The sequence below is a fragment of the Streptomyces sp. NPDC039465 genome (assembly GCF_055639315.1).
In genome coordinates this window covers 335748-392000 of sequence record NZ_JBVKAP010000002.1, presented here as the reverse complement: position 1 = coordinate 392000, position 56253 = coordinate 335748, and the positions used below count along the sequence as shown (strand labels likewise).

Here is a 56253-nt window from a genome sequence, read left to right as displayed (position 1 = left end):
CCCGGCGCGGCCTACATCCTGGGCCTGTTCAACGAGGAGCGCGCCGAACTGGCCGAGGCCGAGCGCTGGTACACCCTCGCCGCCGAGGCCGGGCACGCGGCCGCGCGGCGGCTGCTCTCCGACCTGTGCGCCCGGCAGCGCCGGCTCGACGAGGCGGAGGAATGGCTGAGCGAGCTCGACCCCGACGACGACGCCGTCGCCGGACGGCTCGACGCGATCGCCGAGCTCCGTGAGGAGGACGAGATACCGCACGAGCAGGACCTGCGCCGCCTCCCGGAGCTGCGCGAGCGGGCCGAGGCGGGCGATCTCCAGGCGTCGTACGCGTACGGGAAGATGCACTACGAATGGGGCGGGGCGGGGGCGCGCTGGATGCTGCCGTGGTACGAGGCGGCCGCGGTCGCGGGCGACCCGGATGCGGCGGCCGGCCTGCGGTGGCTCTACGACAAGTTGGGCAAGCCCGTGCTCCGCGACCACTGGAAGCGGATCGCCGCGGAGCGCGGGAACCACGACGCCTGCCAGGGCATGGCCTGGCTCTCCGACTACCACAAGGACTACCAGGAGGCCGAGCGCTGGTACGTGCGCGCGGCCGCCGACGGCAGCGCACTGCACGCGATGCTGGCGGGCAAGGCCATCGCCCAGCGCGGCGGTTACGAGGAGGCGGAGCCGTACCTCCGCAAGGCATGGGACGAAGGCCGGGATGAGGCGTTCGGCACCGAGACGGCGGGCTACTACGGCCTCGTCCTGAACCGGCTCGGACGCCATGAGGAGGCCGTGGAGCTGCTGCGTCTCGCCGCCGAGACCTGGTGGGAGGACGTCCGGAGCCGCTACGACTCGGACGATCTGGACATGATCTCCCGGATGCTGAACCCGCAGGAGGAGCTGAAGGCCGCCGAGGAGGCGCTGGCGGCCGGCTGAGCGGGCGCGGCCCGGCGCCTCACGTGCCGAATGCGGGATTCCGTTGCCGCCAGGCGACGTACGCCGGGCTGGCGGCGCAGGTGTCGAGGTAGCCGGCGCGGGTCCGCGACAGGATCTCCTCGCCGTGCGCCGCGAGGGGGCCGTCGTCGCACCAGGCCAGCACGTGCCGGTAGCGGAGCGGGGTGCCGGCGAGGGGGCGGACGACGACCCCGGGTGCCTCGGTGAAAGTTGCCTGGCAGAGGCTGACCGCCAGGCCCGCGCGGACGAGTTCGATGAGTGGGCGGCCTTCGGCTTCGTACGGTGTCGAAGGGCGGTGGTGGGTCAGGGCACGTGCGGAGGACCAGTACTCGCGGGTGCCGTCGCTGTCCGGCCGGGGCACCGCCCAGTCCTCGCGGGCGAGTTGCTCCAGGCTCACTTCCTCCCGCGCCGCGAGCGGGTGGGCCGCGGGCAGCAGGGCGAACACCGGTTCCGTGGCCAGCGGGGTGAGCACCACCCCGTCGGTGGCCGGGAGTTCCCGCTCCGGATGGTCTCCGAGGACCGCCGCTTCCAGCCGCCCGGCCGCGAGGTCCTCCAGCAGCGGGATGGAGGAGTACCGGCACCTCGCGCTCACCTCGGCGTCGGGCAGTACGTTCCGTGTCGCCAGGATGAGATGGCTGAGCAGGGGAGCGCCGACCGAGCCGATCCGGACGCGGCCGGGGACGGTCTGGTGCCGGGCGGTGTCGGCCAGGAGCGCGTCGACGCCTGGCAGGATGGCCCGCGCCCGGGCGAGGACGAGCTCGCCGAAGGCCGTGGGGACGGCGCCGCCCCGCCGGCGGTCGAAGAGGGATCCGCCCAGCATGTTCTCGATACGGCGGAGTTGGGCGCTCAGGCCGGGCTGCGTCAGGCACAACGAGGCGGCTGCGCGGGTGAGGCTTTTGGCCTCGGCGATCGCGCACACCACCCGCAGGTGCCGTACCTCCAGATCCATGGCGCGGATGTTATGGAGAGACGACAGCTTTCGGACAGTGGCCGGACACCTTCAGTCTTATGTGAAATGTCACACGGCATACACCTGGAGGTAGTGAGGCCATGAGACGGTTCCGCACCCCGTCGGCGATACGGTCCACGGTATTTTCCGGCCTGATCGCCACCCTGCTCCTACTGCTCCCCGGTGCGTCCCCGGCGACGGCCATGCCGACGGCGGACAGTGTGTCGGCCTGCGCCCTGCGCGGCACCACCGGCTGGACCGACGAGGGGCACGCCACGGACCACTCCGTGTTCCAGCGTCCCCTCGGCACGATCAGAGTCGCCATGATCTTCGTGGACTTCCCCGACACACCAGCCACCGAATCCCCGGCCGACGACGCGGCGCAGATCACGCCCGGCGCGGACTGGCTGTGGAACGCCTCGTACGGCAAGACCTGGCTCGCGATCACCCAGCACCAGAAGTGGGCGCGCATGCCGCGCAAGTCCACGGAGTACGGCTTCGCGCGGGGCCTGACCCACGAGACGCACGAGGCGTACCTCAAGGACGCGGTGGCCGCCGCCGACCCGTGGGTGGACTTCTCGGACTACGACATGGTGTACGTCGTGCCGACCCGGAACGCGGCGGCGATCTCCTTCACCCCCGCGTACATCCACGACCCGGGCACCGCGGGCGTGGTCGCCGACGGCAGTCGGGTCAAGTGGGCGGTGACCTTCGGTCAGGACATGTGGTACTGGGGCGCCAAGCTCGTCGGCCACGAGACCGGGCACACCTTCGGGCTGCCCGACCTGTACGCCTTCGACGCGGGCACCGACGCGCACCGCTTCGTCGGCGGGTGGGACGTGATGGGCCTGGTCGGCGGGGCCGGCCCGCAGTACTTCGCCTGGCACTCCTGGAAGCTCGGCTGGACCGCCGACAGCCAAGTGGTGTGCCGGGCCTCGAAGGGCAGCGACACCGTCCACCTGACCGCGGTCGAGTACGGCTCCGGCACCAAGATGGCGGTCGTCCGCACCGGCCCGACCACCGCGTACGTCGTCGAATCGCGGCGGGCGGTCCAGGGGGACAAGGGCGTCTGCTCGACCGGCGCGCTCGTCTACAAGGTCGACTCGTCCGTCGTGACCGGCCAGGGGCCGATCCGGGTCATGGACGCCAAGCCCACCGCCACCCCGGCGGCCGGCTGCCGCCCGCTCGACGACGCCCCCTTCTGGGCCGGGCAGTCGTTCACCGACGCCGCGGCCGGGGTACGCATCGAGGTGCTGAGCGCGGACGGGTACGGCGAGAGGGTCCGCATCACCAAGTCGTAGCGGTACGAGCACGGCTGCGCCCCGGGCCTCAAGAGGCCCGGGGCGCAGCCGCGTTCAGGCCGCCTCGGGGAAGTGGCAGGCGACCTGACGCGTCTCGCCGGGGGTGGCGACCCGCAGCGGCGGTGCCTCCGTCCGGCAGATCTCCCGCGCCTTGGGACAGCGCGGATGGAAGGAGCACCCCGGCGGGGGAGCGGCGGGGCTCGGCGGGTCGCCGAGCAGCGTGATCCGCTCCCGGGCCCGCTCGGCGGCCGGGTCGGGCAGCGGCACGGCGGACAGCAGCGCACGGGTGTAGGGGTGGGCCGGGGCCGCGTACACCCGCTCCTTCGGGCCGATCTCGACGATCCGCCCCAGGTACATCACGGCGACCCGGTCGCAGACCCGCTTGACCACCGACAGGTCGTGCGCGATGAAGAGGTACGCAAGTCCCAGCTCCTGCTGGAGGCGTCCCATCAGATTGACGATCTGGGCCTGGACGGAGACGTCGAGGGCGGAGACGGGTTCGTCGGCGACGACCAGCCGGGGGCCGGTGGCGAGCGAGCGGGCGATGCCGATGCGCTGGGCCTGGCCCCCGGAGAACTCGTGCGGGTACCGGTCGATGTGCTCCGGGATCAGGCCCACCAGCTCCATCAGCTCGGCCGTCCGCTTGCGCGCGTCGGCCGCCGAACTCCCCTGCACCATCAGAGGGTCGGAGATGATCCGGGCCACCGTCTGGCGGGGGTTGAGGGAGGAGTGCGGGTCCTGGAAGACCATCTGGAGCTCCTTGCGGAGCGGCTTCAGTTCGCGCTGCGAGAGATGGCTGATGTCGCGCCCGTCGTAGGTGATGGAGCCCGCGGTCGGCTCAAGCAGACGGACGATCATGCGGCCGGTGGTGGACTTGCCGCAGCCGGACTCGCCGACCAGGCCGAGGGTCTCGCCCGCCGCCACGTCGAAGCTGACGCCGTCGACGGCCCGGACCGGGGCCGAGCGGGCCCGGCGCCCGGGGAAGCTCATCGCCAGGTCCCGTACGCGGAGCAGGGGTTGGGGTGTCGTCGTCATGAGGCGATGCCTTCGTACGCGGGGAAGTGGCAGGCGACGGGGTGCCCGGCGGGGCCGTCGAGCGGTGGCCGCTCGGTCTCGCACCGCGCCCGCTCCTCGTCGGAACCGGTGGCCGCGCGGGCGCAGCGCGCGGCGAAGGCGCAGCCGGGAGCGGGGGTGAGCAGGGACGGAGGGCTGCCGGGGATCGCCCGCAGCGGTTCGTCGTCGCTGTCGTCGAGGCGGGGCAGGGAGTCGAGCAGGCCGCGCGTGTACGGGTGGGACGGCTGCGCGAACAGGTCGTCCACCGCGGCTTGTTCGGCCGCCCGGCCGCCGTACATCACCAGGACCTCATGGGCCACGCGGGCGACCACGCCCAGATCGTGCGTGATCATGATGACGGCGAGGCCCCGCTGCTCCTGGAGCCGTGCGATCAGCTCCAGGATCTGGGCCTGGACGGTGACGTCGAGGGCGGTGGTCGGCTCGTCCGCGATCAGCAGATCGGGCTCGCAGGCCAGCGCCATCGCGATCATCACACGCTGGCGCATGCCGCCGGAGAACTGGTGCGGGTACTCGCCCGCCCGGCGCTCCGGTTCGGGGATGCCGACCTCGGCCAGGGCGTCGACCGCCCGCCGCCGGGCGGCGGCGCGGCCCGATCCGAAGTGGACCCGGTGGTGCTCGGCTATCTGCTCACCGACGGTGTAGTACGGGTGGAGGCTGGAGAGCGGGTCCTGGAAGATCATCGCCATTCTGCGGCCGCGCAGCCGGTTCAGGGCGCGTTCGCCCAGGCCGACGAGCTCCTGCCCGTCGAAGGCGATGGATCCGGCGATCTCGGCGCCGCTGTGCAGGCCCATCACGGCCAGGGAGGTGACGGACTTGCCGGAGCCCGACTCGCCGACGATGCCGAGGGTCCGGCCCCGCCGCACCTCGAAGGCGAGGGAGTCGACGGCGCGTACGGGACCGTGCTTCGTGGGGAAGGTGACGGTCAGGTCGCGGACCGACAGCAGGGGTTGGGTGTCCGTCATCAGTACCTCACCCGGGGGTCGACTACGGCGTACAGCAGGTCGACGGCCAGGTTGGCGACGACGATGAAGGTGGCGGCGAGCAGCGTGACGCCGAGGATGACCGGCTGGTCGCCGGTGGTCAGGGCGCCGTAGAAGAGCCGGCCGATGCCCGGCAGCCCGAAGATCGACTCCGTGATCACCGCTCCGGCAAGCAGCCCGCCCAGGTCCATCCCGAAAATGGTCAGGATCGGTGTCATGCCCGCGCGCAGACCGTGCTTGACGACGACCGTGCGGCGCGGAAGGCCCTTGGCACGGGCGGTGCGGATGTACGGCTCCGCCATCGTCTCGATCATCGAACTGCGGCTCTGGCGTGCGTACATGGCCGCATACAGGATCGCGAGCGCCAGCCAGGGCAGCAGCAGGTTGGAGGCCCAGCCGAGCGGATCGGAGCCGAACGGCACGTACTGCGGATAGGGCAGCAGCCCCGCCACCCGGATCAGCCCGTAGATCAGCATCACCGAGGTGAAGTAGACGGGCAGCGAGGCGGCGGCGACCGCGCCGATCATCAGCGCGCGGTCGGTGAGGCTGTCCTTGCGCAGGGCGGCCGCGACCCCGGCCGAAAGGCCCAGGGCCAGCCAGATCACCGCCGCGCCCAGGGCGAGTGAGGCGGAGACCGGCAGCCGGTCGATCAGCAGGTCCCACACGCCCTGGCTGTTCTCGTACGAGTAGCCCAGGCACGGGAAGCCGCAGTGCAGGGCGTACGGGCCGCTGCCCATGGTGCGGCCGGTGAAGATGCCGGTGAGGAAATCCGTGAACTGCCGCCACAGCGGCTGGTCCAGGCCCATGTGGGCGCGGATCGCCTCCAGCCGTTCGGTGCTGCACGACTTGCCGCAGGCCGCGGCGGCCGGGTCGGAGGGCAGGACGTAGAAGATGGTGAAGGTGACGGCGGCGATGGCGATCAGGACGCCGACGACCCCGAGGAGCCGGCGGCCGAGGTAGAGGATCATGTGCGGCTGCCCCTCGGGTCGAGGATGTCCCGCAGCGCGTCGCCGAGCAGGGTGAAGGCGAGCACCGTCAGGAAGAGGCAGACGCTCGGGATGACGAAGTACATGGGATCCGTGTCGTAGAAGTTGACGCCCTCGGCGATCATCTGGCCCCAGGAGGGGGTGGGCGGCCGGACACCGACGCCCAGATAACTGAGGGCCGCCTCGGTGGCGATCATGCCGGGGATGATCAGCGTGGTGTACGCGATCACGGGCCCGGCGACCCCCGGCAGGATGTCGCGGGTGAGGATCCGCCAGGGGCCCGATCCGCCGACGCGGGAGGCGTCGACGTACTCGCGGTGTTTGAGCGAGAGGGTCTGGCCGCGTACCACGCGCGCGATGCCGGGCCAGCCGAAGAGGCCGATGACGGCGGTCATGAGGACGATCCGGTTGACGTCCCGGGCCACCGACATCATCGCGATCATGAAGATGAGGGAGGGGAAGGACATGGTGAGGTCCATCAGCCGGGACAGCACGGTGTCGGTGCGGCCGCCGAAGTAGCCGGCCGCGATTCCGGCGGCGACCCCGGCGACGACGACGATCGCGGTGGCGGCGAAGGCGATGAGCAGGGAGACCTGGGCGCCGTGGACGACGCGGGCGAACAGGTCGCGTCCGGTGACGGGTTCGACGCCGAGCCAGTGCTCGGCGGAGATGCCGCCGAGCGGGCCGATCGGCTGGCCGCCCAGGTAGGGGTCGACGGCGGACTTGTCGAACTCCTCGGGGCCCCAGCCGCCCAGCGCGCTGAGCAGCGGGGCGGCCAGGGCCATGAGCGCGAAGAGCGCGACCACGACGAGGGAGATCTTCACGGAGGTGCGGCGGCGCAGTTCCGCGCGGGCGAGCTGCCAGGGCCCGCTGCCCGCGGAGACGGCCGGTGAGGTGGTGGCCATGGTCCGGGTACCTCAGCGGCCGCTCTTGGCCGGGTCCTTGAGGCCCACGGTGGCGTAGTCGATCTGGCCTCCGAAGGAGGTGTGACCGTACGCCCCGGCGATGTTGGTGCCGACCAGCAGCGGCATACGCTCGACGACGGTGGGCGCCGTCGGCGCCTGGGCGAGGATCTGTCCGTCCAGCTGCCGCCAGGCCTCGTTGGCCTGCCGCGCGTCGGTCATGGCGGCGATCTCGTCCATCCGCTTCATGGTCGGCTGGTCGCGGAAGACGGAGTGGTTGCCGGAGTTGCCCTTCTCCTTGATGTAGCGGCCGTCGAAGACGAAGGGCAGGAAGGTGGAGCCGGAGGGGTAGTCCGGGCACCAGCCGGTGTAGACGAGGTCGGTGCGGTTCTTGGTGTCACCGATGGTGTCGTAGAAGGCGGACGCGTCGACGGTCTCGATGGTGACCTTGATCCCGGCCCGGCCGAGGGACTGCTGGATCGCCTCGCCGACCCCCTTGTCGCCGTTGGAGACGGTGATGCTGGTGGCGAAGCCGTCGGGCTTGCCCGCCTCCTTGAGGAGCTGCTTGGCCTTCGCCGGGTCGCCGGTGGCCGGGATCTTCAGGGTGTCCGGCTGCTTGCCGCCGAAGAGGGTGCCGGGCATGAGGGCCGTGGCCGGGTCGTTGAGCGCCGGGCCGCCGGAGGCGGTCATCACGGCCTCTCGGTCGAGCGCGTACTGCACGGCCTGGCGCACCTTGACGTTGTCGAACGGCGCGCGGCCGGTGTGCATCTGCACCATCTCGACGCAGTTGCTGGACTCGGCGAGCAGCCGTGCCCGGATGTCGGCCTTGGTGAGCACCTTGGGGGTGGATTCGGTGCGCAGCTTGGCCCAGGCGACGGCGGAGGCGTCGGCGCCCGAGGAGGCGATGAGCCGGTCGTCGATCTGGTTGGCCTTGAGGCCCATCGTGACGACCACCTTGTCGGGGTACGCCTTGCGGACGCTGTCCGTCTTCGGGTCCCAATGGGGGTTGCGGACGAGGACGAGCTGCTTGTCCCGGTCGTACCGCTCGATCTTGTACGGGCCCGAGGAGAACGGTCGGTTGTCGTACTGCGGGCCCTTGTCCCGCGCCTTGGGCACCGGGGCGAAGGTGGGCAGAACCGTGGCGTACGGGAACTCGGCGAAGGGCTTGCGCAGTTCGAAGACGATCGTGTGGTCGTCGGGGGTCTTGATCGAGTCGAGGTGCTTGCCCTGGGCGGGGCCCTGGTACCCCTCGGCGCCGGCCAGGTAGCGGGCGGCGTAGTCGGGGCCGCCGGGCAGGTCGGGTGAGAAGGACCGTTCGACGTTGTACTTGACGTCCTGGGCGGTGACCGGGGTCCCGTCCTCGTACTTCAGGCCCTTCTTCAGCTTGAAGGTCCAGGTCTTGGCGCCGTTGGAGGAGACGCCGAGGTCCTCGGCGAGGTCGGGGGTCAGCTCGCCGCCCTTCGCGCCGGGCTGGGCCTTGTAGGTCACCAGGGTGCGGTAGAGCATCCGGGTTCCGAAGTCCATGTCGCCCATGACCCAGTTGCGGGCCGGGTCGAGGTGGGTGAAGTCCTGGTTGGACAGAACGGTCAGCGTGCCGCCCTTCGTGGGCGTACCACCGACGGTCGTGCCGTTGGTGCCGGTCGCCGGGTTCCGGCCGCCGTCGCGGTCCTGGCCCGTCGAGCCGGAACCACCGGAGCAGCCGGACACGGCAAGGGTGAGGGTCGCCATGAGAGCGGCGGCGAGGGTTATCGAGGTGCGCTTGTTCATCAGAGGTCACTCCGGGAACGCGGTCGGCCAGCACCATGGCTGGAATGTGACCTGTAACATAGTAATGTGAAATTGCACTGACAAGTCGTCGGCTCCTCCGTTATCCGCTTGTGTCCGGCGAGGCTGGCCGGAACGGATCCCTCCGGAAGTCAAGCAAGCCCTCGCGGCACGCCTCTTGGCAGCCGGAGTGCAATGTGAAATATTACTGTCGTGCTCACGAGAAACACCTCGGACGTCATCGTCGTCGGAGCCGGCGTGGTCGGCGCCGCTTGCGCCTACTACGCCGCCCGCGCCGGCCTCACCGTCACCGTGCTCGACCGCGGCCCGGTCGCGGGCGGCACCACAGGAGCCGGAGAGGGCAACCTCCTCGTCTCCGACAAGGAGCCGGGGCCCGAACTCGAACTCGCCCTGCTCTCCCTGCGGTTGTGGCGCGAACTGGCCGACGGCCTGCCGGAGCGGATCGAGTACGAACCCAAGGGCGGCCTCGTCATCGCCTCCGACCAGACCGGCCTGGCCGCCCTGCGCGACTTCGCCACCCGGCAGGGCGGAGCCGGCGTCACCGCCCACGAGATCCCGGCGGACCGGCTGCACGACCTGGAGCCCCACCTCGCCCCCGGCCTGGCCGGAGGCTTCCACTACCCCCAGGACTCCCAGGTCATGCCCGCGCTCGCCGCCGCCCACCTGCTGCGCTCGGGCGGCGGTCGCGTCCACGCGCACCTCGGTGAGGAAGTCACCGAGGTGATCACCGGAGCGAGCGGGGAGGTACGGGGAGTACGGACGGCGAGCGGCGAGTTCCATGCCCCGTACGTGGTGAACGCCGCCGGCACGTGGGGCGGCGAACTCGCCCGGAGCGCGGGCGTGGAGCTGCCCGTCCTGCCCCGCCGGGGATTCGTCCTCGTCACCGAGCCCCTCCCGCGCGTCGTACGGCACAAGGTGTACGCGGCCGACTACATCGCCGACGTCGCCAGCGGATCCGCCGCACTGCAGACCTCACCGGTGGTCGAGGGCACACCGGCGGGACCGGTCCTGATCGGCGCCAGCCGGGAACGGGTCGGATTTGACCGGTCGCTGTCCACCGAAGCGCTGCGGCGCCTCGCGGCCGGGGCGACGGCGCTGTTCCCCGTACTCGCCGGAGTCCGCGTGATGCGCACGTACGCGGGCTTCCGCCCCTACCTCCCCGACCACCTGCCCGCGATCGGCCCCGACCCGCGCGTTCCCGGACTGCTGCACGCCTGCGGCCACGAAGGCGCCGGCATCGGCCTGGCGCCGGCGACCGGACTGCTCATCGCCCGCTGGCTGACCCACGGCCAACTACCCCTGGACACCGGACCGTTCCGCCCCGACCGGTTCGCTCCCGTACCCTGAGCCGCCCCCCGAGCCCTCCCTGATCCGCCCCCGCGAGGCGATCGCCGTCCACCACGAGCCCGCACGGAAAGAAGGACCCGCCATGGCCCGCACCCCCGCCGAACTGGTCGGCGCGCGGCCCGAGCCGCCGTTCGAGATCACCTTCGACGACCGCACGATCACCGCCCTGCCCGGCCAGTCCGTCGCCGCGGCCCTGTGGGGAGCGGGGATCCTGGCGTGGCGCACCACCCGGGGCACGGGCCGCCCCCGCGGCGCGTTCTGCGGGATCGGACAGTGCTACGACTGCCTCGCCACGATCAACGGCACACCCAACCGAAGGGCCTGCCTGGTCCCGGCCCGCCCCGGCGACGCCGTCACCACCCAGGAAGGAAACGGCCATGCCGACCTCAGCGTCTGACCTCTACGACGTCGCGGTCGTCGGCGCGGGCTCCGCCGGTCTCTCCGGCGCCGTCACCGCCGCCGAACTCGGCCTGTCGGTGGCCCTGCTGGACACATCGGCCCAGGTCGGCGGCCAGTTCTACCGGCACCCCGAACCCGCACTCGGCGCCGTACGCCCCGAAGCCCTGCACCACGACTGGTCCGCCTTCCGGTCTCTCCACCGTCGCCTGGAGTCCCTGTCCCAGGAACCGAGCGGTGTCACCCGCCTGGCCGGGCACCACGTCTGGGCCGTGACCCGGGACGACCCGGAGAAGACGGATGCCTGGACGGTCCACGCCGTCACCGGCGACGACGGCAACGGCGAGCGGTCCGTACGGGTACGGGCCCGGGCGCTCCTCCTCGCCACCGGGGCGTACGAACGCCAGCTCCCCTTCCCCGGCTGGACCCTGCCGGGTGTGGTGGGCGCCGGCGGCGCGCAGGCGATGCTCAAGTCCGGGCTCGTCCTGCCCGGCAAGCGGATCGTCGTGGCGGGCAGCGGCCCGCTGCTGCTCGCCGTCGCCTCCTCGCTCGCGCTCGCCGGCGCCCGCGTCCCCGCCGTCGTGGAGGCGTCCGGCTATCTCGGCTACGCCCGTCACATGGGCACCCTGGCTGCCAACCCCCACAAGCTCGCCGAGGCGGCGGTCCACGGCTCCGCGCTGCTGCGCCACGGCGTACGGGTGCGCACCCGCAGCGCGGTCACCGCCGTCCACGGCCAAGACCGGGTGGAAGCCGTGACCGTCTCCCGGCTCGACCGCGACTGGCGGCCCGTGACGGGCACGGGCCGTCGCATCGAGTGCGACGCACTGGCCGTGGGCTTCGGCCTGGCACCCCAGATCGAACTCGCCACCGCACTGGGCTGCGCCACACGCCCCTCGCAGGACGGAACGTCCGCCCTCGCGCTCGACACCCTCCAGCGGACCTCGGTGTCCGGCGTGTGGGCGGCCGGGGAGAGCGGAGGAGTGGGCGGAGCCCAACTCGCCCGTATCGAGGGCGAATTGGCGGCGATCGCCATCGCCGCCCGGCTGTCCGGACGGCGTACCCTCACCGCCGGCGGACACGCCCGGTCGCTGCGCCGCCGCCGGGACCGGATGCGTGCCTTCGCCGACGTCATGGCCGCCGCCCACCGGCCAGGCCCCGGCTGGACCCATTGGCTGGACGACGACACGGACGTGTGCCGCTGCGAGGAGGTGACCGCGGGAAGCATCCGCGAGGCGGTCACCGATCTGGGTGCACGCGACGCGCGTACGGTCAAACTGCTCACCCGAGCGGGGATGGGCTGGTGCCAGGGCCGCATGTGCGGCGCGGCCGTGGCCTGCCTCGCGGCCGCCGGCGGCGACGTACCGCCGTCCGCCGAGCGGCGCCCGCTCGCCGTCCCCGTCACCCTCGCGGCGCTCGCCTCGCTGGACGAACCGAGCGCGGCCGAGGCCCCTGAGCCCCCCACGGGATCCGCCCCCACCGACGGCGGCTGACCTCTGCCCCCCGCGGCGTTCCTCTCCGGACGCCGCACCATCCACAGTGACATGTCACATACTGAAGAAGGGTCTGTCCTGATGACTGCCAGCACTGCCACCTCCTGGAACCCCGCCCAGCCCTGGCGCGGCATCATGGTCGCCACCACGCTTCCGCTCCGCGCCGACCTCTCCGTCGACCACGACGCCTACGCCGAGCACGTGGCCTGGCTGATCGAGAACGGCTGTGACGGCGTCGTACCCAACGGCTCCCTGGGCGAGTACCAGACGCTCACCGACGAGGAGCGGGCCCGCGTCGTCCGTACCGCTGTCGAGGCCGCGGGCGACGGGGCGCGCGTGATGCCCGGCGTGGCCGCCTACGGCAGCGCCGAGTCCCGGCGCTGGGCCGAGCAGGCCGCCGAGGCCGGCGCCGGCTCCGTACTGCTGCTGCCGCCCAACGCCTACCGCGCCGACGAGCAGTCCGTACGCGCCCACTACGCCGAGGTCGCCAAGGCCGGGGTGCCCGTCGTCGCGTACAACAACCCCATCGACACCAAGGTCGACCTGACCCCGGCGCTCCTCGCCCAGCTCCACGGCGAGGGCAGCATCGTGGCCGTCAAGGAGTTCAGCGGCGACGTCCGCCGGGCCTACGAGATCGCCGAACTCGCGCCCGGGCTCGACCTGCTGATCGGCGCCGACGACGTCCTGCTCGAACTGGCTCTGGCTGGAGCGGTCGGCTGGATCGCGGGCTACCCCAACGCCCTGCCCGCCACCTGCTCCACGCTGTACCACGCGGCGGTCTCCGGGGACCTGGACACGGCGCTGCCGCTCTACCGGTCCCTGCACGGGCTGCTGCGCTGGGACTCCAAGACCGAGTTCGTGCAGGCGATCAAGCTGTCGATGGACATCGCCGGCCGTCACGGCGGCCCGGTCCGGCCGCCGCGCCACCCGCTCGGCGGCGCGATCGAGGCCGCGGTGCGCGAGGCTACCGAGAAGGCTGTCGCCGAGGGCCACAAGTAGTCGCCACCCGAGGGGACACCACCATGCGCACCCGCCACGTCTACCACGCCGTCGATTCGCACACCGAAGGCATGCCCACCCGGGTCGTCACCGGAGGCGTCGGGACCATCCCCGGCGCCACGATGGCCGAGCGGCGTCTGCACTTCATCGAACACCTCGACCACATCCGCACCCTGCTGATGTACGAGCCCCGGGGACACGCGGCGATGAGCGGCGCCATCCTCCAGCCGCCCACCCGCCCCGACGCCGACTTCGGTGTGCTGTTCATCGAGGTCTCGGGCCTGCTGCCGATGTGCGGGCACGGCACCATCGGGGTGGCCACCGTCCTCGTCGAGACCGGGATGGTGCCGGTCACCGAACCGGTCACCACGGTCCGCCTCGACACCCCCGCCGGCCTCGTCTCCGTGGACGTCCACGTCGAGGACGGCGCGGCCACGGCGGTGACGCTCACCAACGTCCCCGCGTTCTGCGCCGGCCTCGACCTCACCGTCGACGTGCCCACGTACGGGCCGGTGACCTACGACCTCGCGTACGGCGGGAACTTCTACGCCTTCGTCCGCCTGGCCGATCTGGGACTGCCCTTCGACCGTGCCCGCAAGGACGACCTGCTGGCCGCGGGCCTGGCCGTCATGGAAGCGATCAACGCCTCACCCGACCGGCCGGTCCACCCGGAGCGGGCGGAGATCGCCGGGGTCAAGCACGTCTACCTCGAAGCCCCCGGCTCCGACGCCGTCCGCTCCCGGCACGCGATGGCCATCCACCCCGGCTGGTTCGACCGCTCGCCCTGCGGCACCGGCACCTCGGCACGGATGGCGCAGCTGCACGCCCGCGGCGAACTGCCCCTGGACCGGGAATTCGTGAACGAGTCCTTCATCGGTACGCGGTTCACCGGACGGCTCGTCGCCGAGACCGAGGTCGGCGGACGCCCGGCCGTCGTCCCGGCCATCACCGGACGGGCGTGGATCACCGGAACCGCCCAGTACTTCCTCGACCCGACCGATCCCTTCCCCGGAGGGTTCCTCCTGTGACCACGAGCCCGTCTCCCGTCATCTCCCGCAATCCGTCCGACCCGTCCGACATCGTCGTCCAGGTCCCCGCTCCCGGCGCCTTCGCCACGGCCGACACCGTGGAGCGGGCCCGCGCCGCCCAGCCGCAGTGGCTGCTCGGCGGTGCCTCCGCCCGCTCCTCCGCGCTCGCCGCGGTCGCGGCCGCCATCGAGGCGGAGGCCGAGGAGCTGGCCGCTCTCGCCGTACGGGAAGTGGGCAAGCCCCTCACCGAGGCGCGCGCGGAGGTGGCCCGGACCGCGGCCATCTGGCGCTACTACGCCCAGGCCCCCTACGAACCCGTCGGCAGCGTCCACGAGACGGCCGCCGGCGCAGGGCTGCTGATGACCCGTCGCCGCCCCCACGGCGTGGCGGGTCTGATCACCCCCTGGAACTTCCCCTTCGCCATCCCGAGCTGGAAGGCCGCACCGGCCCTCGCGGTCGGCAACACCGTCGTCCTCAAGCCCGCGCCGGAGGCCACCGCCTGCGCCCAGCGCCTGGCCGAGATCGTCCAACGGGCGCTCCCCTCGGGTGTCTTCACCGTCCTGCCCGGGGGAGCGACGGAGGGCGGCGCGCTGGTCGCCGCCGCCGACGTCGTCTCCTTCACCGGCTCGACGGTCGTGGGGCAGGCCGTCGTCCGCGCCGCGACGGCCCGTGGAGTCCCGGTCCAGGCCGAGATGGGCGGCCTGAACGCCGCCATCGTCCTGCCGGACGCCGGCATCGAGCAGGCGGCGGCCCATCTCGCCGCCGCCATCGCCGGCTACGCGGGGCAGAAGTGCACGGCCACCAGCCGGGTCATCGCGGTCGGCGCCGCCCTCGATCCGCTGCGAGAAGCCCTGTCCGAGGCGCTGCGCGCCGTGCCGGTCGGTGATCCGGCCGACCCGGCCACCGTGTGCGGACCGCTCATCAGCGAACACGCCCGCGACCAGGTCTGCGACGCCTGGCACGGCACGCCCGTACTCGCCGGCGGCACCCTTCTCGACAAGGCCGGCTGGTACGCGGCACCGACCCTGGTGGAGAAGGTGTCCCCGGGGCACCGGCTGCTGCGCGAGGAGGTCTTCGGGCCGGTCGCGGCCCTGCTGCCCGCCGACGACCTCGCCCACGCCGTACGCCTCACCAACGCGGTGCCGTACGGGCTCGTCACCTCGGTCCACACCACCGACCTGGACGCCGCCCTCACCGGGCTCGACCGGCTCGACACGGGAATGATCAGGGTCAACGCCCCGTCCACCGGGGTGGACTTCCATCTGCCGTTCGGTGGCGCCAAGGCCTCCAGCCATGGCCCACGGGAACAGGGCCGCACGGCACTGGAGTTCTACTCGGCCGGTCGTACCTACACCCTGTCACCTGCGAAAACAACGTGACATTGTACTCTGGTGATCTCGGCAGGCACGAAGGGAACACCATGGGGCACCTCAAGCAGCGCGATCTCAACGCCACCCGTGAGCGGCTGCGCGATCAGGTGGCCCATGCCTTGAGGGCCGCCCTGATCTCCGGCGAGCTGCGGCCGGGGGTGGTGTACTCGGCGCCGACGCTCGCCGAGGACTTCGGGATCTCGGCGACCCCGGTCCGTGAGGCCATGCTCGACCTGGCCCGCGAAGGTCTCGTCGAGCCCGTCCGCAACAAGGGCTTCCGGGTCACCGAGGTCGACGAGCGCGACCTCGACCAGTACACCGAGATCCGGGCCCTGATCGAGGTCCCCTCGATCGGGCGGGTCACCCGCAGCGCCACCCGCGAGGAGCTGGAGGCGCTGCGCCCCGTCGCCGAGGAGATCGTGCGGGCCGCCCGCGACCACGATCTCATCGCCTACCTGGAGGCGGACCGCCGCTTCCACCTCTCGCTGCTGTCCCTCACGGGCAACGAACGGCTCGTCGAGACCGTCGGCGACCTGCGCAAGCGGTCCCGTCTGTACGGCCTGGCCGCGCTGGACGAGCGGGGCGAGCTGATCCCCTCGGCCGAGGAGCACCTGGAGCTGCTCGACCTGATGCTGGCGGGCGAGGCCAAGGCGGCGGAGAAGTGCATGGCCCGGCACCTGGGTCATGTCCGCTCGCTGTGGGCGAAGAGCGAGTCGAAGGGCTGACGGCCGCAGAGCCGCGGCCTCCCGGCCGCGGCTCCTCGACCGGGCTTCTCGACCGGGCTTCTCGATCGTGGTGCGGGTCGCCCTGACAATCAGTGCAATGTCACACTTCATGATGCGCCCATGGGGCCGCGAAAGGGATCCATGAACCCCGCATACGCCACCACCGACCACACCTTCACCGTCCCCCTCGACCACCAGGACCCCCTCGGCCCGACCATCGAGGTCTTCGCCCGCGAGGTCGCCGACCCCGCCCGCACCGGCGACGAACTGCCCTGGCTGCTGTATCTGCAAGGCGGCCCGGGCGGCAAGTCGCCCCGGCCGTCGAGCGGTTCTCCCAGCTGGCTGGACCACGCACTCAAGACCCACCGCGTCCTGCTCCTCGACCAGCGCGGCACCGGCCGCTCCACCCCCGTCACGGCCAGGGCCGCAGCCCGCTTCTCCTCCCCGGCCCGGCTCGCCGCGTACCTCGGCCACTTCCGCGCCGACGCCATCGTCGCCGACGCCGAACTGATACGCCGTCAACTCTGCGGCGACCAGCCCTGGGAGACCCTCGGCCAGAGCTACGGAGGCTTCATCACGCTGACCTATCTCTCCCACGCCCCCGAAGGGCTGAGGGCCTGCTACGTCACCGGCGGCCTGCCCGGCCTCACCGCCACCGCCGACGACGTCTACGCCCGCACCTACCCCCGCGTCCGGGACCGCGTCCTCGACTTCTACGCCCGCTACCCCGACGACGCCCCCCGGCTGCGCCGGATCGCCGACCTCCTCGCGGCCACCGACGTCCGCCTGCCCGACGGCGACCGTCTGACACCCCACCGCCTGCGCACGCTCGGACTCGTCCTCGGCATGGGCGACGGCTTCGAACGGCTCCACTGGCTGCTCGACGAAGCCCTCGACGACCAGGGCGAGTTGACCGCCACCTTCCTGCACCAGGTGATGACCCTGACCGGCTTCACCGACAACCCGCTCTTCGCCGTGGCGCAGGAGACGATCTACGGCCAGGGGGCGGGCCCCACGGCCTGGGCGGCCGCCCGCGCCCAGGCCGGCTTCGCCGAGTTCACCGAGGACGCCGACCCCCTCCTGCTGACCGGCGAAATGATCTACCCCTGGATGTTCCGCGAGATCAAGGGACTGCGCCCCTTCGCCGACGCCGCCGACCTGCTCGCCGAGCGCACCGACTGGCCGCCGCTGTACGACCCCCGCCGCCTCGCCGCCAACGACATCCCGCTGGCCGCCATCGTCTACCACGACGACATGTACGTGGATGCCGGACTCTCCCTGCGCACCGTGCGCGAGGTCGGCGCCGCCAGGGCCTGGGTCACCAACGAATGGGAGCACGACGGCGTCTCCGCCTCCGGCGGCCGCGTCCTCGCCCGCCTGATGGACATCGCCCGCGGCCGCGCGTAGAGCGGCCCGAACCCCCACCTCCACGCCCCGAGGGAGACACATGCCCAGACTGCCCCGCCGCTCGCGCCCCTTCACCGCGGCACTGACCCTCCTGCTGGCCGGCCTGGCCACCGCCACCCCGGCGACCGCGACCCCACCCCCTGGGCCGGCCGGCTCCGGCGCCCCGGCCGCCGCCTGCGCGCTGCCGGGCGCGACCGGCTGGACCGACGAGGGGCACGACACCGACCGCGTGCAGTTCCAGCCGTCCACCGGCACACGCCGCGTGCTGACGCTGTTCGTGGACTTCCCCGACGCGCAGGCCACCGCACCCACCGACGGGTACGCGGCCCAACTCGCCCCCGCCGCCCGGTGGATGAGCACCGCCAGCTACGGACGCCTGCGGCTGGACGTCACCCCGCTGCACCGCTGGATCCGCATGCCCAAGGCCTCCACCTCGTACGACTTCGCACGCGGCCTCACCTTCGAGGCCCACGAGCGGTACGTCCGCGACGCGATCACCGCGGCCGACCCCCACGCGGACTTCTCCCGCTACGACATGGTCTACGTCGTCCCCGCCAAGGAGGCGACCGCGATCCCCTTCTCGCCGACCTACCTCTACGACCCGGCCGCCCCCGGGATCGTCGCCGACGGCACCCGCCTGAAGTGGGCCGTCACCTTCGGCCAGGACATGTGGCGCTGGGGCCACAAGGTCGTCGCCCACGAGACCGGCCACACCTTCGGTCTGCCCGACCTGTACGCCTTCACCGGTGAGACCCACCGCTTCGCCGGCGGCTGGGACGTGATGGGCAACATCGCGGGCCGCGCCCCGCAGTTCCTGGGCTGGCACTCCTGGAAACTCGGCTGGATCCGCGACCGCCAGGTCGCCTGCCTGCCGGGCACCGGCGAGCGCACGGTACGGCTCACTCCGGTGGAACGCCCCGGCGGCACCAAGATCGCGGTCATCCGCACCGGCCGGACCACGGCGTACGTCGCCGAGTCCCGTCGTGCCCGGGGCGTCGACGGATCCGCCTGCTCGACCGGTGTCCTGATCTACCGGATCGACTCCGCCACCGCGACCGGCGAGGGCCCCGTCCGGGTCATGAACGGCAACCCGGCCGCGACACCGCCCACCGGCTGCACACCCCTGGACATGGGCGCGTACACCCCCGGCCAGTCCTTCACCGATCCCGCGACCGGCACACGCATCGACGTCCAGGCGGGCGGCGCGGCGGGAGACGTGGTCCGGCTCAGAGCCCAGGGAGGCGCTTGAGCGGACGGCCCTCGGCCCGCGCTCGGCAACGTATCCCCAGCTCTATAGAGTCGGCGCATGAGGTGGACCCTCCGTAGCTTCCGGACCGTCACCACCGCGACCGTACTGGCGGCATGGGCGGTGTTCTACGGCATCGTGCTCGCCCACAGCGACCCGCTCCCGACGCCGACCGCCGCCGTCGTGTACCTCGCGGGACCGCCGCTGCTCTGGGTGTTCACCGCCCGGATCGTGCTGCGCCACTGGTGGGAGGCGGCCGGCTCCCGGATGGCCGCCATGGACCCGCCGCAGCGGCTGCTCACGGTCGCGGTGGCGGCGCTGCCGGAACACCGCCGGGAGTGCGGCAGGGCGATGACCGCCGAACTGGCCGCGGTGGAGGGGCGCGTGGAGCGGTGGCGCTTCGCGCGCCGCAGCGTACGGGCCACGCTGTGGCCGCGCCTCGCCGGCGGCCTGCCGCTCCTCGTGCTCACGGCCGCCCTGGCCGTCGTAGCGGCCTGGGCCGCCGGGCCGGTCGCCGAGGCGGCCGCGCCGGGGCTGAAGGTGTTCGCGGTGACCTTCACCGGGCTGGTCGGGGCCGGGCTGGTGCTGGCCGTCGCGCGCTCGCGCCGGCCGCGGCTGCCGGTGCCCGCCGGGACCATCCTGGTCACCGGCGGTGTGGCCGCGTCGATCGCCGTAACCGTGGCCTTCCTGCGCCGCGAGCCGGCCGCGGCCGCGTACCTGCCGCCCGCTGCGGCCGTGTGCCTCGCCGCCGCCCTGGCCGGCTGCCTGTGGCTCGCCGTGGCGGCGCCACGCTGCCTGGGCACGGGGCTCGCGCCCCACCTCGGTGCCGCCGCCGCGGTCGTGTTCGTGGGCTGGTTCCTGCTGGCGATCCGCCTCGACGGCATGGACCCCCCGTTCCCGCTCGTGCTCCTGCTGATCCTCCTGCTCCCGCTCACTCCCGTCGCCGTCTTCCTCGTCCCCGCCTTCGCCGCACGGCGCGCCGGCCGGTCGTTCCGCGCCGGCCTGCAGGCCGCCGTCTGGACCGTGATCGCCCTCGTGCCGCTCACCTACACCCTCTGGCTGGCCGAGGGGATGCGCCGTCACGCGATCGACGGCGCCCTGCTCCTCGGCGAGGGCGATCCGGCTCCCCTCGGCGTGAACCTGACCGACGCCCTGTCCTTCTGTCTCGGCATCTTCCCGGTGCTCGGCCTCACCCTCGGGGTGATCGGCGCGGGACTCGGAGCGCGGACCCCCCGTTCCGTACGGCGTGCGCTGCCCGTAGGCAGGGGTGGAAGCCGGAGCGCCGGGTAGCCGCGGGAACGTACCGGGGAGGGCCCCGGGCGAAGGCGGAGGCGGGACGGATGGGTGGAGACGTCACGAGCATCCGAGTCGGCGGGCGGACGGTGGAACTGAGCCGTCCGGGCAAGGAGCTGTTCCCCGAGGACGGCATCACCAAGGCCGACCTCGCCGACTACTACCGCCGCGTCGCCCGGCGCATGCTGCCCCACCTGCGGCACCGGCCGCTGATGCTCGAACGCCACCCGGACGGGATCGAGGGCCCCGGCTTCATGCAGAAGGAGGTTCCCGACCACTTCCCGGACTGGATCCACCGGGCCGAGCTGCCCAAGGAGGGCGGCACCGTCACGTACGCCATCTGCGACGACTCCGCCACCCTCCTCCACCTCGTGGATCAGGCCTGCATCACACCCCACCGCTTCCTCTCCACGGCCGACCGGCCCGACTTCCCGGACCGGCTGGTCTTCGACCTCGATCCGCCGGGAGACGACTTCGACCTGGTCCGGCGGACGGCTCTGGCCCTGCGTGAGCTCCTGCACGACGAGCTGTAGCTGCCGTCCCTGCTCATGACGACCGGCTCGCGCGGCCTGCACGTCCTCGTCCCCCTCGACGGGCGGGAGGCGTTCGACGGCGTCCGGGCCTTCGCCCGCGACGTCGCCGAGCTGCTGGCCGCCCGCCACCCGGAAGAGCTCACCACCGCGCCCCGTAAACAGGCGCGCGGCGGCCGCCTCTACCTCGACATCCAGCGCAACGCCTACGCGCAGACGGCCGTCACCCCCTACGCCGTACGCGCCCGCCCCGGCGCGCCCGTCGCCGCACCCCTGACCTGGGACGACCTCCACGATCCCGACCTGAGCGCGCGGCGGTGGACCCTGTCCACCGTGGACCAGCTCCTCAAGGACAACCCCTGGCGCGGCGCGCCGCGCGGCCGGTCCCTCGACCCCGCCCGCCGGCGCCTGGCCGTCCTGACTGGCGGCGGCTGAAAGGCAGCCGCACGCCAAGTGGCCCTGGCCCGCATGGGACCGGCCAGGAGGGGCACCTGCCCGGTTAGACCCGGATGGACCTCGGGCCCGGTGGACCATGAGGGATCTCCACGCGGCGCGGAGGGAGGAAGACCGTGGTGCTGATGGCAGCCGACGTGATCGGGGCTCCCTGCTGGCTGAGTCTCACGGCGCGCGATCGGCGGCAGGCGGAGCGTTTCTACGGAGCGGTGCTGGGCTGGTCGTTCCGGCAAGGCAGCTTCGGACGGGCCTTCTCGGTGGCGGAGGCCGACGGTGTGCCGGTGGCCGGGATCGGGGCCCTGGCCGGGGAGCTCGCGGTACCGGTGGCGTGGACGCCGTACTTCGCCGTCGACGACGCGGACACGGCGGTCGCGCGGGTGCGCGAGAGGGGCGGCACCGTCGGGGTGGGGCCCGTCTCCTTCCCGCCGGGCGGCCGGGCCGCTCTGGTGGCCGACCGGGAGGGAGCCACGTTCGGGGTGTGGGACGGCGGCGTCCTGGCCGAGTGGAGCGTCGGCGAGCGGTCGCCCGCCTGGCTGGAGCTCCACACGGCCAACGCCTTCGACGCGGCGATCTTCTACGGCGAGGTACTGGACTGGGGCAAGGGGGACGAGACCGAGAGCGCCTGTGACGTCTCCTACGAGGAGGACCGGGTCGTGCTCCGCCACCACGGAACCCCCGTGGCCCGGCTGAACAGCGGCCCCGTGGAGGAGGCGGCCTCCAAGCCCCAGCTGCGGCCCCGCTGGCTCGTCCACTTCAAGGTCCCGGACCTCGACGTGGCGGTCGCGCTCGCGCTGGAGAACGGAGGCAGCACGGTCAACGGCCCCGAAGAGGGCGCCGGACGCCATGTGACGATCCGGGACCCGGACGGCGGCCTGTTCACCCTTGATACCGGGTGACGGGCTCCGGCGCCGGCACCGGCCCGGGCAGCGGTCCCGGCTGGGGCCGGGGTTCGGGCCGGGGGCCCGGCGACGGCTGCGGATCGGGCTCCGGCTGCGGAGGCGCCGGGGGCACCGGGTCCGGCCCCGGAGCGGGGACCGGCCCCGGCAGCGGCCCGGGGTCCGGCGCGGGCCCCGGAGCGGGAGAGGGGTTGGGAGGCACCGGATCGTCCGGAGGAGTGCCCATGGCGGCGGTCCTTCCCGAGTCGTTCCCCAGGTCTCGTTCAGCGGGTCGAGGCTGCGTCTACCCGCATCGCGCGGCCGTAGACCTGGTGGTCAGGGCGTGACGCGATGTGGGCGTCCTCGGTGTGCCACTCCTCCCGCTCCACCACGCGGTGCCCACCACGCTCGCCTCCGTACGGGGGGGGGTGTGCGGCTGCCCGCGTCCCTTCGGCGGGTACATCGCCGACCCAGCCCTCGAGGTCACCGTGAACAGCACGTGCGCTCCGCACGTGCGCAGTGGCAGGCCTTCGGACTCGTGGGCTCGTCCACCGGACTTCCGGCGCACATCCTGCGATTGTCCGATTGTGGTCGGTGGTGCAGGGGCCCGTTCCTCGGTAGAGGTATCCCCGTGATTACTTGGCGCCGGATCGGCGAAGCAGACTTTCCCCTCCTCGGCAGATGGCTCGCTCAGCCGCACGTAGCACGATGGTGGAACCACGACGCGTCCCCCGAAGGCGTCGACCGCGACTTCGGCCCCGCCGCCCGTGGCCTGGAACCGTCCGAGGACCTGCTCGTCATGCTCGACGGCGAGCCGATCGGCCTCGTACAGCGCTGCCGGCTCGTCGACTATCCCGAATATCTCGCGGAGTTGGCCGCCGCGGTCGACGTACCCGACGGGGCAGTGTCCCTCGACTACCTCATCGGCGATCCGCGCCTGACCGGTCAGGGGCACGGTGCCCGCATGATCCAGGCCGTGGTCGCGGCCACCTGGACCGACCATCCGGACGCCACCGCCGTCATCGTCCCCGTGCACACGGCCAACCGCGCGTCCTGGCGCGTACTGGAGAAGGCGGGCCTGCGCCGCGTCGCCGAGGCCTCGTTGGAACCGGACAACCCCGTCGACGACCGCGCCCACTACATCTACCGAGCGGACCGCCCCACCCCCGCCCGCTGACCCGGACGGTCGGTCACCCATTCGGATTCCGCCCGCCCGCGCGTGCGCGGCGGAGGACCGAAGGAGCGCTCTACGGTGGGCCGATGCGAGCTGTTCCCAGGTGGGCCCTTGTTTCGTCGGGGTGTGCCCCTCTCCTGCTGGCCGGAGGCTGGGCGGTCGCGGCAGTCCTTGAGGGGCCCACCTACGATCCCGCCACCCAGACGATCAGCGTCCTGGCCGCGTACGGGGCCGCAGGGTTCTGGGTGATGACCTTGGCACTGCTCGGGCTGGGCGCCTGTCATCTGCTGACGGCGCTGGGGCTGCGGCCGGCCGCGCTCGCCGGACGTGTCGCGCTGGGCGGGGGCGGAGTGGCGGCGCTGGGCGTGGTGCTGGTTCCGGCGCCGAGCAGCGGCGGTTCGCTGCGCCATGGTTCGGTCGCCGTGGTGGGTTTCACCCTGCTCGCGGTGTGGCCGGTGCTGGCGGCCGTCCGCGGGGATGCCGCACCGTGGGGACTGCGGCCCCTGCCTTCGCTCGCGGCGACCGCGGTGATGGCGCTCGGCGCGGGCTGGTTCGTCTGGGAGATGCAGGGGCACGGCGCCCCCGGCGTCGCCGAACGCCTGGTGACCTGCATCCAGTCGCTGTGGCCCTTCCTCGTCGTCACCTCCTGCCTCCGCCACCCCGCCAACGGCAGATCCCCGACATGACGACATCCACCTCGCCGGTCACAACCATCCGCAGCGCTGCGCCTGCAAAGCCATCTGGAAGCGGCTCGCGGCGCCCAGCTGGGCCATCAGAATCTGCACACGGCGAAAGAGCGTCCGGCGGCTGATCCCCATCTCACGGGCGATGACCTCGTCGCTCGCCCCGCCCGCGAGGAGCCACAGCAGGCGGCGGTCGGCGGGCGACAGGCCACCCGGGCGGGTGGTGCGGCCATGGAACGGCAGGGCGTTCTGCCAGGACTGCTCGAACAGCGCCACGAGCGCGGAGAGCAGACCGCACGGCTGCACCACCAGCATCGTGTTGTGCACGTCGGCCTCTTTGATCGACAACGACACCAGCGCGTACGCCTCGTCGATGATCACGAGCTTGACCGGCACCGACGGCAGCACCCTGGCCTGTTCCCCGGCCCTGATGCACGGTTCGATGACATTCTTCAGATGCCCCGGATGCTCCAGGGACGCCCGCGAGTACACGACGCGCTGCGTCACCCCTCGGGCCAGCGTGGCCAGCGCGTCGTCGGTGGCCCCGGGCAAGGGGAAGTACGGCGGTGACTCGAACTGCCGGATCTGCTCGCGGGCGCTCGCCCACGCGTGACGGATCCGTGGGCCGATGGCGTCGCCGGTGACGACCTCGACGAGATGGCCGTTGTACGCGGCCAGCCGCTGGCGCCGGAACGACTCGAACGCGCCCCCGACGGTGATACGCGACTCCTCGACCTCGGCCGCCCGGTGCCGGGCGAGGATCTCAAGACCCGCCGCGGGCGGAACCGGCGCCACCACATCCGCGCCCTCCTCCGCGGCGCTGGCCAGGCCGGCGTCGACCAGCGCGCCGTACGCCGCGGCCACTTCCGCGTCGTCGAGACCGGCCGCCGTGCCGATCGTGCTCAGCGGCGCGGGGGCCAGCTCCAGCAGCGCCAGATAGACCTGGCTCGCCGCCTGGCCGATGCCCAGAAGCCGCAGGGCCTCACCGAGTTTCGCGTTCGTCACAGGCCGCATTATGAACGGCTCCCGACCCTGGCCGTGGCCGATCTGTGCCAGTGGCACTTCTGGGCACCCGGCGCGCGCGGTGCGGGATACCGTCCGGGAGCCGCCGGCGAAAGCGCCGGCAGCGAGGGCACCCGGCCCGCACCGGGAGGGAACCCGGCCTGCCCGTACGGTTCCCGCTGCCCCTCTCCGCTGAGGAATCCACCCAGAAGAAGGTGTATGACGTGGCGAAAGGCCGAAAGAACGGTCTCTACTCCGGGATCTCCGAGGAGCTCTCCGCTCTGATGCGGACCGGCTGGGCGGACACCGAGCGGCGCGACCTGCGGCTCGACGAGCAGGCCCCGTACGCGGCCCGCCGCCGCGCCGCGCTCTCGGCGCGCTTCCCCGGCGAACGCCTCGTGATCCCCTCGGGCAGTCTCAAGGTCCGCTCCAACGACGACCTGTACCCCTTCCGGCCGTACTCCGGCTATGTGCACATGACCGGGGACCAGGCCCGCGACGGCGCGCTCGTCCTCGAACCCCGCGCTGACGGCGGCCACGACGCCTACTGCTATCAGCTGCCGCGCGACAGCAGGGACAACGACGAATTCTGGACCGGCGCCACGGCGGAGCTGTGGACCGGCCGGCGCCGCTCCCTCGCCGAGTCCGAGCTCGTCCTCGGCCTGCCCTGCCGCGACGTCCGCACGGCGGCCCAGGACCTGGCCGCCGCCTCCGGCGCGCCGACCCGGATCGTCCGGGGCATCGCCCCCCACCTCGAAGCCGCCGTCACCACCGACGAGGAGCGCGACGCCGAACTCGAAGAGGCGCTCAGCGACCTCCGCCTCGTCAAGGACGCATGGGAGGTCGCCGAGCTCCGCAAGGCCGTGGACTCCACCGTGCGCGGATTCACGGACGTGATCGAAGAGCTCTCCCAGGCCATCGCGTCGTCCGAGCGGTGGATCGAGGGCACGTTCTTCCGCCGCGCACGCCTCGAAGGCAACTCCGTCGGCTACGGCTCGATCTGCGCCGCGGGCGACCACGCCACGATCATGCACTGGACGGACAACGACGGCCCGGTGCGCCCCGGGGACCTGCTCCTGCTCGACGCCGGAGTGGAGACGCACACCCTCTACACTGCCGACGTCACCCGCACGCTCCCCATCAGCGGGACCTTCACGCCTCTGCAGCGCGAGATCTACGACGCGGTGTACGAGGCCCAGGAGGCCGGCATGGCCGCCGTCAAGCCGGGCGCCGCGTACCGCGACTTCCACGAGGCGTCCCAGCGCCACCTCGCGGCCCGGCTCGTCGAGTGGGGCTTCATCGAAGGCCCGGCCGATCGCGCGTACGAGCTCGGCCTCCAGCGCCGCTTCACCATGGCCGGCACCGGCCACATGCTCGGTCTGGACGTCCACGACTGCGCGCAGGCGCGCAACGAGGAGTACGTCGACGGCGTGCTGGAGCCCGGCATGGTGCTCACCGTCGAGCCCGGCCTGTACTTCCAGCCGGACGACCTCACTGTGCCCGAGGAGTGGCGCGGCATCGGCGTCCGGATCGAGGACGACCTGCTCGTCACCGAGGACGGTCACGAGAACCTGTCGGCGGGCCTGCCGCGCTCGGCGGACGACGTCGAGGCGTGGATGGACCAGTTCGCGGGCTGAGCTCAGCCGTCGACCGCTTCGACTCCCGTGAGGTCGAAGCGGTCCTCGATCTCGTAGAGGGAGGCGACGCGCGCCGTGCCGTTGGCGGCCGTCTGGTTCTCGGGCCGGGCCGGGCGGAGGAAGCCGACGTGCTGCCGCTCGTACCGCTCGACGGTCAGGGTGCGCAGACCGTACGAACGCGCGTCGCCGACCTCGTAGTCCGTCCAGAGCAGGAAAGGATGGGACTGCTCGGGCGGCAGGTCGGCTTCGTCACCGAGCAGGCCGCCGTCGGCGCGCAGGTCGACGTCGAAGCCGGGCATCCGGGTCGTCCACCGCTCGCCGTCACCGGCCGGCGGGGCGAGCAGCTTGTGGAAGCCGAGCAGGTAGCCGCGGATCAGGGAGTATTCGTGGTCGACGTAGGTGACCACGGGGAAGAGGTGGCGTAGCTCTCCCGTCCGGACGGGGATCTTGACCAGGGTCTCGCTGAAGTCGATGGCGTGATCCTCGGACACCGTGGAACGGACGTGGGAGCGCGTCACCAGGAAGCGCCGCGTCACGAGCCGGTCGGCGATCCGCTCCGGCAGGCCGGGCTGGGCCAGCGGCCGGAAGTCGATGGGGTCCTCGCTCTCGAGGACGGCCGTACGGGACGTACAGGAGAAGGAGTTGGGCAGGCTCAGGGTCATGTGGGGCTCTTCTCGAGGTCTGTCGGGGCTCTCGGTTCGCTCAGGCGGAGGGCCGTGCCGCCATCGCGGACAGTGCGAACGGCAGGCCCTGGTTTTCGAGGAACGCGCGGTCCCGCACGGTGTGAAACGTTTCTTCGGGGTGGTGCGTCCCGGATCTCCGGGCGAGGAACTCCCGGGAGGAGGGCAGCAGGGTCAGCCGATGCGTCTCGGTGACCGTGTCGAGGGCCCGCAGGCACACCTCCGCCCGCGGCTCCCCGTTCTCCGGCCCGAGCAGCTCGGCCTCCCGGCCGGGAGCCGCCGCTCTCACCAGCCGACGGACGGCGACGGTGGCCTTGGCGAGGTTCTCCTCGGGGCGGGTCGTGCCCGCCTTGGCGAGGTAGTACGTCACCGGCTGGGCCAGCCACGGCAGGAGGTCGTCGCCCGCGCCGGCCACGTCCGCCCGGGAGTCCAGGTGTTCCTGGAGGCCGAGCGGGTCGCAGAGGAAGGGCCGGGTGCGCATGCTGGTGACGTAGCCGGCGTGCCGGGCCCGGAGGAAGTTCTCCCGAAGCGTGATCGCCGCGGTGCAGGTGACGGCGTAGTGGTCGGCCAGGTCCCGCAGGACCGGCTCCAGCTGCTTGCGCGCCAGGGTGACGTCGTCGGCGGAGTCGACGACCGGTATCAGGTCGAGGTCCGACAGCACCCGCCCGTCGGCGATCCGGGCGTCCCCGCGCGACAGGGAACCCGAGAGCGCCACGGAGGCCGCGGTCACGTCGGCGAAGGCCCCCGCCAGGTACGTCGGCAGGCTCGCGATGTCCGAGGCCTTCATCGCCCCACCGTCCCGGTCACGGCCGTGTAGTCGGCGTCGCCGCCGTGGACGGACGCGGCATGCGCGAAGGAGCGGTGGACCATGTCAAGCAGCTCGTGCGAGGGGCCGAGGACCTCCCGGGCGTATCCGAGGTCCTTGATCATGTGCCGCAGCGCGAAGTCGGGGTCATCGAAACGCTCCTCGATCATGCGGTCGAACTTGCTCGCGCAGACGAGGGACATCCAGCCGTCGCTCCTGACGATGTCGCCCGCCACCTCGAAGTCCTCGCCCAGTACGTCCCTGAGGGTGGGGACGAACGCGGTGAGGGAGTGGAGCAGCGCCGCACCCCAGGCGTTGTAGACGAGCTTGAAGCGGGTGGGGTGGCCGGCCGTCCGGAAGACATGGCGCCGGCTGGTGAACGACCCCAGCACCCGGTCCACCCGCGGGTCGTCCGCGCTGCTGTGGAGGAACGCCGAGAGGGTGCCGCTTCCCGCACCGGGACGGCTGCCGGTGACGGGGCACTCCACGGAGATTCCGCCCAGGTTCTGGATGTGCGGATGCCAGGCGTCGATCCATCCCGGACTGAGCGTGGACAGCTCGATGCAGACGGCGCGGCGCCCTGTGAGCGCCGCGGTCGCGCTGGGGGACGTCCAGAAGTCCCGGCTGCGCGTGTCGTCCTCGAAACAGCCGATCACGACGTCGGGCAGGCAGGCCGGGATGTCCTTTTCCCGTACGAGTCGGACGTCCGGGTGCGGAGAGGCGTCGAGATGACGGCTGTGGAGGAGGACCGACATCTCGCCGCTCTTGAGCAGGTGGGGGATGATGCCGCGGGTCATGACGCCGTAGCCGGCCACCAGGACCTTGGTCATGTGTGTCATCGCTTTCCGGACTGGAGGAGGTCGGCACCGCGGACGAGGGCGGACAAGGCGTGGTGCAGCACCCCCTCGGGGAGGGCGAAGTTGAGCCGGAGATGACCCGGCGCCGAGAACTCCGTCCCGTCGGACATGGCGAGCCCCGCGTGCTCGCGGAAGAAGGCGGCGGGTTCGTCGACGCCCAGCCGGCGGCAGTCCAGCCACGCCAGGTACGTCGCTTCGGCGGGGAAGGAGACGACCTCGGGCAGTTGTTCCGCGAGCGTCTCACCCACCAGCGCGCTGTTGCGGGCGAGCCGGGCGCGGACGGTCGCGAGCCACTGCCGCGATTCCGGCTCGTCGTACGCGGCTCGTAGCGCGGCCACGCCCAGCCTGGAGACGGAGCGCAGGTAGAAATCGGCGACACCCTGCCACAGGCGCAGATCCGCCGGGGCTGAGAAGATCAGCTGGGCGCACTTGAGGCCCGCGGTGTTCCACCCCTTGGAGGCGGAGGTGGCCGTGATGGTGTGCCCGGCCGCGACCTCACCTAGCCCCGCGTAGGGCACGTGCGGGGCATCGGTGAGCGTCAGGGGTGCGTGGACCTCGTCGCTGAAGACCCGTGCGCCGTACGCGTCCACGAGCGCGGCCAGGTCGGAGAGTTCACCCGCGGAGAAGACCCGGCCGGTCGGGTTGTGCGGATTGCACAGGACCACCATCCGCGCGCCCCGGCTCAGCGCCGCCTCGATGCCCGCCAGGTCCATACGGTGGCCGCCCTCGCCCATCAGCCCGGGAACCTCCGCCACCTGGTGGCCGAAGAGCCGCGGCACGGTCAGGAAGGGGGTGTACGCGGGGGTGGGGACGACGATGGTGCTGGCCTGCGGGAGGAAGTGGCGGAGCACCGCGCCGAAGCCGGTCACGATGTCGCTGACGAACCCGATGGCCTCGGGGCGTACGGACCAGCCGTAGCTGTCGCCCATCCAGCGGACGACGGAGGCGCGGGCTCGGCCGATGCTGACGGGGTCGTTGTAGCCGAGCGTCTCGGCTCCCATCTCCCGTTCCAGAGCGGTGTGGATCGGCCGGGCCACGCCGTAGGCCATTTCGGCCACCCACGCGCCGATGGCGCTCGGATACTTGGCGGACAACAGCGGTTGCGGACCGTCCGTCGACGGAGTGCCGGCCGAGAGGGCCGCCAGGTCGAGGGGCGGCGGGTGGTCGAGGCTCATGTCACCTTGTGCCTATGCGTCGGTATCGATGATGGAGTCGCGCTTGTCGAACCAGGTGAGGGAATCCCGGATCCCCTCTTCGAGGGAGTACCGCGGGCGCCAGTCGAGCAGGGCGGCGGCGCGTTCCCCGCGGGAGTAGGCGCCGGCGTTGTCACCGGGGCGCCGGTCCGTCTCCACGGCGGGCAGCGGCTCGCCGGTCACGTTCGCGAAGGCGTCGAGCAGTTCGCGGACCGTCGTGCCCGTCCCCGTACCGAGGTTCACGACCTGGTACGAGCCCCCCGCCCCGGCCCCGGCCTCGAAGACGGAGTCGAAGCGGCGCAGCGCCTGCACGTGGGCCTGTGCGAGGTCCCACACGTGGACGTAGTCGCGGATCCCGGAGCCGTCCCGGGTGGGCCAGTCGACCCCGGTGATCTGGAAGGTCTCGCCGAGGCGGTGGGCCTCGATCATCTTGCCGAGAGCGTGGGTGGGCCGGCGCACCTGAAGCCCCGAGCGCATCTTCGGGTCCGCGCCGATGGGGTTGAAGTAGCGCAGCGAGACGACGCGGATCTCTCCGGTGGAGCTGATGTCCTCCAGCGCCGTCTCGAACAGCGCCTTGGTGCGGGCGTACGGGCTGAGCGGTGCCAGCGCCGAGGTCTCGTCGACGGAGAAGTCGTCGGCGGTGGCGTAGATGGACGCGGACGAGCTGAAGATGAAGCGCCGGCAGCCGTTACGGGCCAGGTGGCCCAGGAAGGTGATGCCCTTCGCGACGTTCTCCGTGTAGTAACGCAGCGGCTGCGCCACCGATTCGGGCACGACGATGAGCGCGGCGCAGTCGATGACGGCTTCGATGTCCGGGTGCGCGGCGAAGATCTCGTCGATCAGGGGGCCGTCGGCGATGTCGCCCTCGTAGAAGGTCCGTCCGGCCGTGAACTCCCTGCGGCCGGTGACGAGATTGTCGAGTACGACGGGCTCGATGCCGGCGTCGAGACACGCGGAGGCGACCGTGCTGCCGATGAACCCGGCGCCGCCGGCGATGAGAATCTTCATGGATGGGTCCTGTGATCTGTGCGGTGGATGAGGTGGATCAAGTATGTGCGCCGCTGGTCGACGGACCGGGTGCCGCGGGCGCGGTGGCCCGGCCGCGGCCGGCCTTCGGTTCGTAGAGGCACCACACCATCGTCGGCTGCCAGACGTGCCGCACCTCCAGGTCCGCGCTGTCCTGGACGACGTCCAGCGAGCCGATGCATCCGTCGACGCGCCCCTCGGACGCCCACCGCACCGCGATCGGCTTCGCGTTGACGTAGGTGGGCACGGCGTGCGGTGCGTATCTGCGGGCGAAGGCCGCCGTCGCCGGATGGATCGCCACCGAGCGCATCTCCTCGACACCCGCCGCCCGTGACGGGTTGACGGCGACGCACATGGGCTTGGTGGGGCTCTCCCAGGTGGCGACGAGCCGCATCAGGTCGAGGTTGCGGAAGTGCATGTCCACCCAGCTGTCCACCACCTGCTGCTCGTCACGCTCCACGAACCCGGCCGCGACGAGCACGAGGACTCCCTTCGCCAGCCCGAGGTCCATGGCGGCGTTGAAGGAGTCGGCGAGCAGGACACGGCCGAAGTGCCGCTCCGCCTCGGCGTGCGCGTCCGTGCCCGCGGGCCCGAGCGTCGCCACGGTCGCCGACCCGCGCTCCGCGGCGGGCAGTGCTTGCTCAAGCGGACTCGGCATAGGTGTTTCCCCCGTCCGAACTGCTGAAGAGCGTTTTCCTTCTGAGGAGTTCCAGGGTGATCCGGCGGGCCTCCTCGTCGGCCGCGAGGCTGTTGCGGGTGCACGCCACCCGGTGGTGGTCGAGCGTGGCGATCCCCTCCCACGAGCCGGGCAGGCGGTGGTCGGCCGACACGAGGTGGGCGGAGTGTCCGGCGAACGCGGGGAGGGGGCCGCGGTGTGCGGCCACCAGATGCGCCAGCCAGTCGAGGTAGGTGCCGGCCATCGTCCGGGCCACCTGGAGGACGGTCGGGTCGGGCTCGCCCGGGTGGACCTCGCCGGAGTCCTCCGCGAGGGCGGCCGCGATCACCGAGTGGAGATGGCCCTCGACGCGCTCCATGGTCTCGTCCGGCCGGTGGCCGACGGCTTCCTCGCTCCACCATGCGGGCAGCTCGGCGCCGGGCGCGAACGAGCGCAGCACGGCGCGCAGTTCCTCGGCGATCACGGCGGGCGTCGACCGCTCGGCGTCGAGGAAGAGCAGATGCGACGCGGAGGTCAGGACGGCGACGTGCTGGGCGAGGGAGGCCGACATGCAGTAGGCGAGGACCGAGTGCACGCCGTGCGGCAGCTCACCGGCGGCCTGGAGCGCCCGCCGTGCGTACGCGTCGGCGGAGACGTCCCGGGGCAGCGGCCGAGTCAGGACGTACCGCACGTCGAAGCCGGCGGCTTCGAGCCGGAGACCGGTCAGCTTCTCCTCGGGGCGGTGACCGGGGTAGTCGAGGACCAGGACCACCGGCTGTTGCGTACGCTCATCCGCCGCAGACGGGACCGTGGTCGTCGACGGTCCGGGTAGGTGCACCATGCTGCTGTTCCTGTTTCGTGGGGAGTGGGGGGCGTGGGTCGACGGGCGCGCGGTCCCTTTACTGGCGCGGGCTCTTGGCGTCCGCGGCCCGTTGCGCGGCGAGCAGGGCGGCCACACTGGTGCCGTCGGCGTGGTCGCCGTGGTGTGAGACCAGGCCCACCATGCGGAGGAACGTCGCCATGAACTCCTCGGCCCGCTCGGCGGACCACACCTCGCGCTCGTACTGGAGGAGGACGGAGGCGCTCCCGTCCGGCCGTGTCTCGACCCGGATCGTCAGCCCGGCCCGCAGCGCGAGTTGTACGTCCGCGGCGGCGGGCTCGACGCTCACGCCGCGCAGCTTCAGCGGCGTGTCCTCGTACGTGTCGAGCGCCAGGTAGAGCCAGGGCCGCCACCTCTGCTCCACATCGCGGTTGTACTGGAGGTGCTCCAGCAGCAGCGGCAGCGGGACCGCGTGCGCCAGCCCCGTCCCCACCGAGTGCTTCGCGGCCCGGATCACCTCGCGGACCGGCAACTGAGAGTTGATCCTGAACCGGTTGATGACGGAGGTGGAGAACCAGTCGACGTGGTGCTCCCACCCGGGCGGACGGCCGGACGCCGGACTGACCATGCCGGCCACCGAGTGCCCGGCGTCGTCAAGGACCGCGAGGCCGAGCGCGGCGACGAAGCCGCAGAACAGCGTCGCCGACTCGGCCGCGCAGGCGGCGCGCAGCCGCTCCACGGCCCCCGCGCTCAGCCGCCCGTGGCACTGGGCGGCCGTCGTCGGCCAGACCTCGGGGTCGCGCATCCCGGGGAGCCGCACCTCGGGCAGCGCCTCCAGCGGATCCAGCCGGGTACGCCAGTGGGCCAGGCGCTCCTGAAGGGCCGCGTGCTGTCGGCCCGACTCCTCCTCGGCCCAGCACCGCGCCTCGATCTGCGGGAGCACGCCGGCCTCGTCGGCCGCGGCGCCGGTACGGCGGTTGTAGAGCGCGGAGAGGTCGCGGACCAGGACCGTGAAGGAGTCGCCGTCGCAGACGAGATGCTCCGTGGTGATGACGACGGTGGCCGTCCGCACCCCGGTGGTGAGCACCAGGACGCGCAGCTTCGCCTCGGTGGCCAGGTCGAAGAGAGCGGTCTGCTCCGCCCCCGCCTCGTCCTCCACCGCCCGGCCGGCAGGCAGGGGACGGACACGGAACAGCCGCTCGACGTTCAGCTCACCGGTGTCGAGGCGGAACGCCCGATGGGCCCCGCCCTCCGGATCCAGCGCGAACCCCGTGCGCAGGGACGCGTGACGCGCCAACAGGTCGTGGCACGCGGCCTCCAGGCTCGCCAGGTCGAGGGGGCCGGTGGCGGCCTCCACCCTGGCCCGCCGCACCGTCTACCCCGGCGAGCCGGTCTTCCTGCTGGTCTCCCCGCTGGCTTTCGACTCCTCCGTGGCCGGCCTGTGGGGCACCCTCACCGCGGGCGGTCATCTCGTGGTCGCCACCGCGCAGGAAGTGCGCGACCCCGCCCTGCTGGCCCGGCTGATCACCCGCCACGGGGTCACCCACCTGCTGTGCGTGCCCTCCCTCTACGCCGTCCTGCTCGACGCCGTGGAACTCACCGGCGCCGCGGCCACGGCCACCCTCCGCACGGTGACCGTCGCCGGTGAACCGCTGCCCGAGCCGCTCATGGAACGGCACTTCGCCGTCCACAGCGACGCCGTGACGCTGTTCAACGAATACGGTCCGACCGAGGCCACCGTCTGGGCGAGCTACGCACGCTTCGACACTCCCGCGCCCGTCACCATCGGCGGCCCCGTGCCCGGCGCGCGGCTGTACGTCCTCGACGAGGAGCAGCGGCCCGTGCCCGTGGGCGTCACCGGCGAGCTCCACATCGGCGGCGCCGGGGTCTCCCGTGGCTACCACGGACGCGAGGAGGCGACCGCACGGGTCTTCCTCCCCGACCCCTTCGCCGAGGCCGGATCCGACGGCACGCGCGCCCGGATGTACCGCACGGGCGACCTCGTCCGCTGGAACCCGGACGGAACGCTGGACTTCGTCGGCCGCCGGGACCACCAGGTGAAGATCCGCGGTCACCGGGTCGAACTCGGCGCCGTGGAAAGCCTTTTGGCCTCGCTCCCCGGCGTCCGCGAGGCGGTCGTCGTCCCCAACTCCGCGAGCACCGGACTGCTCGCCTACGCCCTCGTACCCGGCCCCGACCAGCCCGAGGGAGCGGACCTGCGCGACCGGCTGACCGACCTGCTCCCCGAACCCATGGTGCCCGAGCGGATCACCGTGCTCGCGACATTCCCCCGCACCGTCAACGGCAAGGTCGACCGGGCCGCCCTGGTCCGGGCAACCTTGTCGCAGCGTGAGGCTGTTCAGGGCCTGTTCACCGGCACGGTGTCCTTGGCCACCAGGACGTCGCCGGACCAGCACAGCCGGTAGAGGTCGACCTGTACCAACAGGTCGCGGCCTGAGCGGTAGAACTCGCAGGTGGTGCCGGGCGGCCGCGGTGCGAAACGGGCGTGGTCGGGCGGGTGGGGGAAGGCGCGGGCCGGCAGCAGCCGGGCGAGTTCGGTACGTGACCGGCCGGTGCTCAGCTCGTCGAACCGGGAGGGCGGCAGCACGCTCGTCGTCAGTTGCCAGGCCATGTAGACGGCGGCGGGCACGAAGAAGGCGGCCGCGGCGGCAGGTGCCGCGAAGGCGGTGAGGGAGCGGCGGCGGGCGGCGCGCCGGGCGTCGGCGAGCCGCCTGGCGGACTCCGGGGTGGTGTCCGTGTCCACGGCCGGACCGGGGGCGGACCCGTCGTACGTTCCGGGCGCCATGGCTGTCGGCTGGTGGGGGAGGACGGCGGTGACGCGGAACCCGCCCTCGTACGGGCCGGTCCGCAAGGAGCCGCCGAGGACCGTCACCCGCTCCCGAAGCCCTGTCAGTCCCCGGCCCCCGGCGCCGGACCTGGGGTCTTCGACGTCGTTGCCGACCGTGTCCGTCGGCGCGGCGGCGTTCACCACGCTCACGCGGGTAACGGTCGGCCTCGTGGGTGATCCTCACCCGGACCGCGCCGTCCGGCGCATGCTTCACCGCGTTGGTGAGAGCCTCCTGCACCACCCGGTACATCCCGCGCTCGACCAGGGCGGACAGTGCGGGCACCGCCCCGCGCCGCTCCCACCGTACGGGCACCCCGGACGCGACCGCCCGGCCCAGGAGGTCCTCGACCGAGTCCTTCACCGGCAACCCCCCGCCCGCGCCCTCTTCCTTCCCCGGCGGATCGCGCAGGACGGCGACGGTCTCCGCCAGTTGTTCCACGGCGTCCCCGATCGTCCCCCGCAGCTCGGCGAGGTCGGCGCGGTCGCGGTCGGTGAGGTCGGGGGAGAGCTCCAGGGCCCCGGCCCGCAGGGCGACCAGGCTCAGGACATGGCCGAGGGAGTCGTGCATGTCGGCGGCGATGTCGGCGCGTTCGGTCAGCCGCGCCCGTTCCGCGACGAGATGCTGTCGCTCTTCGAGGCTACGGGCCAGCCGCCAGCCGTCCCGTACGAGTTCGCGTCGGCCGCGCCAGTGCCGTCCGGCCAGCCAGGGCAGGAGAAGGGCGGCGGGCAACACGGTCAGCGCGTAGAACCACCACACGGTCTGCGCCCGCAGCACGGCGCACATCGCGACATCGACGGCCAGGCACCCGGCGAGCACCACCAGCGGGCCCCGGGCCGCGGCCACCCGGGCTCCCAGCAGGCAGCTCACGGCGGCCAGCGAGAGGACCTGGGCGTTGGCGGGCGTCGCGGGGTCGGCCAAGCCCAGCGCGCACAACCCGTTGACGAGGAACAGGGCGGGCCCCGGCCGACGGCGGGACAGCGGCACCGCCACCGCCAGGACGGCCAGCGGGAGCAGTAGGCCCAGGACCGGTGAGGCCGCGCCCGCGTCCCGGAACCCGTAACCGGTGGCGACGGCGAGCACGCCCCACAGGGCCACGTCGCCGACCATGGACCTCGCTGTTGGTATGCGCGTGTGCCCCACGGTGCGTCGACCGTCCTTCCCATGCATGTCCTCATCCGCCCGGTCGATTCTGCGGGACGGGCCCGGACGCCCGACGACGCGGTGGGCGGCGGGGGCGTCCGGACGGTTCCTGACGTGGGGTCAGGCGTCCCGGCGGCGCAGCACGCACAGGCCGGTCAGGTGCGCGGCGGCGGACCAGGCCGCCACGATCAGCACCGCCGTCACCTGGGTGTGCGGGGCCTCGGCGCCGACGCGCATGAAGTGGTCTCCCGCTCCGTGCGGCAGATGGTCGTTGACGGCCGCCAGCGACGGTCCGCCGAGCCCCAGGAGTACGGACGGCAGCGCCCACAGGAGCGTGACGAGGATCGACAGCGCGCCGGCCGGGTGGCGCGTGGCGAAGGCGACCCCGACGGTCAGCACGGCGATCAGCGCCTGGTAGAGACCGACGGCCAGGACCTGCCCGAAGACCGTGCCGGTTTCGAAGGACGCCCGCCCGTCGAACGCCCCCCAGGCCACCGCCGTGCCCACGGCGGCGTACGCGGTGCCGGCGACGAACGCGACCGCGGCCACTACCAGTGCCTTCGCCGCCTGCACCCGGTGCCGCCGGGGCACCCACAGCAGCGAAGCCCGCACGGTCCCCGTCGCGTACTCGGAGGTCACCGCGACCGTGGCCAGGACGACGACGGCGAACTGGGCGAGGACGGCGGACGCGGCCGCCGCGTTCCCGACAGGCTGGATCGGATGATCGTTGATGCGGGCGATCGAGGCGTAGTAGAAGGTGAACACGCCGGTGATCGTGAGGCCTGCCAGGAGACAGAGGGCGGGGGCGCGGACGGACCACAGTTTGGTCCACTCGGAGGCGACCGCCCCGGCGAAGCCGCCGGGCCCGCCGCGGCCCGCACTGCCGGACTCGGCCCCGGACGGGCCCGTCCGCTTGCCGGATGTCGTCGTCGTGGTCACTGCCGGCCCTCCTCGCCTGCCGCGCCTGTACCGGTCACAGCCGCACCACCCGTCACGTAGTCGACGCTGTGCGCGGTCAGGTCCATGTACGCCTGCTCCAGCGAGACCCGTATGTCGCTCAGTTGGTGGAGCCGTACGCCGCAGTGGTGCGCGAGGTCACCGATCTCGGCGGCGGTCCGGCCCTCGACGGTGAGTTCGCCGGCCACGGACGCCTCGACGCTCACCCCGTCCGCCGTCATCAGACGGCGGACGAGTGCCGCCCGCTCCTCGGGGTCGGGCACCACGGCGCGCGCCGACGCGGGGGAGGCGGCGGCGAGGAACTCCGTCATGGAGGTGTCGCTCAGCAGCCTGCCCCGACCGATCACGACGAGGTGGTCGGCCGTCAGCTGCATCTCGCTCATCAGGTGGCTGGAGAGGAAGACAGTGCGGCCCTCCGCCGCCTGGTCGCGTACGAGCCGCCGGATCCACCGGACCCCGTCCGGGTCCAGGCCGTTGACCGGCTCGTCCAGGATCAGCACCGCCGGATCGCCGAGCAGGGCGCCCGCCACCCCGAGCCGCCCGCTCATGCCGAGCGAGTACGTGCCGGCCGGCCGCCGGGCGGCCTTGGTCAGCCCCACCGTCTCCAGCACCTCGTCCACACGGCGTACCGGAATGCCGTTGGCCCGGGCCTGGGCGAAGAGGTGCGCACGGCCGGAACGGGCCGGGTGGACGGCCCGGGCGTCCAGCATCGCGCCGACCGCGCACAGCGGCCGGCGCAGGGCCGCGTACGGCCGGCCGGCGATCAGGGCCCGCCCGCGCGTGGGGTGGTCCAGGCCCAGGATCATGCGCATCGTGGTGGACTTCCCGGCCCCGTTGGGGCCGAGGAAGCCGGTCACGCGGCCGGCCTGGATGTCGAGTGTGAGGTCGTCCACGGCGAGGGTGTCGCCGTAGCGTTTGGTGAGTCCTCGGAGGGTGATCACGGGGATCCTTCGCTGTCGCTCGCTGAGTGCGGCCTGCGGAACGCGGAATGCCGACGGACGGTGATGTGATGGGCGGCGCCGCGTTCTCGTGCGCCGTGTTCTCGTACGGAAGCGACGCTAGGAGTCCGCGGCGCCCGGGCCCATCGGTCGAACGGCAGCGGCCACCTGCCTTTCGTCGGGGGTGCGCCCCGCCCCGCGGGCGGATCTCCGGGGTGCGCGGCTCGCGCGGTCATGCGGCGGCCTTAGGCTCGCGGGGTGGAAGAGACGACACCGAACAGCCGACCGGTGCGGGTGCTGGTGGCCGACGACGAGGCGATGGTCCGGGCCGGGGTGGGGGCCATCCTGGCCCGGGATCCGGGCGTCGAGGTGGTCGCCGAGGCGGGCGACGGGTACGAGGCGGTCGCGCTCACCCGCCGACACCGCCCGGACGTGGTCCTGTTGGACATCCAGATGCCCGGCCTGGACGGCCTGACGGCGGTGACGCGGCTCCACCGGGAGCTGCCGACGGTCGGTGTGATCATGCTGACGACCTTCGGCCAGGACGAGTACGTCACCCGGGCCCTGGAGGAGGGAGCCGACGGCTTCCTGCTGAAGGCGGACGACCCGAGAGAACTGCTGGGTGGGGTACGGGCGGTGGGCGCCGGCGGGGCGTACCTGTCCCCGCGGGTGGCCGGCCGCGTCATCGCCGGACTGCGCGCGCACCGGGCGGCCCATCCCCACCGGCCGCTGGAGCGGCTGACGGAACGGGAGCGTGAGGTGCTGGCCGGGCTCGGGGCGGGGCTGTCCAACGCGGAGATCGCGGCCCGGCTGCACCTGGTCGAGGGCACCGTGAAGGCGCACGTCAGCGCCGTGCTCGGCAAGTTGGGCGCGCGCAACCGGGTGGAGGCGGCCATCGCCGCGTACGAGGCCGGCCTGGTCCCGCCCCGGCCTCGCTGACCCGTGCGGGGGCCCGGCCTCGCTGACCCGCGCCGGGCCCCCGCCCCCGCTGACCCCGCCCTGGGGCCCGGCCCCGCTGGCCCGCGCTGGGCCCCGGGCCCGCTTACCCGCTCCGGGCCCCGCGGGCGCGTACCTCTAGGGGGCGAGGAGCAGTGCCTCCGCGCCCACGGGGCGGTACCCCGCCGCCTGGAAGGCGCGGACGCTGCGGGCGTTGCCTGCCGCCTGCTGCGACCAGACCGGCTCGCCCGGGGGCACGAGGTGGCGGGCGGCGGTGGCCAGTTCCCGGCCGAGACCGCGGTGGCGCGCGTCCTCGTCCACCTCGATCGCCGTTTCCCAGCGGCCGGCGACACCGCGGCCGAGGACGAGGATTCCGCCGTCGGCGGCCCACACGCGTACGCCGTCGCGGCGCCGGCGCGCCCGGGCCACTCTGGGATGGACCGGGTCGGTGATCTCCCGCAGATCCAGGGCGGGTCGGCCGGGCAGGGAGTGCGCGACGGTCAGGAGGTCGATCGTGTCGGTGCGGCGCCCGGTCCGGTCGAGGAACGCGCTCAGGAACCGCGGGTTCATGGTGGCGGCCAGCTCGTCGCAGTCCAGCGCGGCGAGCGTCTTGTGCACCCAGTCGGGGTCCTCGTCGGTGAACACGACCGAGTGCGCGGTGAAGGCGAGCACTCCGGTGTCGCGGAGGCTCGGGGCGGGCACGACGGTGGTGCCGCCGTCGGGTACGGGGAACTGCCCGTTCGCCGCGGCGTCCAGGATGTCCCTCAGGGTCTGTCGTATGGCCTTCACTGTTCTCCTGCGTGTCGCCGGTCTGATGATCATCCGGTCCCGCGACGGGAAGATCAACATCTGTAGGCCCGGGACCGCGGCCCCGGGCCGCCGCGCGCTGCGGATCCCGCTGCGACCCCTGAGACGAGACAGCCTCGCCGCCTGTGACACGGATGATCGCGGACCGGCCGTGACGGCGCCCGGAGCGGCGTGGGAGGCTGACGGCATGCGCCCCGACCCATCCCGTCGGCTTCTTGTCGTCGACGACGACCCCACGGTCACCGAGGTGGTCACCGGCTACCTGAAGAACGCCGGCTTCGCCGTCGACACCGCCGCCGACGGGCACGAAGCCTTGGTCAGCGCCACGAACGGGCGGCCCGACCTCGTCGTCCTCGACCTGATGCTTCCTGGAATGGACGGCATCGCGGTGTGCCGTGCCCTGCGCCAGAACTCACCGGCGCCTGCCGTCATCATGCTCACGGCGCGCGGAGAAGAAGAAGACCGCATTCTCGGCCTGGAAGTCGGCGCCGACGACTACGTCACCAAGCCCTTCAGCCCGCGCGAACTCGTGCTGCGGGTGCAGTCCGTACTGCGCCGCCGGGACGCCGTCGCGGTCGAGCCCGGAACCGGAACCCTCCTGAGAGCCGCGGACCTCGTGGTCGACCCGGCCGCTCGCCGAGCCGTCCAAGGCGGGAGGGAACTCGCCCTCACCCTGCGCGAGTTCGACCTGCTCGTCTATCTGATGCGCAATCCGGGGCGGGCCATCAGCCGGGAACAGCTCCTGCACGACGTGTGGGACTGGGAGTTCGGCGACCTGTCCACCGTGACCGTCCACGCGCGACGGCTGCGAACCAAGATCGAGGAGGACCCGGCGAACCCCCGGCTGATCCAGACCGTCTGGGGCGTGGGTTACCGCTTCGACTCCTCCGCAGAGAAGGGCTGACCACGATGCGGGAGCAGGACATCGTGCTCATCGCGCTGTACGCCCTGGGCGGCGCCGTGGCGGCCGGTGCGCTCGGGGCCGTGGTCCTCCGTGCCGTACGGCACCGGTCGACGGCGGTCTCACTGGCGGTCGTCGCGGCCGTCTCCGTGACGACCATGCTCGCCGGGACGCTCGCCGTCGCCTGGGCCATGTTCCTGTCGCGCCATGACCTGACCGTGGTCACCACGGTCGTCGCCATGGCGGCCGTCGTCTCCTTCGCGCCGGCGCTCGTACTGGGCCGATGGGTGGTCGCCCGCAGCGAGGCCCTGGCCCTGGCGGCGCGTTCTTTCGGTGACGGCGGCTCGTTCGCCGCGCCGGACGAGGCCGGGACCGCGGAGCTGGCCGCGCTGAGCCGCGAACTGGCCGCCACCAGCGCCAAGTTGAACGAGTCACGCGAACGTGAGCGGGCGCTGGAGACCTCCCGGCGGGAACTCGTCGCCTGGATCTCCCACGACCTGCGGACTCCGCTGGCGGGAGTACGGGCGATGGCGGAAGCCCTTGAGGACGGTATGGCCGCCGACCCCGAGCGGTACTTCCGCCAGATCCGGACGGAGGCGGAGCGACTGAGCACCATGGTCGGCGATCTCTTCGAACTCTCCCGCATCCACGCGGGAGCACTGTCCCTGGTGCCGACCCGCATCTCGACGTACGACCTTGTGGGCGACGCGTTGGCCGGCGTCGAGGCGCTCGCCCGGCAGCGCGGCGTCCGGCTCGTCGGAGAGCGGGTCACGCCGGTGCCGATCGAGGTCGACGGCAGGGAGATGACGCGCGTCCTGTGCAACCTGCTCAGCAACGCCCTCCATCGGACGCCCGCCGACGGTACGGTCGCCATCGCCGCGGAGTCCGGAGAGGACGACACGGTGGTGCTCTCGGTGACCGACGAATGCGGCGGCATCCGCGAGCAGGACCTGCCCCGCGTCTTCGACACCGGCTGGCGCGGCACCGAGGCCCGCACGCCCCCGGGCGGCGCGGGCCTCGGCCTGGCCATCGTCCGGGGCATCGTCGAGGCACACGCGGGCCGCGCCAGCGTACGCAACGTGTCCGACGGCTGCTGCTTCGAGGTGACCCTGCCCAAAGCCAGTGTCTGAAAGCGCCATTGACGCGAGTCAGGCGTCGTTCCGAGGCGCTGCCTGTGTCTCTATTCGGATCTGGCCCGACCAGCATCGCGGGGCACCGGTAACGTCACCGGGATGAGCGCGACGTCCTCGGACTTGCTGTCCCGTGCCCTCGACGCCCCTGGCGAGCCGCCCCTGCGGCCGCTTCCGCCCGTGGTGGCGGAACTCCTGCGGTCCCTGGGCGCCCCTCCGCGGTTGGCGGCGCACCTGCGCGCGGTTCACGACGTGGCGGTCGAACTGGCCGACTGGGTGCGGGACCGACACCCGGATCTGGCCGTCGACCGTGACGCCGTCCTCTTCGGTGCGGCGACCCACGACGTCGGCAAGACCTTGCACCCCGAGGAGCTCACCGGGACCGGCTCGGCGCACGAGGCGGCCGGCCGGGACCTGCTGGTGGGCCATGGCTTCGCGCCTACCCTGGCCCGGTTCGCCGCCACCCATGCGAGCTGGGACGGCCCCGCCGTGACGATCGAGGACCTCCTTGTCAGCACGGCCGACAAGGTGTGGAAGGACAAGCGCGTCCCCGACCTCGAGGACAGGCTCGTCCGGGCGCTGGCCTGCGCGACGGGGCGGGAGCCCTGGGAGGAGTACCTCGCACTCGACGACCTGCTCACCCGCCTCGGCGCGGATGCCGCCCGCCGCCTGGCTTTCCAGTCGGCGTTCCCGGTCCACCTGTGACTGCCGTGCCCGGACCTCCTGGGCCCCGTGGCGTAACCGGCGAATGCCGGCGCCCGCCCGGGTGCGACACGGGCTTCCGCAGTTCAGTCGACGACGGCAGTGGCCTCGACCTCAACCAGGTGCTCCGGTACGTCCAGTGCCGCCACGCCCAGCAGAGAGGCCGGTGGGACGGGGGTGGTGATCCCCAGCTTCGTGACCGCCCTGGCGATCCCGTCCAGCACCAGCGGCATCTTGGCGGGGTCCCAATCGACGACGTACACGGTCAGCTTCGCCACGTCGTCGAACGAGGTGCCGGCCTCGGCCAGGGCCGTGCCGACGTTGAGGTAGCACTGCTCGACCTGGGCGGCGAGGTCGCCTTCGCCGACCGTGACCCCCTCGGCGTCCCAGGCGACCTGACCGGCGACGAAGACCAGCTTCGACCCGGTCGCGATCGACACCTGCCGGTACGCGTCGATTTTCGGCAATCCGTTGGGGTTCACCAGGGTGATGGCCATGCTGCCTGCCTCCATGACGTCGCGAGCGAGTCGCTCTCTTGTGGTTACTGGGAAACCGTAGGAGAGTCGCCGCTGACGTGGAAGAACGCACTTTTCGGTGACGGGGGAACCTGATGGTGACCAAGCAGTTCAGCGGCTCGTCCGACGACGCGGACCTGCGGCGCGCGGACTCTCTGGCGCGGGAGATCTTCTCGGACGTCGCCAACAAATGGGCGCTCCTGATCATCGAGGCGCTGGGTGAAGACACCCTCCGCTTCAGCGAGCTGCGGAACGAGGTCGAAGGCATCAGCCACAAGATGCTCACCCAGAACCTGCGCATGCTGGAGCGCAACGGTCTGGTCGAGCGGACGGTGCACCCCGTCGTGCCGCCAAAGGTCGAGTACACCCTCACAGAGCCGGGCCAGGCCCTGCGGGTGACGATCGACGGACTGTGCGACTGGACCCACCGCTACCTCGGTCACATCGAGACCTCCCGCCACCGCTTCAACGGCTGACGCGCGGCGCCTCGGCCTCGCCGGTCCCGGGCCCGCGGGCAGGGCCGATGACGTGCTCGCGTACCGTCCTGTCGCATGCATGTGGTCGCGGTTCTGGCGCTTGACGCGGTGTCGGCTTTCGACCTGGCTGTTCCTTGCCAGGTGTTCACGCTCGCGGCACACCCGGACGGGAGCCCGGCCTACGAGGTGCGGGTCTGCACCGACAGTACGGCCACGACCGAGACCGGGCCCGCACAGCCGTTCCGGCTCACGTCCGCGTACCGGTGGGACGACGCCCGTGACGCGGACACCATCGTCGTGCCAGGTGTTCCGCCGGACCGAGATCCGCACCCGCGCGCCGTCCAGTTGCTCAGGGAGGCGGCGGCCGCGGGGGCGCGGGTGGCGTCCATCTGCACAGGGGCGTTCGTGCTCGCTCGCGCGGGGCTGCTGGAGGGGCGTCGTGTGACGACGCACTGGCGGTTCGCCGCGGCGCTGGCCAGGGAGTATCCCGGGACGCACGTCGACCCGTCGGTGCTGTTCGTCGACGAGGGGCGGGTGCTGACTTCCGCCGGGGTCGCCGCGGGGCTCGACCTGTGTCTGCACATGGTGCGCCGGGACCACGGCGCGGCGATGGCCGCGGATGTCGCCCGCCTGATGGTCATGGCCCCGCAACGCACCGGCGGCCAGGCGCAGTTCATCGACCATCCGATCCCGGAGAGCGATTCCGCCGATCTCGGTGGCACGATGCAGTGGATGCGGGACAAGCTGCACGAACCGCTGACGATCGCCGACATCGCCGCCCACGCGATGATGAGCAAGCGCAGCCTGGCACGGCACTTCCAGGCACAGACGGGCAGCACCCCGCTGCGCTGGCTGACCGCCCACCGCCTGCAGCGCGCGCGGGAACTGCTGGAGACGACCGCCCTGCCCATGCGGCGCATAGCGGAGGCCACCGGGTTCGGATCCGCCGAAACCCTTCGCCATCACTTCACCCGCCACGTCGGCACCACGCCCTCCGCCTACCGCGCAGCGTTCCGCGTACAGCCCTGATCGGTCCGGCCGGCCCGGCCGCCACCGCGGCGGGTCCCACCGCGGCGGAGGCCCGGAGGGCGTCGAACCGGCTCCCGACGTCGGCGGTGGTCAGCAGTCGTTCTCCACCGGCCGGCCCTCGATGCGGTCGGCCAGCCACCCGACCGTCGCCGGGGCGGCGGCGTAGAAGGTGGCGATATGGGTGGGGACCAGATACGTGGCCCAGTCGACGGACGCGCCGAGCCCGCACAGCCGGTCCTTGAGCTCGGTGCCCACCTGGTACGGGATCACGTCGTCCAGGCGCGAGTGGTACAGCTGCACCGGCACCGCCGGACGGTGCCGCCCGGCCCGCTGCTCGGTCAGCCGGCCGCGCCAGTCGGCCCGCGCGAACGGGTCCTCGGTGGTCAACCGGTCCCAGCTGTGCATCCCGTACCTGGTGGCGATCTCCAGCGTGCAGTCGTCGGAGATGTCGGCCAGCAGGGCGCGGCCGTGGTCGGTCAAGAGCTCCTCCAACGGGAGTTCGGGGTAGGCGTGCTTGAGGCCGACGGCGGCGGTCAGGCCGAAGCCGAAGGCCGGGCTGCCGTCCACCCCCTCCGCGACCATCAGAAGGTCGGCGGCGGGCGCCCCGACGGAGGCGCCGCGCAGGTTCAACTCCGGTGCGTAGAAGGGCTGCAGCTCGGCCGCCCAGCTCGCCGCCTGACCGCCCTGCGAGTAGCCGGCGATGACGACCGGGGCGTCGGGAACGATCCCCGTCCCGGGCAGTCGCTGGGCGGCACGCACCGAGTCCAGCACGGCCTGGCCCTCGGCCCGCCCGTTGACGTAGCTGTGCCCGCCGGGGGTGCCGAGCCCCTGGTAGTCCGTGGCCACCACGGCCCAGCCGCGATCGAGCATCGCCTTGATCACGACGCTCTCGTACTGGCTGCCCTCGGCCAGCGCCCGCGAGGGGGCGCACCTGTCGCCCAGACCGTGGGTGCCGATGGCGTGCGCGACCACCGGCCGCGGGCCGGGCCCGGCGTACGGAGCCTCGGGGACGAGCACGGTGCCGGAGACGGCGATCCGTCGGCCGTCGGCGTCGGCGGAACCGTAGAGCAACTGCCAGGAGCGGACGTGCTGGTCGACCAGGCCGGTCGGCTCGACCCGGAAATCGGCGGCCCGGTACCGGATCACCTCGCCCGGCCCGGCGGTGAGTTCACCGGCCGGTGGGGTGTAGAAGTCGTCTCGGAGATCGCCGCTTTCCACGGCGGCGGCCGGAGTGGCTGGCGCCATCAGGGTGGCCAGCAGGGCGACGAATGCGGGCACGGCGGTGCGCAGGAATCTCATGAGGGTCCCTGGGGTGAGTGAGGGTGAGGAGACTGTGCACCGATGATCGACAAGGATGTGCGCGTCAGGTGATGGAGCGTCGGACAGGATGTGAAGCCCGATCATGTGAGCCACGACAATGACATATGTTGTTCGGCAATGCCGTACTGCTAGTTAGGATGCGGCCATGCCCGACAGCCTCGTCACCACCCACCCGACGGATCGACGAATCGGCTTACTGGCCACCGCCCTGAACGGGCGGCTGCCCGAACTGAGCAGACGCGCCGTCGACCGGATCCTCGCCCCCTCCGGCACCGTCGCCTACCGCCGACTGGTCCCCGTCGAGGAGCTGCGCGGCTCCTGCCACGCCCACCTGTCCTTCACCCTGGGTGCCCTGACGGGCCGTCACAGCCCCGCCCCGGCCACCGCCACCGCGCTCCGCCGGGCCGGTCAGGGCGTCCCGCTGCCCGCCGTGATCGCCGCCTACCACGCGGGCGGACGGATGCTGCTGGAAGAGCTGACCACCGAGGCGCGCAACGCCGGCCGCGGCGGACTGGAGGCGCTGCCCGACGGCGCGGCCCGGCTGCTCGGTCTCATCGAGACCGGCGCCAACGAGATCACCGCCGCCTACCAGCATGCGACGTCGGCCGCCGCCGACCAGACGGGCTCCCCGGCCCTGACCGAGCTCTTCAACGGCACCGCCCGCAGCACAGAGGCGCTCTGGCGGGCGGCGGACACGCTGCGCCTGCCGTACGACGGGCTGTTCGTGGTCCTGGTCGCCGATCCGCCGCCCGGACCGGCGCCCGAGATCGGCAACCGGCTCGCCGCCCACGGCATCGCCTCCGCCTGGAGCCGCACCGCCGGCCTGCTGGCCGGGCTGGTCTCGGTCCGCGACCGGCGCACCCTGGATCGGCTGCTGACGGTGCTCCAGCGGTCGGCCACCCTCCGCTACGGCGTGAGCCCGGCCTTCGCGAGCCTCGCCGACTGTGCCACCGGCCTGCGGCTGGCCCGGCTCGCCCTGGCCACCGCCGACCCGGCCGGCTCGCCGGTCGCCCACTTCGACGACGGCCCGCTCGCTGGGCTGGTGGTGCATTCCCCGGACGTCGCCGCCCGGATGGCCCGCTCGGTCCTCGGCACGCTGCTCGATCTCCCGGCCGAGCAGCGCACCCTGCTGATCGGCACGCTCACCGCGTGGTACGCGGCCTCCGGCTCGACGGAGGATGCCGCGCAAGCCCTGCACTGCCACGCCAACACCGTCCGCCAGCGACTACGCCGGATCCGCCGGCTCACGGGACGTACGGTCACCGACCCGGTCGACACGGCCGAGCTGTACGCCGCGCTCCAGGCCGTCCGGGCGCTGCCGCCCTCCGTCCTGCGCTGACGAGCGCCTCGCGGCCGTTCCCTCACACGGTCGGCTGGAAGCCGTTGATGGTGGCCTCGACCATGCGGGAGACCCGCTCGAGCTGGGCTCTGGTCGGGTCGGCGGGGACCTTGAGGTTCTGCCACACGACCACGAAGTCGAGGTTCCGATTGCTGTCGTGCACCTTCAGTGCCTCCGAGACCACTTTCTCGACGACACCGGCGCTGTTGGGCTTGAGCGGGCCGATGCCGATCTTCGCGTGGGTGGCGGAGAGCCCGCCGTTCGGCCACAGGATTTCGCGGTGGAACCAGCTGCGGCCGCTGCCAGCCAGCAGCTGGATCAGATCCGTCGGGCTGCCGCTCTCCAGGCTGCCGTCGAACATCCGGGTGACCAGCTTCGCCATGTCCACGGCCGTGGTCGCCTGCGCGACCTTTCCGTCGTTGGTGGACGCGATCCCCACCGGGGTCCATTGCCCCAGGTAGTCGCCGGCGAGCCAGATGCCCTGCTGGGCCGGATTCCGGAAGAAGCCGTCGTCTGCGGCCTTGGCGTTCATGAAGCCGAACGCGACGCCGTGGATGCATGCCGCCGCGGGGGCGTTCTGCTGCTGCAGGAGCATCCCCCTGAGCTGGGTGCGATAGTCGAAGAGGAACTCGACGCCGATCGGCTGCCCCGCCGCGTCGAATTGCGGTTCGAGAACCGTTCGGTAGTCCGGCAGGATCTTGGTGTCGTCGCCCCCGTGCTGAAGCGTGATGGAGCTCGGGGTGGCATTCCTGATCTTCCCGTCGAAAGCGGCCGAGAGGGCCTGGAAGAAGGCGTCCGGCGACGGCGGCCGCTGCTCCAGAAGTAGTTGACGGGAGAAGAAGCGGAGCGTGTGGGCCGCGTACATGGCAAGGAGTTTGACCAGGCTGGCCGAGTAGTGGACCTCGTTCTGCCGGTGGCCCGCCCACGCGCGGGTGTCGGCCTCCTCCAGAGCCACCACGGTGAGCGCGACCCGTTCGAGTGCGGCGCGGTCGGCTCCGGTCAGCCCGTTCATGAAACCGTTGAGTGCGTCCTGCATGCTCCGGTTACGGTCCGCGGCCCCCTCGGCCTGGAGATTGTCGCCGTACGCCCCGGTGAACAACTCCATGGCGATCGACCTTCCGTGCGTACGAGGAGACGAACGCCACGAGAACGGCGGCGTTCCCGATGAGCATGTCTCTCCTTCCATGCTCGTACGTCACTCCACCGGCTTCAACCGCAGATCCGGCGGTACTTCACTCCGTCAGGGACGTACTGCTGCCATTCCCGCTGGGTCATGGACCGGCCCGCGGCCGCGCAGGCCCCGTCGATGAGGATGCGGAGATCGTTGAACATGCCGGTGTCCCACAGCCGCGCTGTCGCGTCGTCGCCGCTGGTGGCCAGGGTGTTTCCGTCCGGGCCGAAGGCCACCGACCACACGTTGTCGGTGTGGCCGGTGAGGATGGCCAGCTGGCGGTGGGTCCGTACGTCCCACAGCCGCACGGTCCGATCGCGACTGCCGGTGGCCACGGTCTGCCCGTCCGGGCTGAGGGCCACCGACCACACGATGTCGGTGTGGCCGGTGAGGATGGCCAGTGGGCGGTGGGTCCGTACGTCCCACAGCCGTGCCGTGGTGTCTCTGGCGCTGGTCGCGAGGGTGTTTCCGTCCGGGCTGAAAGCCAGAGACCACACGGTGTTGGTGTGACCGGTCAGGGTGCCCAGCGAAGCGCGTCCGGACGTCCCACAACCGCGCGGTGGAGTCACTGGCACCGGTCGCCAGAGTCCTTCCGTCCGGGCTGAAGGTCACCGATTGCACCATGCCGGTGTGGCCGGTGAAGGTGGCGAGCTGACGGCGTGTCCGTACGTCCCACAGCCGCGCCGTCCGGTCCATGCTGCCGGCGGTGGCGAGCGTCTTTCCGTCCGGACTGAAGAGCACACGCAACGCCGAGGTGCGGCCATGGCCCGCGAGGGTGCCCAGCGGGTGGCGTGTCCGGACGTCCCACAACCGCGCGGTCCCTTCACCACCACCGGTGACCAGGGATTTTCCGTCCGGGCTGAAGGCCACGGGGCTCGTCGCGCCAGGGAGGCTGGCGAGCTGACGGCGGGTCCGTACGTCCCACAGCCGCGCTTGCTGCCCGTCACCCGCGCTCGCCAGGATCCTTCCGTCCGGGCTGAAGGCCACTGAGTTCACCTGGCGACTGTGGCCGGTGAGAGTGGCCAGCTGGCGGCGTGCCCCTACGTCCCACAGCCGTACCGTCCGATCGACACCGCCGGTGGCGAGGGTGCCGCCGTCCGGACTGATGGCCACCGAGTTCACCGAGCGGCTGTGGCCGGTGAGAGTGGCGCGCAAGGGGGAGCTGAGCGTCGTGAGGAGTCGGGCGCGGGTGTCGGCGGTGGGGTGGATGCGCTGAGCGGCCAGGGCGAGGCGAGCCGCCAGGGCGGGGTCGGTCAGGGCGTGGAGCTGGCTCTGCGTCGTCAACCGCTCGACGGCTGCCAGATCTCGCTGCTCACTGCTGGTCCGGGCGTTGAGGGAAGCGAGACTGGACACGACGAGGACGAGGACGGCCAGAAGGGCGAAGCCGGCCAGGATGAGGCGGCGCCGGCGGGCGGTGCGGCGTTGGGCCTGGATGCTGGCCTCGACGAACTCGGCTTCCTCGGCGGAGATTTCGGCCGCACGGGTGCCGAGCCACTGCTTCGCCTCGTCGACCCGCTGCCGGTCGAGGGTGAGTTCATGCGGCCGGCCCCGTTCCTGCCAGGTCCGCACGGTGCGCCGCAGCTCCTCCTGCCAGCTGCGGAAGTCGCGGTTGCGCTCGACCCAGCCCTGCAGTCGCGGCCAGCTCTCCACCAAGGCCTGATGCGCGAGTTCGGCCGTGTCCAGCCCCGTCGGGCGGCGGGTCACCACGACCAGCCGAGTGCTGGCCAGGCGGTGGATCAGCGACCAGTCGTGCTCGGAGAACTGGGAGCGGTCGGCGACCCTGCGCGTGTCGGGGCCGTGTTCCCCGACGTCCAGCCGCTCGGCGGGCCGGACCAGCTGGATGAAGATCCTCTCCAGCGCCTCGTGCTCGGAACTGTCCGCCCACTCCCACAGAGTGCGTTCCGCGTTGCCGACCAGCGCTCCTTCGACCCCGCCGAGCTCCTGGTAGGCGGTGGCGGTGAGCACACCGCGCTCCTGTCGTGCCCACAGCTGACTCAGGGTGTACTCCAGCATGGGCAGTGCGGCCGCACCGCGCGGGGTGTCGTGGAGCAGCCGCTCGACCAGACCGTCGGCGAAGAGGATGCCGACGTGCCCTTCCAGCGGGCGGGTGATGGCCGCGCGCAGCTGCTCTCGCGTCATCGGCGGCACCACTACGTGGGTCGCCTCCCAGGCGGCGCGTAAGTGGGGGAGCTGCTCGATCTGAGGCAGGAAGTCGATCCGGCTGACGACCACCGCCTGGGCCGGCCGACTGCCGTCCGGGCGGCGCATCGTCAGGACGCCCAGCATCGTGTCCAGCTTGCGCGCGGTTTCCGGCGCGTCCGCGAGCAGGGTTTCGAACTGGTCGAGTACGAGCAGAAGCTTGGGCCGTCCGTCGTGGCGAGCGTGTCGCGTCAGTGTCTGCTCGAGCGCGGTGCGAAGCCCCTGCTCGTCCCCCAGCCGGCGGGCCAGCGCGGACCAGTGCTCGTGCCAGTCGGCCTGCCGCGTGTCCGCCTGCCGCCTGTCCGTATCGCCCGCGGATGCCAGCGCCCAGGCGAGCAGCTCCTCGGCGGTCAGCCGCAGCCCGTGGGGCAGACGAGCGGTCAGGTAGCGGCCCTGGTCCACATGTGCCAGCAGGCCGGCGCCGGTCAGTGAGGACTTGCCGACGCCGGAGGCGCCGAGTACCGGCAGGATCGGTACCTGTTGTTCCCCGAACAGTTCGAGCAGCCGGCGCGTTTCGTTCGTACGCCCGTGGAACACCGCGCTGTCGTGCTCGGTGAACGGCAAAAGCTCACGGAACGGACTGTCGTCGAGCAGCCGTGAGCGTAACTGCGGCCACTCGCGGGCCAGTGACTCCACGGTCAACGCGTAGCCGGTCCGGCGCCGCTGGTCCCCTTCGACGGCGACGACGACACCGATGACGCCTTGGTACTCCTCGTCCCACACGGGTGCCCCGCTGAAGCCTCCGGCCAGCGGGAAGCCCGCCTGCTCGTCGCACGTCAGCTGCCACCAGCCGGTGCCCTCACGGCCCTCGACGGTGCCGCGGGTCCAGACGCCGGCATCCTTGCTGCCGCCCGGCCCGGGGTACCTCGGGAAGCCGAAGGCGCGCCAGCGGTGCCCGGCGAGGTCGTCCGCCTCCACGATCCGCATCGCGACGGCGCCCGGAGGCAGTTCGTCGGTCAACCGCAGCACGGCGACGTCACCGCTGTTGTCGGCGGCCACCGGCACGCTGAAGTGCACAGTGGCCGCCGCCTTGGGGTGGCCGGGCAGCAGCGGGAAGTCGACGGTCACGGGAAAGCGGTCGGGCAGCGGCTGATCGTCCGGGAGGCCGGCGAGGGAGGAGATGACGTGGGCGCAGGTCAGCAGCAGCCGGCCAGGGACCAGGAACGCGACACCGACCGGCCGGCCTTCGTGCAGTACGCGTGCCGTCCCGCGCTCCCAGCCCGAGCTCACCCGTCGCCCTCGGGGCGACTCCACTCCAGTTGAAGCGTGATGTGCGCGTCGCCGGACCCCTTGGCCACGACGAACCCGGCCTCGGCCGTGACCCGGATCCCGAACTCGGCACGGATGTGGTCGGGGCTGCGGGGCAGGTCCGTCAGCCGCTCCAGCAGCGCCTCGGCGACGCGTCTGACACGGGCCATGCCTGCTTCGAAGGTGTCGGCCGAGGACTCGAACACTCCCTCGCCGCGACTGGCCCGGATGACTCCGGAGCCTTGCCCGTCGGACAGTTCGACAACCATGGTCTCGCCATTCTCGAAGGGCACACTCAGATACACGCGCGACGACCTCTCTGATAGCCCGTCAAGTCAACGGCTTCCACGGCGAGTTGATCAGCCCAGCACTGCGCAGCATGTTAACCCCGATCTTTGCCGGGGTCCGTCGGTTTGCCGCTGCCCCATGAAGACGATCAAGGCGGAGGGGGTCAACCATGCCGTATGTGACATGGAAGGACATCGGAGGCATAGCCGGAACGGCGGGAGCCCGGGGCGGTGCGCGTGACTTGACACCCCGTGCGGTCTAGGGGAATTTAGGCACGCCTTACCTTAGTAGTTAGTCTTTGACGTGTGGCCGTGTGGTGCGCGGCCACACAGTCGTACGACCCAACGGAAGGACCAGCATGTCGGGACGCCGCGAGGACAGCGGCCGGGCCGAGGGCGGCGCCGCTCGGGACCTGGTCGGCATAGGTTTCGGTCCGTCGAATCTGGCCCTGGCCATCGCCGTCGCCGACCACAATCGCCGCGACCCCGAGCGGGCGCTGCGGGCACGTTTCGTGGAGCAGCAGGAGCGCTTCGGCTGGCACCGCGGCATGCTCCTGGAGGGCGCGACCATGCAGGTCTCCTTCCTCAAGGACCTGGTCACCATGCGTGACCCGAGCAGCCGCTTCTCCTTCCTGATGTACCTCCAGGAGCGCGGCCGCCTGGCCGACTTCATCAACCAGAAGACGTTCTTCCCCACCCGGATCGAGTTCCACGACTACTTCGAGTGGTGCGCCGCCGAGTTCGGCGACAGCGTCGACTACGGGCGGCGGGTCGTCGAGATCCGTCCCGTGCGCGACGGGGACCGCGTCGAGGCGGTCGACGTCGTCTCGGAGAGCGTCGCCGACCCGGCCGACCGCGAGGTGCTCAGGGCCCTCAACGTCGTCGTCGGTACCGGTCTCAAGCCCCGCCTCCCCGACGGCGTGACCCACGGCGAACACGTCTGGCACACCCGCGACCTGCTCTTCCGCGCACCGCGGCTGAAGGACCTCCGGCACCGCCGCTTCGTGGTGGTCGGTGCGGGACAGTCCGCCGCCGAAGCCGTCGACTACCTGCACCGGACCTTCCCCGACGCCGAGGTCAACGCGGTCTTCACCCGCTACGGCTACAGCCCCGCCGACGACAGCCCCTTCGCCAACCGCATCTTCGACCCCGCCGCGGTCGACGACTTCTTCACGGCGCCGGAGAACGTCAAGCAGGACCTCCACGGCTACCACCGCAACACCAACTACTCCGTGGTGGACGGCGACCTCATCGAGCAGCTGTACCGCACGCACTACCAGGAGAAGGTCAGCGGGCGGGAGCGGCTGCGGTTCCTCAACACCACCGAGCTCGGCGGCGTCGAGGCCCTGCCCGACGGCGCGCGCGTCCTGGTCCGCTCGCTGACGACGGGCCGGCAGGAGGCCCTGGACTGCGACGCCGTGGTCATGGCCACCGGCTACCGCCCGGTCGACCCGCGCGACCTCCTCGGCGACCTCGCCGCCGACTGCCTCACCGACGAGCAGGACCGGGTCCGTGTGGACCGCGACCACCGCGTGCTGATGAGCGACCACGTGGACGTCGGCGTCTACCTCCAGGGCGGCACCGAGCACACCCACGGCGTCACCTCCTCCCTGCTGTCCACCCTCGCCGTCCGCTCCGGCGAGATCGCCGACTCCCTCCTGCTGCGCCGTACCGCCCAGGCGCTCCGCGCCGACCGCGGCCGGGAGATCGACGCCGTGATCGGCTGATCGGCACGCGCCCTTATGCAAGGAGGCCGCCCTCCCACCCTCACGGGCGGGGAGGGCGGCCTCCTTTCGTATCCCTACTGCCAGGCCCCGGTGTGCTCGGACAGCACCGCCGCGATCCGCCGCAGCGCCGACGGGTCCAGCAGACCGTCGTGGTCGTCGGCGACGGTGTGCACGACGACCTCGCCGTCCGTGTACGCCGCCCACTCCTCGGCGGGCCGGGGAGCGTCGGAGGCCCGGAAGTGGAGCAGCGTGCCCCGGTACCGGCCGGGGGAGTGCGCCGCCAGCAGGCCGGTCGCGGAGGCGTAGTTGGCGTACATCGCCGTCACCGTCGTCTCCTCCAGACCCAGTCCGTCCACCGCCGCCCCCACGGCAGCCGCGTCCCCGTCCCCATCCCCGTCCGCACCCGGGTAGGAGTCGAGCAGCGCCAGCAGCTCCACCCGCTCCCCGCGCTCCTGGAGACGGCATGCCAGGGCGTGGGCGACGACACCGCCCAGCGACCAGCCAAGCAACCGGTACGGGCCGTGCGGCTGGAGCCGGGTCAGCTCCGCCAGATGTGCCTCGACGAGCTGTTCCAGAAACTCCACGGCCGGTCCGCCCGCCAGGTTCGGTGCCTGGAGCGCGTGGATCGGCACCTCCTGCGGTACGTGCGCCCGCAGCGCCGCGTACCGCCAGCCGAGTCCGCTCGCGGGCGCCGGGCACCACAGCGGCGCCCGGTCGCCGGAGGACCGCAGGGTGAACAGCACCTCCAGGCCCGGCCCGGTGTCCTGCGCCGACCGCAGCCGGCCCGCGAGCGCGGCCGCCGTCGGATGACGGAAGAGGTCCGCCACCGCCAACTGCCGTCCGGTGGCGCGCTGCAGCCGGTCCCGCAGCCGCACCAGCAGCATGGAGTGGCCGCCGAGGTCGAAGAAGTCGTCGTCGATGCCGACCTCGGGCAGGTCGAGCACCTCGGCGAAGATCTCGCAGACCAGGGCCTCGGTGAGGTCGCGCGGTCCCCGGCCGGTCCGCGACTCCACCGCCTGGGGGGCGGGCAGCGCGCGCCGGTCGAGCTTGCCGTGGTCGGTCAGCGGCAGCGCGTCCAGCTCCACGAACGCCGACGGCACCATGTAGTCCGGCAGCATCCGGGTCAGCTGGGCGCGCAGCGCGGACGGGTCGAACTCGGCGCCCGCCGCGGGGACGACGTAGGCGACGATGTGCTTGCCCCGCGGGCCGTCCTCGCGTACGTCGACCGCCGCCTGGAGCACGGACGGACCGGCGGCCAGGGCCGCGGTGATCTCGCCGAGTTCGATGCGGAAGCCGCGTATCTTCACCTGGTCGTCGGTGCGGCCGAGGTAGTCGATGGTGCCGTCGGGCATCCAGCGCACCAGGTCGCCCGTGCGGTACATGCGGGTGCCGGGCGGGCCGAACGGGTCCGCCACGAAACGCTCGGCGGTCAGCGAGCGCCGGTCGAGGTAGCCGCGGGCGAGACCGGCCCCGGCCAGGTACAGCTCGCCGATGACACCGGCCGGTACGGGCTGGAGACGGGCGTCCAGGACGTACGCGGTGGTGTTCGCCGTCGGCCGGCCCACCAGCGGGCGTTCGCTGCTCGCCACACTGGCGGCCAGCGCGTCGACGGTGCACTCGGTCGGCCCGTACAGGTTGAACCCTGCCGTGCCCTCCAGCTCGCGCATCTCCCGCCAGAGCGGGGACGGCACGGCCTCACCGCCCACGCCGAGCGCGAGCAGCGGGCAGCGGCCGTCCTTGATCAGTCCGGCGCCCGCGAGCTGCATCGCGTGCGAGGGCGTGACCTCGATGAAGTCGATCCGGTGCGCGTCGATGAACGCCACCAGCTGGTCCGGGTCGCGCAGCGTGTCCTCGGTGACGATGTGCAGCGCGTGGCCGTCCAGCATCCACAGCTGCGGCTGCCACGCCGCGTCGAAGGCGAACGACCAGCCGTGCGCCACCCGCAGGCTCCGCCCGCCCGCGGCCTCGACCGTCGGCCGGT

Annotated in this window: 49 protein-coding genes and 3 pseudogenes (2 of these 52 running past the window's edge); 26 read left to right on the top strand and 26 right to left on the bottom strand. The window is 72.3% G+C overall.

Annotated features, from left to right (window positions below; translation table 11 throughout):
* A protein-coding gene (locus tag ACZ7LT_RS07925) for a tetratricopeptide repeat protein (protein WP_471235118.1) crosses the window boundary here: on the top strand, window positions 1-915 show its 3' portion. The gene continues 771 nt to the left of window position 1, outside the view; the window shows 915 of its 1686 coding nt (coding positions 772-1686); the start codon falls outside the window, past its left edge; it ends in the stop codon at window positions 913-915.
* A 19-nt stretch (window positions 916-934) separates the two neighbouring features.
* On the opposite strand, the gene ACZ7LT_RS07920 is transcribed toward ACZ7LT_RS07925, so the two are convergent.
* Window positions 935-1882 (bottom strand): LysR family transcriptional regulator, encoded by a 948-nt coding sequence (locus ACZ7LT_RS07920; RefSeq protein ID WP_471235117.1) that lies wholly within the window; start codon window positions 1880-1882, stop codon window positions 935-937.
* 101 nt (window positions 1883-1983) lie between these two features.
* On the opposite strand from ACZ7LT_RS07920, the gene ACZ7LT_RS07915 reads away from it, so the two are divergent.
* Entirely contained in the window at window positions 1984-3183 is a 1200-nt protein-coding gene (locus ACZ7LT_RS07915) for a M6 family metalloprotease domain-containing protein (RefSeq protein WP_471235116.1), read from the top strand.
* A gap of 54 nt (window positions 3184-3237) precedes the next feature.
* Here the strand turns inward: ACZ7LT_RS07915 and ACZ7LT_RS07910 are convergent, their stop codons facing one another.
* Genes ACZ7LT_RS07910 through ACZ7LT_RS07890 form a run of 5 tightly spaced genes read right to left on the bottom strand, consistent with a single transcriptional unit; the run spans window position 3238 to window position 8892 of the window.
* On the bottom strand, window positions 3238-4218 hold the full coding sequence (locus tag ACZ7LT_RS07910; RefSeq protein WP_471235115.1) for an ABC transporter ATP-binding protein: 981 nt from the start codon (window positions 4216-4218) through the stop codon (window positions 3238-3240).
* Complete coding sequence (locus ACZ7LT_RS07905; protein WP_471235114.1) at window positions 4215-5219, bottom strand: ABC transporter ATP-binding protein; 1005 nt, start codon at window positions 5217-5219, stop codon at window positions 4215-4217. Before ACZ7LT_RS07905 ends, ACZ7LT_RS07910 begins: the two co-directional genes overlap by 4 nt.
* Window positions 5219-6205: an ABC transporter permease gene (locus tag ACZ7LT_RS07900; RefSeq protein WP_471235113.1), complete on the bottom strand. Its 987-nt coding sequence runs from the start codon at window positions 6203-6205 to the stop codon at window positions 5219-5221. Before ACZ7LT_RS07900 ends, ACZ7LT_RS07905 begins: the two co-directional genes overlap by 1 nt.
* Window positions 6202-7128, bottom strand: a complete 927-nt coding sequence (locus ACZ7LT_RS07895) for an ABC transporter permease (protein ID WP_471235112.1) — start codon at window positions 7126-7128, stop codon at window positions 6202-6204. The genes ACZ7LT_RS07900 and ACZ7LT_RS07895 overlap by 4 nt, the downstream gene beginning before the upstream one ends.
* Window positions 7129-7140: 12 nt before the next feature.
* Window positions 7141-8892 (bottom strand): ABC transporter substrate-binding protein, encoded by a 1752-nt coding sequence (locus ACZ7LT_RS07890; protein WP_471235111.1) that lies wholly within the window; start codon window positions 8890-8892, stop codon window positions 7141-7143.
* Between the two features lie 210 nt (window positions 8893-9102).
* On the opposite strand from ACZ7LT_RS07890, the gene ACZ7LT_RS07885 reads away from it, so the two are divergent.
* The 14 genes and pseudogenes from ACZ7LT_RS07885 (at window position 9103) to ACZ7LT_RS07820 (ending at window position 23929) form a co-directional block, all read left to right on the top strand.
* Complete coding sequence (locus tag ACZ7LT_RS07885; RefSeq protein WP_471235110.1) at window positions 9103-10257, top strand: NAD(P)/FAD-dependent oxidoreductase; 1155 nt, start codon at window positions 9103-9105, stop codon at window positions 10255-10257.
* A gap of 82 nt (window positions 10258-10339) precedes the next feature.
* Window positions 10340-10654 carry a (2Fe-2S)-binding protein gene (locus tag ACZ7LT_RS07880; RefSeq protein ID WP_471235109.1) on the top strand — a complete coding sequence of 105 codons (315 nt, stop codon included), beginning with the start codon at window positions 10340-10342 and terminating at the stop codon, window positions 10652-10654.
* Complete coding sequence (locus ACZ7LT_RS07875) at window positions 10635-12143, top strand: FAD-dependent oxidoreductase (protein WP_471235108.1); 1509 nt, start codon at window positions 10635-10637, stop codon at window positions 12141-12143. Before ACZ7LT_RS07880 ends, ACZ7LT_RS07875 begins: the two co-directional genes overlap by 20 nt.
* Before the next feature lie 81 nt (window positions 12144-12224).
* Complete coding sequence (locus ACZ7LT_RS07870) at window positions 12225-13142, top strand: dihydrodipicolinate synthase family protein (protein ID WP_471235107.1); 918 nt, start codon at window positions 12225-12227, stop codon at window positions 13140-13142.
* A gap of 23 nt (window positions 13143-13165) precedes the next feature.
* On the top strand, window positions 13166-14170 hold the full coding sequence (locus ACZ7LT_RS07865; protein ID WP_471235106.1) for a proline racemase family protein: 1005 nt from the start codon (window positions 13166-13168) through the stop codon (window positions 14168-14170).
* The gene (locus ACZ7LT_RS07860) at window positions 14167-15549 is read left to right on the top strand and encodes an aldehyde dehydrogenase family protein (protein WP_471235105.1); all 1383 of its coding nucleotides are present in this window, start codon (window positions 14167-14169) and stop codon (window positions 15547-15549) included. The genes ACZ7LT_RS07865 and ACZ7LT_RS07860 overlap by 4 nt, the downstream gene beginning before the upstream one ends.
* 41 nt (window positions 15550-15590) lie before the next feature.
* Complete coding sequence (locus ACZ7LT_RS07855) at window positions 15591-16265, top strand: GntR family transcriptional regulator (RefSeq protein ID WP_471235104.1); 675 nt, start codon at window positions 15591-15593, stop codon at window positions 16263-16265.
* Between the two features lie 141 nt (window positions 16266-16406).
* The gene (locus ACZ7LT_RS07850) at window positions 16407-17672 is read left to right on the top strand and encodes an alpha/beta fold hydrolase (RefSeq protein ID WP_471235103.1); all 1266 of its coding nucleotides are present in this window, start codon (window positions 16407-16409) and stop codon (window positions 17670-17672) included.
* A gap of 40 nt (window positions 17673-17712) precedes the next feature.
* Window positions 17713-18921 carry a M6 family metalloprotease domain-containing protein gene (locus ACZ7LT_RS07845; RefSeq protein ID WP_471235102.1) on the top strand — a complete coding sequence of 403 codons (1209 nt, stop codon included), beginning with the start codon at window positions 17713-17715 and terminating at the stop codon, window positions 18919-18921.
* Between the two features lie 57 nt (window positions 18922-18978).
* Window positions 18979-20208: a hypothetical protein gene (locus ACZ7LT_RS07840; protein ID WP_471235101.1), complete on the top strand. Its 1230-nt coding sequence runs from the start codon at window positions 18979-18981 to the stop codon at window positions 20206-20208.
* Window positions 20209-20258: 50 nt separating this feature from the next.
* Window positions 20259-21176: pseudogene (ligD, locus tag ACZ7LT_RS07835) on the top strand (non-homologous end-joining DNA ligase).
* A gap of 143 nt (window positions 21177-21319) precedes the next feature.
* On the top strand, window positions 21320-22090 hold the full coding sequence (locus tag ACZ7LT_RS07830; RefSeq protein ID WP_471235100.1) for a VOC family protein: 771 nt from the start codon (window positions 21320-21322) through the stop codon (window positions 22088-22090).
* 610 nt (window positions 22091-22700) lie between these two features.
* Window positions 22701-23246, top strand: a complete 546-nt coding sequence (locus ACZ7LT_RS07825) for a GNAT family N-acetyltransferase (RefSeq protein ID WP_471235099.1) — start codon at window positions 22701-22703, stop codon at window positions 23244-23246.
* 83 nt (window positions 23247-23329) lie between these two features.
* On the top strand, window positions 23330-23929 hold the full coding sequence (locus tag ACZ7LT_RS07820; RefSeq protein WP_471235098.1) for a DUF998 domain-containing protein: 600 nt from the start codon (window positions 23330-23332) through the stop codon (window positions 23927-23929).
* Window positions 23930-23947: 18 nt separating this feature from the next.
* Here ACZ7LT_RS07820 and ACZ7LT_RS07815 read toward each other — a convergent pair whose 3' ends face one another.
* Window positions 23948-24940 carry a LuxR family transcriptional regulator gene (locus ACZ7LT_RS07815; protein ID WP_471235097.1) on the bottom strand — a complete coding sequence of 331 codons (993 nt, stop codon included), beginning with the start codon at window positions 24938-24940 and terminating at the stop codon, window positions 23948-23950.
* A gap of 212 nt (window positions 24941-25152) precedes the next feature.
* Here ACZ7LT_RS07815 and ACZ7LT_RS07810 point away from each other — a divergent pair, with 212 nt between their 5' ends.
* A complete protein-coding gene (locus ACZ7LT_RS07810) occupies window positions 25153-26565 on the top strand; it encodes an aminopeptidase P family protein (RefSeq protein ID WP_471235096.1) in 1413 nt (470 codons plus the stop codon).
* 2 nt (window positions 26566-26567) lie between these two features.
* Here the strand turns inward: ACZ7LT_RS07810 and ACZ7LT_RS07805 are convergent, their stop codons facing one another.
* From ACZ7LT_RS07805 to ACZ7LT_RS07770, 8 genes are read right to left on the bottom strand one after another with little or no spacing between them, the layout of a single operon-like run.
* Entirely contained in the window at window positions 26568-27227 is a 660-nt protein-coding gene (locus ACZ7LT_RS07805) for a hypothetical protein (protein ID WP_471235095.1), read from the bottom strand.
* A gap of 40 nt (window positions 27228-27267) precedes the next feature.
* Window positions 27268-28032 carry a hypothetical protein gene (locus ACZ7LT_RS07800; protein ID WP_471235094.1) on the bottom strand — a complete coding sequence of 255 codons (765 nt, stop codon included), beginning with the start codon at window positions 28030-28032 and terminating at the stop codon, window positions 27268-27270.
* On the bottom strand, window positions 28029-28889 hold the full coding sequence (locus ACZ7LT_RS07795) for an NAD(P)-binding domain-containing protein (protein ID WP_471235093.1): 861 nt from the start codon (window positions 28887-28889) through the stop codon (window positions 28029-28031). The genes ACZ7LT_RS07800 and ACZ7LT_RS07795 overlap by 4 nt, the downstream gene beginning before the upstream one ends.
* A complete protein-coding gene (locus tag ACZ7LT_RS07790) occupies window positions 28886-30082 on the bottom strand; it encodes a MalY/PatB family protein (RefSeq protein ID WP_471235092.1) in 1197 nt (398 codons plus the stop codon). The genes ACZ7LT_RS07795 and ACZ7LT_RS07790 overlap by 4 nt, the downstream gene beginning before the upstream one ends.
* Before the next feature lie 12 nt (window positions 30083-30094).
* Window positions 30095-31108 (bottom strand): UDP-glucose 4-epimerase GalE, encoded by a 1014-nt coding sequence (gene galE, locus ACZ7LT_RS07785; RefSeq protein ID WP_471235091.1) that lies wholly within the window; start codon window positions 31106-31108, stop codon window positions 30095-30097.
* A gap of 37 nt (window positions 31109-31145) precedes the next feature.
* On the bottom strand, window positions 31146-31784 hold the full coding sequence (locus ACZ7LT_RS07780; protein WP_471235090.1) for a hypothetical protein: 639 nt from the start codon (window positions 31782-31784) through the stop codon (window positions 31146-31148).
* Window positions 31768-32622, bottom strand: coding sequence for a hypothetical protein (locus tag ACZ7LT_RS07775; RefSeq protein WP_471235089.1), 855 nt, complete (start codon window positions 32620-32622; stop codon window positions 31768-31770). Before ACZ7LT_RS07775 ends, ACZ7LT_RS07780 begins: the two co-directional genes overlap by 17 nt.
* A 58-nt stretch (window positions 32623-32680) precedes the next feature.
* Window positions 32681-33958, bottom strand: a complete 1278-nt coding sequence (locus ACZ7LT_RS07770) for a condensation domain-containing protein (protein WP_471235088.1) — start codon at window positions 33956-33958, stop codon at window positions 32681-32683.
* On the opposite strand from ACZ7LT_RS07770, the gene ACZ7LT_RS07765 reads away from it, so the two are divergent.
* On the top strand, window positions 33945-35027 hold the full coding sequence (locus tag ACZ7LT_RS07765) for an amino acid adenylation domain-containing protein (protein WP_471235087.1): 1083 nt from the start codon (window positions 33945-33947) through the stop codon (window positions 35025-35027). The two genes, ACZ7LT_RS07770 and ACZ7LT_RS07765, sit on opposite strands and share 14 nt — an antisense overlap.
* Here ACZ7LT_RS07765 and ACZ7LT_RS07760 read toward each other — a convergent pair.
* From ACZ7LT_RS07760 to ACZ7LT_RS07750, 3 genes and pseudogenes are all read right to left on the bottom strand, one after another.
* Window positions 34961-36557 (bottom strand): annotated as a pseudogene (locus tag ACZ7LT_RS07760) (sensor histidine kinase). The gene ACZ7LT_RS07765 and the pseudogene ACZ7LT_RS07760 sit on opposite strands and share 67 nt — an antisense overlap.
* 153 nt (window positions 36558-36710) lie before the next feature.
* Entirely contained in the window at window positions 36711-37529 is an 819-nt protein-coding gene (locus ACZ7LT_RS07755; protein ID WP_471235086.1) for an ABC transporter permease, read from the bottom strand.
* A complete protein-coding gene (locus ACZ7LT_RS07750; RefSeq protein ID WP_471235085.1) occupies window positions 37526-38488 on the bottom strand; it encodes an ABC transporter ATP-binding protein in 963 nt (320 codons plus the stop codon). Before ACZ7LT_RS07750 ends, ACZ7LT_RS07755 begins: the two co-directional genes overlap by 4 nt.
* A gap of 291 nt (window positions 38489-38779) precedes the next feature.
* Between ACZ7LT_RS07750 and ACZ7LT_RS07745 the strand changes: the two genes are divergently transcribed.
* On the top strand, window positions 38780-39424 hold the full coding sequence (locus tag ACZ7LT_RS07745) for a response regulator (protein WP_471235608.1): 645 nt from the start codon (window positions 38780-38782) through the stop codon (window positions 39422-39424).
* A 135-nt stretch (window positions 39425-39559) separates the two neighbouring features.
* Here the strand turns inward: ACZ7LT_RS07745 and ACZ7LT_RS07740 are convergent, their stop codons facing one another.
* Complete coding sequence (locus ACZ7LT_RS07740; RefSeq protein WP_471235607.1) at window positions 39560-40201, bottom strand: GNAT family protein; 642 nt, start codon at window positions 40199-40201, stop codon at window positions 39560-39562.
* A 214-nt stretch (window positions 40202-40415) separates the two neighbouring features.
* Between ACZ7LT_RS07740 and ACZ7LT_RS07735 the strand changes: the two genes are divergently transcribed.
* From ACZ7LT_RS07735 to ACZ7LT_RS07725, 3 genes are all read left to right on the top strand, one after another.
* A complete protein-coding gene (locus ACZ7LT_RS07735) occupies window positions 40416-41132 on the top strand; it encodes a response regulator transcription factor (protein ID WP_471235084.1) in 717 nt (238 codons plus the stop codon).
* Window positions 41133-41137: 5 nt separating this feature from the next.
* Window positions 41138-42259 (top strand): sensor histidine kinase, encoded by a 1122-nt coding sequence (locus ACZ7LT_RS07730; RefSeq protein ID WP_471235083.1) that lies wholly within the window; start codon window positions 41138-41140, stop codon window positions 42257-42259.
* 102 nt (window positions 42260-42361) lie between these two features.
* The gene (locus tag ACZ7LT_RS07725) at window positions 42362-42964 is read left to right on the top strand and encodes an HD domain-containing protein (RefSeq protein WP_471235082.1); all 603 of its coding nucleotides are present in this window, start codon (window positions 42362-42364) and stop codon (window positions 42962-42964) included.
* A gap of 83 nt (window positions 42965-43047) precedes the next feature.
* Here ACZ7LT_RS07725 and ACZ7LT_RS07720 read toward each other — a convergent pair whose 3' ends face one another.
* Window positions 43048-43458 (bottom strand): RidA family protein, encoded by a 411-nt coding sequence (locus ACZ7LT_RS07720; protein ID WP_471235081.1) that lies wholly within the window; start codon window positions 43456-43458, stop codon window positions 43048-43050.
* 113 nt (window positions 43459-43571) lie between these two features.
* Between ACZ7LT_RS07720 and ACZ7LT_RS07715 the strand changes: the two genes are divergently transcribed.
* Both ACZ7LT_RS07715 and ACZ7LT_RS07710 read left to right on the top strand, forming a co-directional pair.
* Window positions 43572-43952: a winged helix-turn-helix transcriptional regulator gene (locus tag ACZ7LT_RS07715; protein WP_471235080.1), complete on the top strand. Its 381-nt coding sequence runs from the start codon at window positions 43572-43574 to the stop codon at window positions 43950-43952.
* Between the two features lie 75 nt (window positions 43953-44027).
* Complete coding sequence (locus tag ACZ7LT_RS07710; protein ID WP_471235079.1) at window positions 44028-44981, top strand: GlxA family transcriptional regulator; 954 nt, start codon at window positions 44028-44030, stop codon at window positions 44979-44981.
* Window positions 44982-45071: 90 nt separating this feature from the next.
* On the opposite strand, the gene ACZ7LT_RS07705 is transcribed toward ACZ7LT_RS07710, so the two are convergent.
* Window positions 45072-46280, bottom strand: a complete 1209-nt coding sequence (locus ACZ7LT_RS07705) for a lipase family protein (RefSeq protein ID WP_471235078.1) — start codon at window positions 46278-46280, stop codon at window positions 45072-45074.
* A gap of 166 nt (window positions 46281-46446) precedes the next feature.
* Between ACZ7LT_RS07705 and ACZ7LT_RS07700 the strand changes: the two genes are divergently transcribed.
* Entirely contained in the window at window positions 46447-47640 is a 1194-nt protein-coding gene (locus ACZ7LT_RS07700) for a helix-turn-helix domain-containing protein (protein WP_471235077.1), read from the top strand.
* Window positions 47641-47662: 22 nt separating this feature from the next.
* On the opposite strand, the gene ACZ7LT_RS07695 is transcribed toward ACZ7LT_RS07700, so the two are convergent.
* The 4 genes and pseudogenes from ACZ7LT_RS07695 to ACZ7LT_RS07680 all read right to left on the bottom strand — a co-directional run bounded on the left by ACZ7LT_RS07695 (window position 47663) and on the right by ACZ7LT_RS07680 (window position 52527).
* Entirely contained in the window at window positions 47663-48745 is a 1083-nt protein-coding gene (locus ACZ7LT_RS07695; protein ID WP_471235076.1) for a hypothetical protein, read from the bottom strand.
* A gap of 104 nt (window positions 48746-48849) precedes the next feature.
* The gene (locus tag ACZ7LT_RS07690) at window positions 48850-49308 is read right to left on the bottom strand and encodes a WD40 repeat domain-containing protein (protein ID WP_471235606.1); all 459 of its coding nucleotides are present in this window, start codon (window positions 49306-49308) and stop codon (window positions 48850-48852) included.
* A 100-nt stretch (window positions 49309-49408) separates the two neighbouring features.
* Window positions 49409-52240, bottom strand: a pseudogene (locus ACZ7LT_RS07685) (nSTAND1 domain-containing NTPase); the annotation flags it as partial.
* Window positions 52237-52527, bottom strand: coding sequence for a CU044_2847 family protein (locus ACZ7LT_RS07680; RefSeq protein WP_471235075.1), 291 nt, complete (start codon window positions 52525-52527; stop codon window positions 52237-52239). The pseudogene ACZ7LT_RS07685 and the gene ACZ7LT_RS07680, both read right to left, overlap by 4 nt.
* 377 nt (window positions 52528-52904) lie before the next feature.
* Between ACZ7LT_RS07680 and ACZ7LT_RS07675 the strand changes: the two genes are divergently transcribed.
* A complete protein-coding gene (locus ACZ7LT_RS07675) occupies window positions 52905-54272 on the top strand; it encodes a lysine N(6)-hydroxylase/L-ornithine N(5)-oxygenase family protein (RefSeq protein WP_471235074.1) in 1368 nt (455 codons plus the stop codon).
* Window positions 54273-54346: 74 nt separating this feature from the next.
* On the opposite strand, the gene ACZ7LT_RS07670 is transcribed toward ACZ7LT_RS07675, so the two are convergent.
* Window positions 54347-56253 carry the end of an amino acid adenylation domain-containing protein gene (locus tag ACZ7LT_RS07670; RefSeq protein ID WP_471235073.1) on the bottom strand. Its footprint extends 5077 nt past the window's final position, so the window shows 1907 of its 6984 coding nt (coding positions 5078-6984); the start codon falls outside the window, past its right edge; the stop codon is at window positions 54347-54349.

Excerpts from the sequence above, each read along its gene's own strand:
- ACZ7LT_RS07875 (WP_471235108.1), top strand. The coding sequence starts at position 10,635 with ATGCCGACCTCAGCGTCTGACCTCTACGACGTCGCGGTCGTCGGCGCG.
- ACZ7LT_RS07695 (WP_471235076.1), bottom strand. The coding sequence starts at position 48,745 with ATGGAGTTGTTCACCGGGGCGTACGGCGACAATCTCCAGGCCGAGGGG.
- ACZ7LT_RS07730 (WP_471235083.1), top strand. The coding sequence starts at position 41,138 with ATGCGGGAGCAGGACATCGTGCTCATCGCGCTGTACGCCCTGGGCGGC.
- ACZ7LT_RS07815 (WP_471235097.1), bottom strand. The coding sequence starts at position 24,940 with ATGCGGCCTGTGACGAACGCGAAACTCGGTGAGGCCCTGCGGCTTCTG.
- ACZ7LT_RS07715 (WP_471235080.1), top strand. The coding sequence starts at position 43,572 with ATGGTGACCAAGCAGTTCAGCGGCTCGTCCGACGACGCGGACCTGCGG.
- ACZ7LT_RS07855 (WP_471235104.1), top strand. The coding sequence starts at position 15,591 with ATGGGGCACCTCAAGCAGCGCGATCTCAACGCCACCCGTGAGCGGCTG.
- ACZ7LT_RS07915 (WP_471235116.1), top strand. The coding sequence starts at position 1,984 with ATGAGACGGTTCCGCACCCCGTCGGCGATACGGTCCACGGTATTTTCC.
- ACZ7LT_RS07805 (WP_471235095.1), bottom strand. The coding sequence starts at position 27,227 with ATGACCCTGAGCCTGCCCAACTCCTTCTCCTGTACGTCCCGTACGGCC.
- ACZ7LT_RS07675 (WP_471235074.1), top strand. The coding sequence starts at position 52,905 with ATGTCGGGACGCCGCGAGGACAGCGGCCGGGCCGAGGGCGGCGCCGCT.
- ACZ7LT_RS07705 (WP_471235078.1), bottom strand. The coding sequence starts at position 46,280 with ATGAGATTCCTGCGCACCGCCGTGCCCGCATTCGTCGCCCTGCTGGCC.
- ACZ7LT_RS07890 (WP_471235111.1), bottom strand. The coding sequence starts at position 8,892 with ATGAACAAGCGCACCTCGATAACCCTCGCCGCCGCTCTCATGGCGACC.
- ACZ7LT_RS07895 (WP_471235112.1), bottom strand. The coding sequence starts at position 7,128 with ATGGCCACCACCTCACCGGCCGTCTCCGCGGGCAGCGGGCCCTGGCAG.
- ACZ7LT_RS07870 (WP_471235107.1), top strand. The coding sequence starts at position 12,225 with ATGACTGCCAGCACTGCCACCTCCTGGAACCCCGCCCAGCCCTGGCGC.
- ACZ7LT_RS07880 (WP_471235109.1), top strand. The coding sequence starts at position 10,340 with ATGGCCCGCACCCCCGCCGAACTGGTCGGCGCGCGGCCCGAGCCGCCG.
- ACZ7LT_RS07845 (WP_471235102.1), top strand. The coding sequence starts at position 17,713 with ATGCCCAGACTGCCCCGCCGCTCGCGCCCCTTCACCGCGGCACTGACC.
- ACZ7LT_RS07775 (WP_471235089.1), bottom strand. The coding sequence starts at position 32,622 with ATGGTGCACCTACCCGGACCGTCGACGACCACGGTCCCGTCTGCGGCG.
- ACZ7LT_RS07910 (WP_471235115.1), bottom strand. The coding sequence starts at position 4,218 with ATGACGACGACACCCCAACCCCTGCTCCGCGTACGGGACCTGGCGATG.
- ACZ7LT_RS07790 (WP_471235092.1), bottom strand. The coding sequence starts at position 30,082 with ATGAGCCTCGACCACCCGCCGCCCCTCGACCTGGCGGCCCTCTCGGCC.
- ACZ7LT_RS07795 (WP_471235093.1), bottom strand. The coding sequence starts at position 28,889 with ATGACACACATGACCAAGGTCCTGGTGGCCGGCTACGGCGTCATGACC.
- ACZ7LT_RS07680 (WP_471235075.1), bottom strand. The coding sequence starts at position 52,527 with ATGGTTGTCGAACTGTCCGACGGGCAAGGCTCCGGAGTCATCCGGGCC.
- ACZ7LT_RS07710 (WP_471235079.1), top strand. The coding sequence starts at position 44,028 with ATGCATGTGGTCGCGGTTCTGGCGCTTGACGCGGTGTCGGCTTTCGAC.
- ACZ7LT_RS07830 (WP_471235100.1), top strand. The coding sequence starts at position 21,320 with ATGGCAGCCGACGTGATCGGGGCTCCCTGCTGGCTGAGTCTCACGGCG.
- ACZ7LT_RS07865 (WP_471235106.1), top strand. The coding sequence starts at position 13,166 with ATGCGCACCCGCCACGTCTACCACGCCGTCGATTCGCACACCGAAGGC.
- ACZ7LT_RS07735 (WP_471235084.1), top strand. The coding sequence starts at position 40,416 with ATGCGCCCCGACCCATCCCGTCGGCTTCTTGTCGTCGACGACGACCCC.
- ACZ7LT_RS07905 (WP_471235114.1), bottom strand. The coding sequence starts at position 5,219 with ATGACGGACACCCAACCCCTGCTGTCGGTCCGCGACCTGACCGTCACC.
- ACZ7LT_RS07720 (WP_471235081.1), bottom strand. The coding sequence starts at position 43,458 with ATGGCCATCACCCTGGTGAACCCCAACGGATTGCCGAAAATCGACGCG.
- ACZ7LT_RS07920 (WP_471235117.1), bottom strand. The coding sequence starts at position 1,882 with ATGGATCTGGAGGTACGGCACCTGCGGGTGGTGTGCGCGATCGCCGAG.
- ACZ7LT_RS07820 (WP_471235098.1), top strand. The coding sequence starts at position 23,330 with ATGCGAGCTGTTCCCAGGTGGGCCCTTGTTTCGTCGGGGTGTGCCCCT.
- ACZ7LT_RS07800 (WP_471235094.1), bottom strand. The coding sequence starts at position 28,032 with ATGAAGGCCTCGGACATCGCGAGCCTGCCGACGTACCTGGCGGGGGCC.
- ACZ7LT_RS07700 (WP_471235077.1), top strand. The coding sequence starts at position 46,447 with ATGCCCGACAGCCTCGTCACCACCCACCCGACGGATCGACGAATCGGC.
- ACZ7LT_RS07850 (WP_471235103.1), top strand. The coding sequence starts at position 16,407 with ATGAACCCCGCATACGCCACCACCGACCACACCTTCACCGTCCCCCTC.
- ACZ7LT_RS07725 (WP_471235082.1), top strand. The coding sequence starts at position 42,362 with ATGAGCGCGACGTCCTCGGACTTGCTGTCCCGTGCCCTCGACGCCCCT.
- ACZ7LT_RS07840 (WP_471235101.1), top strand. The coding sequence starts at position 18,979 with ATGAGGTGGACCCTCCGTAGCTTCCGGACCGTCACCACCGCGACCGTA.
- ACZ7LT_RS07900 (WP_471235113.1), bottom strand. The coding sequence starts at position 6,205 with ATGATCCTCTACCTCGGCCGCCGGCTCCTCGGGGTCGTCGGCGTCCTG.
- ACZ7LT_RS07780 (WP_471235090.1), bottom strand. The coding sequence starts at position 31,784 with ATGCCGAGTCCGCTTGAGCAAGCACTGCCCGCCGCGGAGCGCGGGTCG.
- galE (WP_471235091.1), bottom strand. The coding sequence starts at position 31,108 with ATGAAGATTCTCATCGCCGGCGGCGCCGGGTTCATCGGCAGCACGGTC.